At 53.6% G+C, this 57,550-nt stretch carries 52 protein-coding genes, 2 tRNA genes and 1 pseudogene (1 of these 55 cut by a window edge); 18 read left to right on the top strand and 37 right to left on the bottom strand.

Features of this window, described 5'->3' with window-relative positions:
• The 3 genes in view from ACTG3Z_RS13890 to ACTG3Z_RS13880 are tightly spaced (each overlapping or abutting the next) and all read left to right on the top strand, a layout consistent with a single transcriptional unit that may run on beyond the window.
• Positions 1–343, top strand: the 3' end of a protein-coding gene (locus ACTG3Z_RS13890; RefSeq protein WP_439143658.1) for a cyclase family protein. It extends 443 nt beyond the left edge of the window; 343 of the gene's 786 nt are visible here — the last part of the coding sequence; its start codon lies beyond the left edge, outside the window; its stop codon occupies positions 341–343.
• On the top strand, positions 340–915 hold the full coding sequence (locus ACTG3Z_RS13885; RefSeq protein WP_439143657.1) for an OsmC-related (seleno)protein: 576 nt from the start codon (positions 340–342) through the stop codon (positions 913–915). The genes ACTG3Z_RS13890 and ACTG3Z_RS13885 overlap by 4 nt, the downstream gene beginning before the upstream one ends.
• On the top strand, positions 915–1,880 hold the full coding sequence (locus ACTG3Z_RS13880) for a fumarylacetoacetate hydrolase family protein (RefSeq protein ID WP_439143656.1): 966 nt from the start codon (positions 915–917) through the stop codon (positions 1,878–1,880). Before ACTG3Z_RS13885 ends, ACTG3Z_RS13880 begins: the two co-directional genes overlap by 1 nt.
• 48 nt (positions 1,881–1,928) lie before the next feature.
• Here ACTG3Z_RS13880 and ACTG3Z_RS13875 read toward each other — a convergent pair whose 3' ends face one another.
• The 7 genes from ACTG3Z_RS13875 to ACTG3Z_RS13845 all read right to left on the bottom strand — a co-directional run bounded on the left by ACTG3Z_RS13875 (position 1,929) and on the right by ACTG3Z_RS13845 (position 10,388).
• Entirely contained in the window at positions 1,929–3,125 is a 1,197-nt protein-coding gene (locus ACTG3Z_RS13875; RefSeq protein WP_439143655.1) for a phenylacetate--CoA ligase family protein, read from the bottom strand.
• Positions 3,126–3,164: 39 nt separating this feature from the next.
• Positions 3,165–3,989, bottom strand: a complete 825-nt coding sequence (locus ACTG3Z_RS13870; protein ID WP_375266204.1) for an ABC transporter ATP-binding protein — start codon at positions 3,987–3,989, stop codon at positions 3,165–3,167.
• 71 nt (positions 3,990–4,060) lie between these two features.
• Positions 4,061–5,335: an ABC transporter substrate-binding protein gene (locus ACTG3Z_RS13865; RefSeq protein ID WP_439143654.1), complete on the bottom strand. Its 1,275-nt coding sequence runs from the start codon at positions 5,333–5,335 to the stop codon at positions 4,061–4,063.
• 70 nt (positions 5,336–5,405) lie between these two features.
• Positions 5,406–6,482: a branched-chain amino acid ABC transporter permease gene (locus tag ACTG3Z_RS13860; protein WP_439143653.1), complete on the bottom strand. Its 1,077-nt coding sequence runs from the start codon at positions 6,480–6,482 to the stop codon at positions 5,406–5,408.
• Positions 6,483–6,536: 54 nt separating this feature from the next.
• Entirely contained in the window at positions 6,537–7,550 is a 1,014-nt protein-coding gene (locus ACTG3Z_RS13855) for a branched-chain amino acid ABC transporter permease (protein ID WP_439143652.1), read from the bottom strand.
• Between the two features lie 36 nt (positions 7,551–7,586).
• Positions 7,587–8,405 (bottom strand): ABC transporter ATP-binding protein, encoded by an 819-nt coding sequence (locus ACTG3Z_RS13850; RefSeq protein ID WP_439143651.1) that lies wholly within the window; start codon positions 8,403–8,405, stop codon positions 7,587–7,589.
• Positions 8,406–8,414: 9 nt separating this feature from the next.
• On the bottom strand, positions 8,415–10,388 hold the full coding sequence (locus tag ACTG3Z_RS13845) for an AMP-binding protein (protein ID WP_439143650.1): 1,974 nt from the start codon (positions 10,386–10,388) through the stop codon (positions 8,415–8,417).
• 183 nt (positions 10,389–10,571) lie between these two features.
• Here ACTG3Z_RS13845 and ACTG3Z_RS13840 point away from each other — a divergent pair, with 183 nt between their 5' ends.
• Positions 10,572–12,488, top strand: a complete 1,917-nt coding sequence (locus ACTG3Z_RS13840) for a PAS-domain containing protein (RefSeq protein ID WP_439143649.1) — start codon at positions 10,572–10,574, stop codon at positions 12,486–12,488.
• Positions 12,485–13,189: a response regulator transcription factor gene (locus ACTG3Z_RS13835; RefSeq protein ID WP_375266211.1), complete on the top strand. Its 705-nt coding sequence runs from the start codon at positions 12,485–12,487 to the stop codon at positions 13,187–13,189. Before ACTG3Z_RS13840 ends, ACTG3Z_RS13835 begins: the two co-directional genes overlap by 4 nt.
• Before the next feature lie 139 nt (positions 13,190–13,328).
• Here ACTG3Z_RS13835 and phoB read toward each other — a convergent pair whose 3' ends face one another.
• The 8 genes from phoB to ACTG3Z_RS13795 form a co-directional block, all read right to left on the bottom strand.
• Positions 13,329–14,018 (bottom strand): phosphate regulon transcriptional regulator PhoB, encoded by a 690-nt coding sequence (gene phoB / locus ACTG3Z_RS13830; RefSeq protein ID WP_439143648.1) that lies wholly within the window; start codon positions 14,016–14,018, stop codon positions 13,329–13,331.
• A 13-nt stretch (positions 14,019–14,031) separates the two neighbouring features.
• Entirely contained in the window at positions 14,032–14,733 is a 702-nt protein-coding gene (gene phoU / locus ACTG3Z_RS13825; protein WP_439143647.1) for a phosphate signaling complex protein PhoU, read from the bottom strand.
• Positions 14,734–14,743: 10 nt separating this feature from the next.
• The gene (pstB, locus tag ACTG3Z_RS13820; protein WP_439143646.1) at positions 14,744–15,541 is read right to left on the bottom strand and encodes a phosphate ABC transporter ATP-binding protein PstB; all 798 of its coding nucleotides are present in this window, start codon (positions 15,539–15,541) and stop codon (positions 14,744–14,746) included.
• A gap of 11 nt (positions 15,542–15,552) precedes the next feature.
• Entirely contained in the window at positions 15,553–16,887 is a 1,335-nt protein-coding gene (pstA, locus tag ACTG3Z_RS13815; RefSeq protein WP_439143645.1) for a phosphate ABC transporter permease PstA, read from the bottom strand.
• On the bottom strand, positions 16,887–18,359 hold the full coding sequence (gene pstC, locus ACTG3Z_RS13810; RefSeq protein WP_439143644.1) for a phosphate ABC transporter permease subunit PstC: 1,473 nt from the start codon (positions 18,357–18,359) through the stop codon (positions 16,887–16,889). The genes pstA and pstC overlap by 1 nt, the downstream gene beginning before the upstream one ends.
• A 108-nt stretch (positions 18,360–18,467) precedes the next feature.
• Positions 18,468–19,505, bottom strand: a complete 1,038-nt coding sequence (locus ACTG3Z_RS13805) for a substrate-binding domain-containing protein (RefSeq protein WP_439143643.1) — start codon at positions 19,503–19,505, stop codon at positions 18,468–18,470.
• A 133-nt stretch (positions 19,506–19,638) separates the two neighbouring features.
• Positions 19,639–20,697: a sensor histidine kinase gene (locus tag ACTG3Z_RS13800; protein ID WP_439143642.1), complete on the bottom strand. Its 1,059-nt coding sequence runs from the start codon at positions 20,695–20,697 to the stop codon at positions 19,639–19,641.
• A gap of 163 nt (positions 20,698–20,860) precedes the next feature.
• Positions 20,861–20,937 (bottom strand) — tRNA-Arg (locus ACTG3Z_RS13795).
• A 128-nt stretch (positions 20,938–21,065) separates the two neighbouring features.
• On the opposite strand from ACTG3Z_RS13795, the gene ACTG3Z_RS13790 reads away from it, so the two are divergent.
• On the top strand, positions 21,066–22,091 hold the full coding sequence (locus ACTG3Z_RS13790; protein WP_439143641.1) for a LacI family DNA-binding transcriptional regulator: 1,026 nt from the start codon (positions 21,066–21,068) through the stop codon (positions 22,089–22,091).
• 3 nt (positions 22,092–22,094) lie between these two features.
• On the top strand, positions 22,095–23,276 hold the full coding sequence (locus ACTG3Z_RS13785; protein WP_439143640.1) for a winged helix-turn-helix domain-containing protein: 1,182 nt from the start codon (positions 22,095–22,097) through the stop codon (positions 23,274–23,276).
• A 39-nt stretch (positions 23,277–23,315) separates the two neighbouring features.
• Here the strand turns inward: ACTG3Z_RS13785 and ACTG3Z_RS13780 are convergent, their stop codons facing one another.
• From ACTG3Z_RS13780 to ACTG3Z_RS13755, 6 genes are read right to left on the bottom strand one after another with little or no spacing between them, the layout of a single operon-like run.
• On the bottom strand, positions 23,316–24,806 hold the full coding sequence (locus ACTG3Z_RS13780) for a class I adenylate-forming enzyme family protein (protein WP_439143639.1): 1,491 nt from the start codon (positions 24,804–24,806) through the stop codon (positions 23,316–23,318).
• Positions 24,807–24,818: 12 nt separating this feature from the next.
• Positions 24,819–25,586 carry an oxepin-CoA hydrolase, alternative type gene (locus ACTG3Z_RS13775; protein WP_439143638.1) on the bottom strand — a complete coding sequence of 256 codons (768 nt, stop codon included), beginning with the start codon at positions 25,584–25,586 and terminating at the stop codon, positions 24,819–24,821.
• Positions 25,583–25,993, bottom strand: coding sequence for a PaaI family thioesterase (locus tag ACTG3Z_RS13770; RefSeq protein WP_439143637.1), 411 nt, complete (start codon positions 25,991–25,993; stop codon positions 25,583–25,585). The genes ACTG3Z_RS13775 and ACTG3Z_RS13770 overlap by 4 nt, the downstream gene beginning before the upstream one ends.
• Positions 25,994–27,109, bottom strand: coding sequence for an acyl-CoA dehydrogenase family protein (locus ACTG3Z_RS13765; RefSeq protein WP_439143636.1), 1,116 nt, complete (start codon positions 27,107–27,109; stop codon positions 25,994–25,996). It abuts the gene before it with no gap.
• Positions 27,106–28,305, bottom strand: coding sequence for an acyl-CoA dehydrogenase family protein (locus tag ACTG3Z_RS13760; protein ID WP_439143635.1), 1,200 nt, complete (start codon positions 28,303–28,305; stop codon positions 27,106–27,108). Before ACTG3Z_RS13760 ends, ACTG3Z_RS13765 begins: the two co-directional genes overlap by 4 nt.
• 11 nt (positions 28,306–28,316) lie before the next feature.
• Complete coding sequence (locus ACTG3Z_RS13755; RefSeq protein ID WP_439143634.1) at positions 28,317–29,486, bottom strand: acetyl-CoA C-acyltransferase; 1,170 nt, start codon at positions 29,484–29,486, stop codon at positions 28,317–28,319.
• A gap of 198 nt (positions 29,487–29,684) precedes the next feature.
• Here ACTG3Z_RS13755 and ACTG3Z_RS13750 point away from each other — a divergent pair, with 198 nt between their 5' ends.
• A complete protein-coding gene (locus tag ACTG3Z_RS13750; RefSeq protein ID WP_439143633.1) occupies positions 29,685–30,143 on the top strand; it encodes a GNAT family N-acetyltransferase in 459 nt (152 codons plus the stop codon).
• On the opposite strand, the gene ACTG3Z_RS13745 is transcribed toward ACTG3Z_RS13750, so the two are convergent.
• Positions 30,140–31,051, bottom strand: coding sequence for a LysR family transcriptional regulator (locus ACTG3Z_RS13745; protein WP_439143632.1), 912 nt, complete (start codon positions 31,049–31,051; stop codon positions 30,140–30,142). The genes ACTG3Z_RS13750 and ACTG3Z_RS13745 overlap by 4 nt on opposite strands.
• A gap of 130 nt (positions 31,052–31,181) precedes the next feature.
• Between ACTG3Z_RS13745 and ACTG3Z_RS13740 the strand changes: the two genes are divergently transcribed.
• Both ACTG3Z_RS13740 and ACTG3Z_RS13735 read left to right on the top strand, forming a co-directional pair.
• On the top strand, positions 31,182–31,406 hold the full coding sequence (locus tag ACTG3Z_RS13740; RefSeq protein ID WP_439143631.1) for a DUF1127 domain-containing protein: 225 nt from the start codon (positions 31,182–31,184) through the stop codon (positions 31,404–31,406).
• The gene (locus ACTG3Z_RS13735; protein ID WP_375265170.1) at positions 31,396–31,611 is read left to right on the top strand and encodes a DUF1127 domain-containing protein; all 216 of its coding nucleotides are present in this window, start codon (positions 31,396–31,398) and stop codon (positions 31,609–31,611) included. The genes ACTG3Z_RS13740 and ACTG3Z_RS13735 overlap by 11 nt, the downstream gene beginning before the upstream one ends.
• A 144-nt stretch (positions 31,612–31,755) precedes the next feature.
• On the opposite strand, the gene ACTG3Z_RS13730 is transcribed toward ACTG3Z_RS13735, so the two are convergent.
• The gene (locus ACTG3Z_RS13730; protein ID WP_439143630.1) at positions 31,756–33,150 is read right to left on the bottom strand and encodes an aspartate aminotransferase family protein; all 1,395 of its coding nucleotides are present in this window, start codon (positions 33,148–33,150) and stop codon (positions 31,756–31,758) included.
• Positions 33,151–33,321: 171 nt separating this feature from the next.
• On the opposite strand from ACTG3Z_RS13730, the gene ACTG3Z_RS13725 reads away from it, so the two are divergent.
• The 6 genes from ACTG3Z_RS13725 to ACTG3Z_RS13700 all read left to right on the top strand — a co-directional run bounded on the left by ACTG3Z_RS13725 (position 33,322) and on the right by ACTG3Z_RS13700 (position 39,458).
• Positions 33,322–34,404 carry a polyamine ABC transporter substrate-binding protein gene (locus ACTG3Z_RS13725; RefSeq protein ID WP_439143629.1) on the top strand — a complete coding sequence of 361 codons (1,083 nt, stop codon included), beginning with the start codon at positions 33,322–33,324 and terminating at the stop codon, positions 34,402–34,404.
• Positions 34,405–34,456: 52 nt separating this feature from the next.
• Positions 34,457–34,984 (top strand): class I SAM-dependent methyltransferase, encoded by a 528-nt coding sequence (locus ACTG3Z_RS13720; protein ID WP_439143628.1) that lies wholly within the window; start codon positions 34,457–34,459, stop codon positions 34,982–34,984.
• Entirely contained in the window at positions 34,985–36,322 is a 1,338-nt protein-coding gene (locus ACTG3Z_RS13715; protein ID WP_439143627.1) for an ABC transporter ATP-binding protein, read from the top strand.
• Position 36,323: 1 nt separating this feature from the next.
• Complete coding sequence (locus tag ACTG3Z_RS13710) at positions 36,324–37,217, top strand: ABC transporter permease subunit (RefSeq protein WP_439143626.1); 894 nt, start codon at positions 36,324–36,326, stop codon at positions 37,215–37,217.
• A gap of 103 nt (positions 37,218–37,320) precedes the next feature.
• On the top strand, positions 37,321–38,136 hold the full coding sequence (locus tag ACTG3Z_RS13705; protein WP_439143625.1) for an ABC transporter permease: 816 nt from the start codon (positions 37,321–37,323) through the stop codon (positions 38,134–38,136).
• On the top strand, positions 38,133–39,458 hold the full coding sequence (locus tag ACTG3Z_RS13700) for an NAD(P)/FAD-dependent oxidoreductase (RefSeq protein ID WP_439143624.1): 1,326 nt from the start codon (positions 38,133–38,135) through the stop codon (positions 39,456–39,458). The genes ACTG3Z_RS13705 and ACTG3Z_RS13700 overlap by 4 nt, the downstream gene beginning before the upstream one ends.
• Here the strand turns inward: ACTG3Z_RS13700 and ACTG3Z_RS13695 are convergent.
• From ACTG3Z_RS13695 to ACTG3Z_RS13645, 11 genes are all read right to left on the bottom strand, one after another.
• Positions 39,455–40,378: a DMT family transporter gene (locus ACTG3Z_RS13695; RefSeq protein ID WP_439143623.1), complete on the bottom strand. Its 924-nt coding sequence runs from the start codon at positions 40,376–40,378 to the stop codon at positions 39,455–39,457. The genes ACTG3Z_RS13700 and ACTG3Z_RS13695 overlap by 4 nt on opposite strands.
• A gap of 42 nt (positions 40,379–40,420) precedes the next feature.
• The gene (locus ACTG3Z_RS13690; RefSeq protein ID WP_439143622.1) at positions 40,421–41,047 is read right to left on the bottom strand and encodes a LysE family translocator; all 627 of its coding nucleotides are present in this window, start codon (positions 41,045–41,047) and stop codon (positions 40,421–40,423) included.
• 64 nt (positions 41,048–41,111) lie between these two features.
• The gene (gene msrA / locus ACTG3Z_RS13685; RefSeq protein WP_439143621.1) at positions 41,112–41,615 is read right to left on the bottom strand and encodes a peptide-methionine (S)-S-oxide reductase MsrA; all 504 of its coding nucleotides are present in this window, start codon (positions 41,613–41,615) and stop codon (positions 41,112–41,114) included.
• Positions 41,612–42,061, bottom strand: a complete 450-nt coding sequence (gene msrB / locus ACTG3Z_RS13680; RefSeq protein ID WP_439143620.1) for a peptide-methionine (R)-S-oxide reductase MsrB — start codon at positions 42,059–42,061, stop codon at positions 41,612–41,614. Before msrB ends, msrA begins: the two co-directional genes overlap by 4 nt.
• Before the next feature lie 89 nt (positions 42,062–42,150).
• A complete protein-coding gene (locus ACTG3Z_RS13675; protein WP_439143619.1) occupies positions 42,151–44,151 on the bottom strand; it encodes a hydantoinase/oxoprolinase N-terminal domain-containing protein in 2,001 nt (666 codons plus the stop codon).
• Positions 44,152–44,267: 116 nt separating this feature from the next.
• Complete coding sequence (gene queG / locus ACTG3Z_RS13670; protein WP_439143618.1) at positions 44,268–45,299, bottom strand: tRNA epoxyqueuosine(34) reductase QueG; 1,032 nt, start codon at positions 45,297–45,299, stop codon at positions 44,268–44,270.
• On the bottom strand, positions 45,289–45,954 hold the full coding sequence (fzlA, locus tag ACTG3Z_RS13665; RefSeq protein WP_439143617.1) for an FtsZ-binding protein FzlA: 666 nt from the start codon (positions 45,952–45,954) through the stop codon (positions 45,289–45,291). The genes queG and fzlA overlap by 11 nt, the downstream gene beginning before the upstream one ends.
• A gap of 60 nt (positions 45,955–46,014) precedes the next feature.
• On the bottom strand, positions 46,015–46,773 hold the full coding sequence (mtgA, locus tag ACTG3Z_RS13660) for a monofunctional biosynthetic peptidoglycan transglycosylase (RefSeq protein ID WP_439143616.1): 759 nt from the start codon (positions 46,771–46,773) through the stop codon (positions 46,015–46,017).
• Between the two features lie 79 nt (positions 46,774–46,852).
• Positions 46,853–51,385: a glutamate synthase large subunit gene (gene gltB / locus ACTG3Z_RS13655; RefSeq protein WP_439143615.1), complete on the bottom strand. Its 4,533-nt coding sequence runs from the start codon at positions 51,383–51,385 to the stop codon at positions 46,853–46,855.
• Positions 51,382–51,810 (bottom strand): GFA family protein, encoded by a 429-nt coding sequence (locus tag ACTG3Z_RS13650; protein WP_439143614.1) that lies wholly within the window; start codon positions 51,808–51,810, stop codon positions 51,382–51,384. Before ACTG3Z_RS13650 ends, gltB begins: the two co-directional genes overlap by 4 nt.
• Positions 51,807–53,243, bottom strand: coding sequence for an NAD(P)-dependent oxidoreductase (locus ACTG3Z_RS13645; RefSeq protein ID WP_439143613.1), 1,437 nt, complete (start codon positions 53,241–53,243; stop codon positions 51,807–51,809). Before ACTG3Z_RS13645 ends, ACTG3Z_RS13650 begins: the two co-directional genes overlap by 4 nt.
• Positions 53,244–53,471: 228 nt before the next feature.
• On the opposite strand from ACTG3Z_RS13645, the gene ACTG3Z_RS13640 reads away from it, so the two are divergent.
• A complete protein-coding gene (locus ACTG3Z_RS13640) occupies positions 53,472–54,278 on the top strand; it encodes an undecaprenyl-diphosphate phosphatase (protein ID WP_439143612.1) in 807 nt (268 codons plus the stop codon).
• On the opposite strand, the gene ACTG3Z_RS13635 is transcribed toward ACTG3Z_RS13640, so the two are convergent.
• On the bottom strand, positions 54,275–55,255 hold the full coding sequence (locus ACTG3Z_RS13635; protein WP_439143611.1) for a complex I NDUFA9 subunit family protein: 981 nt from the start codon (positions 55,253–55,255) through the stop codon (positions 54,275–54,277). The two genes, ACTG3Z_RS13640 and ACTG3Z_RS13635, sit on opposite strands and share 4 nt — an antisense overlap.
• Positions 55,256–55,456: 201 nt before the next feature.
• Between ACTG3Z_RS13635 and ACTG3Z_RS13630 the strand changes: the two genes are divergently transcribed.
• Positions 55,457–55,543 (top strand) — tRNA-Leu (locus ACTG3Z_RS13630).
• Between the two features lie 239 nt (positions 55,544–55,782).
• On the opposite strand, the gene ACTG3Z_RS13625 is transcribed toward ACTG3Z_RS13630, so the two are convergent.
• Positions 55,783–57,264, bottom strand: a complete 1,482-nt coding sequence (locus ACTG3Z_RS13625) for a tripartite tricarboxylate transporter permease (protein ID WP_439143610.1) — start codon at positions 57,262–57,264, stop codon at positions 55,783–55,785.
• A gap of 1 nt (position 57,265) precedes the next feature.
• A pseudogene (locus ACTG3Z_RS13620) lies at positions 57,266–57,475 on the bottom strand (tripartite tricarboxylate transporter TctB family protein); the annotation flags it as partial.
• Positions 57,476–57,550 lie beyond the last annotated feature (75 nt).

Genomic DNA, 57,550 nt, shown 5'->3' with positions numbered 1-57,550 from the left:
AACACCCGAATATGTCGCTACCGGATGCGGTATCGGGCGCGCAGCCACCAACTATCTGTCAGCAAGGGGTGTGAAAATTACGGGCACCGATGCATGGAGTTGGGATGCACCCTTTGTGCACACCGCCAAACGTGTCGCCGAGACGGGCGACGCCTCTTTGATTTGGGAAGGGCACAGAGCGGGGATGGATCAACTTTACCTACATATGGAAAAACTAGCGAACCTTGAAACGCTTCCTAGCACCGGCTTCGAGATCATTTGTTTCCCTGTCAGCATCAAAGCCGCGAGCGCCGGCTGGTGCCGACCCGTTGCAGTCACCAAGAACCCAGCAGGTGCAGCATGACCGACATCGTCTCTCGCGCGAATGAGACACCGAGCCTAACAACGCTCCCGCCTTTTCCAAAACCTGTTATCAAACCGGGTGAACCGATCCACTTTGCCTATGAGGTGATCGCAGAACCCGGCCCGGGCCAGTCCAAGCGCGGCGTTATCATTAGCCCGCGTGCCGATTATAGTTCATGGGAAATTAGCTGTGATGAAGGGACTGGCATGGGCGGCGATGATGCAGCGCCATCCCCGCTTGGATATCTGATTGTTGGTGTTGCATTTTGCCTGCTGACCCACATCCAAGGGTATTTGCACAAAGTACCGTTGAAGGTCGATAAAATCAAAGTCGAGATGCGCGCCCAGTATGGGACTTTGCCCCCAGAGCCAGATCAGGGCCAACAAGGCCAAGGCATGTGCGACGCCTACACAGCACATGTTCTTGTCGAAAGCCCTGAGCCGCAAGAGAAACTGGAAGAATTGATCAAAGTCTGTCGTGATGCCTGTATGGCAATTGCCACAGTCGCCTCTGCGGTGCCTACAACGACACGGGTTTTCGTGAATGGGACAGAGAATGGAGTAGACGTTTAATGAAACTGGTAACGCTCGCGAATGGCACCCGTGATGGACGTCTGCATGTGGTCAATCAAGCAGGCACAAAGGTGCTCGCTGTGCCAAGTGCAGTTTGTATGCAGCACGCGCTTGAGAATTGGGAAGCTGTGTTGCCTGAACTTACAGAATTGAGCACTAAAGTAGAGAACGAGGGCCAAGCGTTTGAAGGCGCAGACGCTCTTTCTCCGCTCCCGCGCGCTGTTCAATGGCTTGATGGGTCCGCGTTTGAAACCCATTTTTTACTCATTCAACAGGCATGGGGACTTCCGATCACTGGCTTGCCCAAACGCCCGCTTATGTATCAGGGAATGTCAGATCGCTTTCTTGCGCCAACCCAAACCGCTGTCTTTCCGTCTGAAGATGACGGGGTCGATTTTGAGGGAGAGTTTGGTGTTATTCTCGGTGACGTGCCGATGGGCACATCTGCGAAAGACGCACTACAATATGTGCGCCTGATCGTGCTTATCAATGACTGGAGCTTGCGCGCCTTGGGACCAATTGAAATGGCCACGGGATTTGGCTGGTTGCAATGCAAACCGGCGTGCAGTGTTGCGCCTTTTGCTGTCACTCCCGATACATTAGGCGACGCTTGGAAGGACGGCCGCGTCTGTTTACCCCTTACTATCCATCTCGACGACAAGCTATTTGGCAGTGCCAGTGGTGATGAAATGAAGTTTGGTTTTGATGAACTGATTGCCCATGCCGCGTATTCCAGAGACTTGCCCGCTGGCACAATCCTCGGCTCAGGAACAGTGGCAAACAGCAACTATGCCGAAGTCGGTTCCAGTTGTATTGCAGAGCGACGCGCCATTGAACAAATCGACACTGGGCAGGGTATCACGCCTTTTATGGGCAATGGCGATCGCGTGGTCATGGAGGCTCGTCACCCTGAATTTGGCGACATTTTTGGCAAGATCGAGCAGCACATCGCAATACCTGAATAATGACGCCTTACCTGCAAACATGCTTCAGATACGGCGCGCTAGCCGTGATTAATCATAACTGCGGCGATCCTCGATCACCAAGCCATCACGCGGCAAGGCACCAAGCGTCACCAGTTCAATTGCGCCCCTCATTTTGAGTGTTGATTGCACCGCATCCTCAAAATCACTTGCATTCGACCCTGATGTTTCGATCTGCACTGTCAGCATATCTTTCTCATCAGCGCGGGACGCAACGACACGCGCACGTGCGATTCCATCATGGCTCGCAACCAAATCAGCGACCTGTTCGGGCCGCACAAACATGCCTTTGATCTTCGTCGTTTGATCCGCGCGACCCATCCAACCTTTTATGCGTGTGTTGGTGCGCCCGCAGGGAGATGTGCCCGTCATCACGGCGCTAAGGTCGCCCGTGGCAAAACGGATCAAAGGATAGTCAGGGTTCAGCGATGTTACGATAACTTCCCCAACCTCACCCGGTTCAACAGGAATACCAGTGCCCGGAATAACAATTTCAAGGATGATACCTTCATCGATGATCATGCCTTCTTGCGCTTGGGATTCGTAAGCGACGTTACCCAGATCAGCGGTTGCATAATTTTGCAGGCACAAAATACCACGATCCGCGTATTCTTGGCGCAAACTCGGGAAGAGCGCTCCACCACCAACAGCAGCCTTAGTGATGTTAAGCTTCATGCCCATTTCGTCAGCCTTATCGAGGATCACCTTCAGATAATCCGGCGTCCCGGCATAGGCGGTAGAACCGACATCCTTCGCTGCGCGGACTTGCAAGTCAGTTTGACCCGTTCCCGCAGGCAGCACAGTCGCCCCGACAGCCCGTGCGCCATTCTCAAAGATCGAGCCAGCTGGAGTGAGGTGATAGCCAAAGCAATTCTGCACGATGTCACCTTTGCCTATACCGAGTGCATGCAAAAAGCGACCGATACGCCACCAGTCATGAGAGATACCACCGGGTTCATAAATGGGTCCGGGAGACTGGAAGATGTGGGCAACGTTGGACGTATTGATACCACCAAACGGGGGCTTTTCGGCTTGCCACTTAACCAATTCAGATTTGCGCAACACTGGCAGTTTGGCCAGATCTTCAATTCCCGCAACGCCACTAGAATCGAGGCAATTTCCGTCCGCACTTGTCGCGCGTGCAAGTTGTTCCATCAAAGCGGCGCTTTGCTGTGCAGAGCGTTCATCGGCAGAGCGTGTCTCAAGCGTGTCAAAATATTTAGTCATTAGGTCGGCTCGCAAATGAAAGGAAGTATGAGGCAAAGGTTAGCTGAGCCACCGCTTACGGCGGCGGTAGGACCGCACATCGCGGAAGGATTTACGGCCCTCGTCAGACATGCCCAGATAGAATTCTTTCACATCGGGATTCTCACGAAGTTCTGCAGCAGGACCGTCCATCACGACGCGTCCGCTTTCCAAAATGTAGCCATAGTGCGCATAGCGCAGGGCCACATTGGTGTTCTGCTCTGCCAGCAGAATAGTCACGCCTTGCTCTTCGTTGATCTTTTTTACGATCTCAAAAATCTGCTCCACCAGTTGCGGAGCAAGACCCATGGAGGGCTCATCAAGCAAGATGGTTTCAGGGCGCGACATCAATGCGCGACCCATGGCAACCATTTGCTGCTCACCGCCAGAGGTATAGCCAGCTTGCGACTTACGGCGCTCTTTCAAACGCGGAAAGTAATCATAGACCATCTCAAGATCAGCGGCGATTGCGCCTTTGCCATCTTTGCGCGTGTAGGCTCCTGTGAGCAAATTTTCCTCAACGGTGAGGTGTTCAAAACAGTGACGGCCTTCCATCACTTGAATGACCCCTGAGCTCACCAAATCCGCAGGGTCGCGTCCCGCAAGATCGGCACCGCGATAATTGATAGAACCTTTGGTGATATCACCGCGCTCTGATTTCAAAAGGCCAGAAATAGCCTTTAGGGTCGTTGTCTTGCCAGCACCGTTACCGCCGAGCAAAGCAACGATACCGCCTTTGGGCACGTGCAGGCTGACGCCTTTCAACACAAGGATCACGTGGTTGTAGATCACTTCAATGTTGTTCACTTCGAGAAGTTTCTCAGTGCTCGGAGCGGAATCTAGCATGTCAAACGCCTGTCATAAATGAGAGTGGATAGGTCCGGCCAACGCTGTCAGCCGGACCAGAAAGAGGCTAATTAGCAACCTGCTTCAATGTTGTTTTCCGCAGCATAAGCCATGGAATCTTCATCGATGAGCGGTTGAATCACGTCCATGTCGGATGGCGAGAAGTCAGAGATCAATGTCCACTCTTTCGCCGCCGCGTCCCACTGCGTCATACCAACGAGGCCAGGGCCACCGTGGTTTTCGCAAGACACTTTGAACGATGGACCAAAGCCTGGAAGACCGAGGCCAGCCATCTTCTCTTCAGTGATCTCAAGCGCTTCCATACCATCACGCATTTGCGCCGCGTTGATATCTGCAACACCGTGGATTTCCTGCGCCGTTTTCACAGCTTCCGCTGCAAGCATCGCCGCATAAAGACCACGGTTGTAAAGCACCGTACCGATCTGATCGCCAGCACCCGCTGCATTGCCTGTGTCAACAACATGCGTTTTGATGTCGTCGAACACTGGGAAGTCACTGCCAACACCGTGGAACGTCAAAGCTTTGTAGCCATTGGCCTTGTCGCCCGCTGGGAGAACGTCGTTCTCAGAACCGGACCACCAAATACCGATGAAGTTTTCCATGTTGAAACGGATGTTCGCCGCTTCCTGAACCGCAACTTGGTTCATCACGCCCCAACCGTACATGATAACGTAGTCAGGCTTTTCACGACGGATTTGCAGCCACTGTGATTTCTGCTCCTGGCCTGGGTGATCCACTGGGATCAACGTCAGGTCATAGCCGTGCTTTTTGGACAGCTCTTCCAATGTGCGGATAGGCTCTTTGCCGTAAGCGGAGTTGTGATAAACCAACGCCACTTTCTTGCCGGAAATGTCGCCTTGACCCATCAAGTAGTTGATCGCGCCAGAGGCACCATTCCAGTAGTTCGCAGGGTAGTTAAAGACGTTTGAAAAAACCTTGCCGTTCGCAGCAGATGTACGACCGTAGCCCATCGAGTGGATTGCGATGCCGTCGGCCGTTGCTTTCGGGATCAACTGGTATGTGATGCCTGTGGACAGCGGTTGATAGACCAACGCGCCTTCGCCCTTTGTGGATTCATAGCACTCAACGCCTTTTTCGGTGTTGTAGCCTGTTTCGCACTCAAGCACGCGTGCTTCAACGCCGCCGATACCGCCATCACGGGCGTTCAACATTGTGAAGTAATCCGCATAGCCATCCGCGAACGGAATGCCGCCAGCCGCATAAGGGCCAGTGCGATAGGACAAGGACGGGAACACAAGATCCGCCATAACGGGGCTTGCGATCATCAGCGCGCTCAGCGCCATTGCAGGTAGTTTCATCTTCATCGGGGTTTTCCTCCCATGGTTAGTCCGATGTGTGGGGCATTCGCCCCTTATTGTACTTTGGCCACGCGCTTTAATGCGGGAACGGCCAAAGGCGTAGTTTCTCTTTCGCAACGCGCCAAAGCTGGGCGATGCCATGCGGTTCAGCGATGAGAAAGATGATGATCAATGCGCCCACGATCACCAAATTGAAATGCGCGACGATATCAGTGGGCCAGCCCAACATATCGACGCCGATAAGTTTTAGAACGACAGGAAGCAGCACAAGGAAGGCCGCCCCCGCGAAGGACCCAAAGATCGATCCAAGGCCGCCGATGATGATCATAAACAGCACGAGGAATGACTTCTGAATGCCAAAGACTTCACCAACTTCAACCGCGCCCAGATAAACTGCGAAGAAAAGCGCGCCTGAGATACCTATGAAAAAGCCCGACACAGCAAACGCACTAAGTTTTGCACGCAACGGGTTCACACCGATGATTTCAGCAGCAATATCCATATCGCGGATCGCCATCCATTTGCGCCCTTGCATACCACGCGTCAAATTGCGCGCGATGATCGCGCTGATGGTCAGGAAGACGAGACAAAAGAGATAGGTTGCCCATGCATCCGTATTTGCACCTGTAACAGGTACGCCAAAAACGGTGCGCTCTGGTGCGTTGATCTGACCAGAAGCAGAGTAGTTGTAAAACCAGCTGACCTTATTGAAGAGCCAGACCAAAAAGAACTGAGCGGCGAGCGTGGCAACCGCGAGATAGAAACCTTTGATCCTAAGCGAAGGTAAACCGAAAGCTGTGCAAACAATCGCCGTGACACCGCCCGCGGCAATCACATGGAAAAAGATATTCACGTCAGGGAAACTCGTCATCAGCTTGTAGCAGGCATAAGCCCCTACAGCCATGAAACCACCAGTTCCCAGCGACACTTGCCCGCAATATCCTGTAAGGATGTTCAAACCAATCGCGGCAATCGAATAGATGAGGAATGGCAGCAAAAACGCGTTCGCCCAGTAGTCGTTGATCAAGAATGGAATGACGCCAAAGGCGACAGCCAGAACCACGTAGTAGCGATAGCGATCGAACTTGATTGGGAAGGTCTGATTGTCATCCGTATAGGACGTTTTGAAATCACCTGCTTCACGGTAAAACATCTCAGACAGTCCCTTCGAAAAATTCAGTCGCGCGTGTGGAGTGGTTCAACATAGCTACACCCTCTCGATGATCTTCTCGCCAAACAGACCCTGCGGTCTGAAGACAAGGAAAATGAGAGCAAGCACATAAGCGAACCAATTCTCGGTCGCGCTGATCGTAAAGCCAAACAATTCACCCGCGAGTGCAGAGCTGGACATGAAGAATTCAAACAGTTTCTCGCCTACGCCAATGATAAGACCACCGACAATGGCCCCCGGAATGGATGTGAACCCGCCCAGCATCAAAACCGGCAAAGCCTTCAAGGCGATCAGGGAGAGCGAAAACTGCACACCTGATTTCGTGCCCCACATGATGCCCGCCACCAAAGCCACAAAGCCCGCCACCGACCAAACCATGATCCAGATAAAGTTAAGCGATACACCGACGGACAGCGCCGCCTGATGATCATCCGCCACAGCCCGCATTGCGCGGCCCTCTTTGGAGTACTGCGCAAATATAACCAGACCAACCACGAGCAAAACAGCAACGACCGTCGCAACAATATCCAAGTTATCGATGAAGAAGCCGTAGCCAAACATTTCATATGTCACCTGATCAATCGTATCGTTGATCCCTTGCGGCAAACCAACATCAAGCTTCTTGATCTCGGACCCCCACATCAAATCGCCCACGCCCTCCAAGAAATAGGCAAGGCCAATCGTGGCCATGAACAGAATGATTGGTTCTTGCCCAACAAGATGGCGGAAGATGTAGCGTTGCACGATCCACGCGAACAGAACCATGACAACCACAGTTCCAAAGATCGCAAACAGCGCGGGCACGTGCCAGCCAAAGTGGTGGATATCCGTCCCAAATGTTGCATTGATGATATGGCTGAACGGAACTTGTCCATCCATAATCCCCACAAGCGTCAGCGCGGAAAACAGCGCCATGACGCCTTGGGCATAATTGAAAATACCGGAGGCTTTGAAGATCAAAACAAAGCCCAGCGCGACCAGCGCATACAGGACCCCAGCCATCAGACCATTGAGGAACACTTCCATCGCAAATGTGAGTTGTTCAAGCATCACTTGGTCTCCATCTTAAGTAATACGTGGGTAAAATCAGTCATGAGCTACCCCTAGATACGCATCAATCACAGCTTGGTTGTTGCGAATGTCATGCGGGGTGCCGTCACCAATCTTCTTGCCATAGTCCATCACGACCACGCGGTCAGACAGGTCCATGACAACGCCCATGTCATGCTCAATCAGCGCAATCGTGGTGCCAAATTCATCGTTCACATCCAGAATGAAGCGGCTCATGTCCTCTTTCTCTTCGACGTTCATGCCCGCCATCGGCTCGTCCAGCAGGAGGATCGAAGGCTCTGATACAAGCGCACGCGCCAGCTCAACCCGCTTTTTCAAACCATAGGGCAAGCGTGCGACAGGCGTCTTACGGATGTGCTGAATTTCGAGGAAGTCGATAATCTTCTCCGCTTTTTCGCGGTTTTCTATCTCTTCGCGTTCTGCCTTACCGCGCCAAATGGCTTGCGCGAAAAGGCCTGAGTTCATCTTGTTCAAACGCCCGGTCATAACGTTGTCCAGAACGGTCATGCCTTCAAACAAAGCGATGTTTTGAAACGTACGGGCGATGCCCTGCTGCGCCACCTCATAAGGCTTCATCTGCGGGCGCGGCTTGCCGTGAAACATCACCTGCCCCTCTTGCGGAACATAAAAACCGGAGATCACGTTCAGCATCGACGATTTGCCCGCACCATTCGGACCAATAATCGCACGAATTTCGCCCTCGCGGATATCAAAGGAGATATCCTTGATCGCCACAACACCACCAAATCGCAATGTGATATTTTTCATTTCCATCACAACGCCACCAATCGTGCGGCCGTCGTCTGTGACGTAGCTATCTGTAGAATCGAGCATATTACGTCCTTATTCAGCAGCGATTTTCGAAGCAGTGACCGGTACTACAGCAGCATCACGAATTTCTAATGTGGCGCTGATCATCCCCTTGCGACCATCTTCGTAAGTCACTTCGGTTTCGGTGTAGATTTCGGGTGAGCCATCATAAAGCGCGTTCACCAAATCTTCGAATTTTTCACCGATGATCTTGCGACGTACTTTGAGCGTACGCGTCAATTCACCGTCATCCGCATCAAGCTGCTTGTGCAAGACCAAGAAGCGGTGCACCTGACAGCCGGACAACATCGGGTCCTCGGCCACAGATTTGTTCACCGTCTCAACATGCTCTTGAATCGTCTCAAGCACGCGCGGATGACCAGCAAGTTCTTGGTAAGACGCATACGCGATATTGTTGCGCTCTGCCCAGTTACCGACAGCCGTGAGGTCGATATTGATAAACGCCGTGCAGCGATCCCGCTCAGCGCCAAAAACAACGGCCTCAAGAATGTTGGGATAGAACTTCAGCTTGTTTTCAACGTACTTGGGCGCGAACAATGCGCCGTTAGACATGTTCGCCACATCCTTTGCACGGTCGATAATGCGCAGATGTCCTGTGCCTTCTTCGATGAAACCCGCGTCACCCGTGGCGACCCAACCCTCTGGGTCTTTGGTATCCGCCGTGCTTTCAGCGTTTTTATAGTACTCAACGAACGTGCCTTCGGAGCGGTAAAAGACTTCGCCATTTTCAGCGATCTTCAACTCGACACCGGGGCTTGGCACGCCAACAGTATCAGAGCGCACCTGACCATCAGGTTGTTGTGTGATGAAGACCGATGCTTCGGTCTGACCATAAAGCTGCTTCAGATTGATCCCAAGCGAGCGGTAGAAATCGAAAATTTCGGGACCAATCGCTTCACCAGCAGTGTAGCCAATGCGCACACGCGAAAAGCCGAGTGTGTTTTTCAGCGGGCCATAAACCAGTAAATCGCCAAGCTTGTATTTCAGCTTGTCAAAACCGCCGACAGGATTGCCATCAAGGATATCGGGTCCGACTTTTTTGGCATGCGCCATGAAGTAATCAAACATCCGTTTCTTCATCGGGGATGCGTCTTCCATGCGGATCATTACAGTGGTGAGCTGCGTTTCAAACACGCGTGGAGGGGCGAAGTAATACGTCGGTCCAATCTCACGAAGATCGGTCATCATCGTATCAACGCTTTCAGGGCAATTGACGCAAAAACCGGTCCAATACGCCTGACCAAGCGAGAAAATGAAATCGCCAACCCAAGCCATCGGCAAGTAGGCGAGAATGTCTTCGCCCGCGCTCAAGCTATCAAACTCTGACGAATGACGGGACGTTTCGATGATATTGCGATTGCTCAGGACAACGCCCTTGGGCTTGCCGGTGGTGCCAGAGGTGTAGAGCATCACGCAGGTGCTGTCGTAATTTAGCGCTTCGCGGCGGCGGTTCAGCTCTGGCATCAACTCACCAACAGCAGCGCGGCCGGCGTCTTGCACTCTAGAGAACTGATGCAAATTCGCATGATCGTATTTGCGCAGGCCTCGCGGATCGAGATAGATCATTTGCTCAAACTGGCTCAGATCCTCTTGAACGTCAGTGACTTTATCAACCTGTTCTTGATCCGCGGCGATTACGAAACGCGCGCCACAATGCTCAAGCACATAGGCCATCTCATCGGCAGACGCGTCGGAATACAGCGGCACGGGCACGGCGCCGACAGATTGCACAGCGACCATCGCCCAATACAAATAAGGACGATTGCGGCCAATGATGGCGATGAAATCACCCTCAGCAGCGCCAAGTGTTAACAATCCAAGCGCAAGCGCATCGATCTCATCAGCAGCCTCGGACCATGTCCAGTTTTGCCAGATGCCTAGCTCTTTTTCACGGTAAGCCGCTTTGTCACCGAACTCGGCCGCGTTGCGTTGCAATAGCGCTGGAACGGACGTCAATCCGTTCACGCCTTCAGACGTTTGTGTCAACGATGTTTCCTCCCGTTGCCCGCTTGTGCGCGAACATGGCCGCTTGTGCGACTCGCTGCGCTTACCGTGCCAGCTATTTTCTGAAGGTCAACTTTTTCCGTAACTTTTCTGAAACCTAACGAATTGTAACAGCGCTTCGACAGGGCTTTCCGCGGTCGTCCTGTCGATGGTAGCCATATGCCTATGAGCCATGCCACACGCCACAATACCATGATTGCTGCTGGATTGAATTTGATCCAACAGGCCATGTCGATTTTTGACTCAGATCTAAAACTGGTGCTCATCAATCGCCCAATGCAACAGATGTTCAACCTCCCTGACGAGATGATCGAACCGGGTGTGAGCTTTGAAACGGTTATTCGCTTTCTTGCGGAAGCCGGGGAATACGGCGAAGTCGATAATCTGGACGAATTTGTTGCAGTACGTGCACGTCTCGCCCGCGCGTTTGAGCCGCATTACATGGAACGCACCCGCGCCAACGGTCGCGTGATTAGCGTGGAGGGTGCACCTTTGCCGGAGGGCGGTTGGGTCACCGTCTATACCGATATTACCGAAATTAAGCAGCAAGAGGCATTGTTGCGCGCGCGTTCCGAAGTGTTAAGCGAACAGGTTCTTGCCCGCTCGGAAGAACTAGCTTCAACCAACCGGGCTTTGGCCTCAAGCAATGCAATGCTTGAAGAAACCAAACATCAGCTCACCCAGATGGAAGCGCGCACGCGCTTAACTACACAGATGATGCCTGCTCATATTGCGCACTTGGATTTGCGGCAGCGCTACACGTTTTCCAATCGGCGCCTGCAAGTCGTTATGCCAGGGAGCACCGATGATATTGTCGGGCTCAGCGCTGCTGATGCGCTGGGCAGCGCCACTTACGCAGTGATCAAACCACACCTTGAGCGCGCGCTCAAAAATGAACCTTCTGTTTTCGAGTTCACACATCATTCAAGTTCCCGTCGAATCCGCGTCGCATTCACTCCAGATGTTGCAGAAGACCATGTGCAAGGCGTCTATGTCCTGTCGATGGATGTGACCGAGGAAACACAAACCCGCGTCGCGTTGCAGCAAACCCGCCGCCGCGAGATGGCAGCACAGCTCACCAGCGGATTGGCACATGATTTTTCCAATTTGTTAACGATCATTCTAGGGATGCAAGGCAAGCTACAAAAGATGAAAGGCTTGCCCAGCGACGCGGAGCATCTGATCACTGCAACACTCGCTGCAGCGCGACGAGGGGGCGGATTGCTTCATCGCATTGCTGATATGACAGGGCCAAGAACGTTCCGCCCAATACCAGTCACGCTGTCCTCATTCTTGAACGAACTGGAAACGATGGCAACTCCGACACTTGGTGGCGATCATAGCTTAAAGATCGTACAGAATGCGACTGATGGCATCTACAACCTTGACGCTGGCATGCTTCAAGACAGCCTTCTTAACTTGATTCTGAATGCCCGCGACGCAACGCCGCCGGGCGGCCAGATCACGCTCACGGCGCGCGCGGTGCAAGACACTTGGCTCGAACTCGAGGTGGCTGACACAGGGTCTGGTTTTTCCGAGCGCGCACTCGAACAAGCGGTACAGCCATTTTTCACGACAAAAGGTGGTGAGGGGTCTGGCCTTGGTCTTGCGATGGTCTACGACATGACAAAGCTCGCAGGCGGTGACATTCGGCTGTTTAACAATGAAGGCGCACACGTTCTGCTGCGTTTGCCGCTGCGTTTGGCGGATGCCCATATTCCTGCTGGTCTTGTTTTGCTCGTAGAGGATAGCGATGATTTGCGCGCGTCAATTCGTGACATGCTGGTTGCGCAGGGCCATCTTGTTCTTGAAGCAACGTCTGTCCATGAAGCGGAAGCCTTGTTGAACAGTGTTCCTGACATTGCATATGTGCTAGCGGATATTCAACTTAGCGGCGCGCGAACTGGGCTTGATCTTGCAGCGTTCACGGATCGCCCGATCACGCTGATGACATCCTTGCCCGCGTCAGACCCTTTGCACAAAGCTGCGAGCGCGCGTGGCGCGTTTCTGCAAAAGCCCTTCAACGACACTGCGCTACATGCAGCATTGACCACCGCTGTTCAGATCGGAGCACCATCATGACCACTTTGCCACTGGTCACAATCCTTGACGATGAACCGGAAATCCGCGCGATCCTTTCCGAAACACTGGAAGATGCAGGGTTTCGCACCCTCAGTTTCGGGCGCGCCCGCGAATTTGAGGCCGCATTGAAGACCGTAACGCCAGATGTGTGTTTGGTTGACTTGTCCTTACCTGACACAGATGGCCTTGCGCTCGTGCATCGCCTCGCGTTGGAGCAAGGTGCCGTAGTGATCATTATTTCAGGACGTTCACAGGTTCACGACAAGGTTACCGGATTAGAGCTTGGCGCTGATGACTATATCATCAAACCCTTTGACCCATCCGAGGTGGTGGCGCGTATCCGCGTGCGCCTTCGCAAAGCTCTACCGACTGAAACCAGCTCAAACACCGCAGATTTCGCGAATTGGACAGCACATTTTGACCGCTATGTACTGGAAGACATGACAGGTGACGAGACGCCCTTCAGCCATGCTGAGGGTGAAGTGTTACGGCTCTTTCTGCAAAGCCCCAAACGGCTGATATCGCGCAGTCAAATGCAAGATATGCTTGGTGGTGGGGCCGGTGACAGCTTTGATCGCGCCATGGACGTGCGCATCTCTCGGCTGCGCACAAAACTACGCGAAGACCCCAAAAACCCGCAGTTAATTAAAACGATCTATGGGGCCGGATATATCTTCCTTGGTGATGTGGCGTGGCGTTAATCGCGCCGCCGCAAGCCAATTAAGCGATACGCATTTCGACAGGCAAGCACACAGCAACAAAGCACCGCAAAACAAACGCAAGTGGGCATTTACGCAGATTGGCCATGACGCGAAAGGATGGGATAAGGTGGACTGAACGCTACCCTAACGCGTATCCGACACCGCGCACTGTCCGAACCAGATCATCACCGCCATGTTGCGAAAGTGCCTTGCGCAAGCGACCGATGTGGACATCTACCGTGCGTGTATCGACGTATAAATCGCGACCCCAAACGCGGTCTAGCAATTGATCACGGCTCCAGACGCGGCCGGGTTTTTCCATGAACGTCGTGAGCAGCCGGAATTCCGTTGGCCCCAGCTTAAGCTCATCTGTCCCGCGTGTGACTTTGTGCGTCTCACCGTCCAGAATAATATCGTCAAATGTAAGCTGTTGGCCAAGCGAGGAAGGGCGCACGCGGCGCAACTGAGTTCTCACACGCGCGATCAACTCGATCACCGAATAGGGTTTGACGACATAGTCATCTGCACCCGTTTCCAAGCCGCGCACTTTATCCACTTCTTCAGAGCGCGCAGAGAGCATGATCACGGGAGTGGAGCGTGTCTCTGGTTTGCTTTTGACGCGCCGGCAGACTTCGATGCCGGACATGTTGGGCATCATCCAGTCCAGCACGATGATGTCCGGCGCCTCCTCCGCGATAAGCAAAAGCGCTTCTTCCCCGTCTCTCGCACGGCTTACTACAAACCCTTCAGCCTCCAGATTATAGGCCAGAACTTCCAACTGGGCCGGCTCATCCTCTACAACCAAAACACGGGGCTGATCAGTGGACATCTGCGTGGTCTCCTCAGCTTGGCAATGATGTTTTGTCGCCTTTGGCGCGCGCCTCATCCGGGAGCGTGCCAGTGACGAGGTAAACAACCTGTTCGGCGATGGAGGTCACGTGATCACCCATGCGTTCGATGTTTTTGGCGATAAAATGCAGGTGCATGCAGGCCGTAATGTTGCTGGGGTCTTCCATCATGAAGGTCAGGAATTCGCGGAACAGTGCATTATACATTTGATCGACTTGAATATCGCGGTCGATCACATCCTGCGCCAATGCGGCGTCCCGCGCGACATAGGCATCTAGCGCGTCTTTCAGCATCCCCTCGACCTCTTTGGCCATGCGGCGCAAAGCGCCCGCACTGCCATTCACAGGCTCCATTTGAGACAGAACGCCCGTGCGCTTGGCGAGGTTTTTGGAGTAATCCCCGATGCGCTCCAAGTTGGCACTCACTTTGATCACCGAGAGCACGAGGCGCAAATCGCTCGCCGTAGGCGCACGCAAGGCGATCACACGCGCGGCCTCTTCGTTGATGATTTCCTCAAGGGCGTCGATGGCCTTGTCCGCGACGCGCACTGCTTCTGCGCGCTCTTCGTCGCGGGTCTCAAGGCTGATCGCGGCCTCGAGGATGGCATTTTCAACCAGCCCGCCCATTTTCATAATCTGTGCCTGGATCGCTTCAAGATCACGATCAAAAGCTGATGCAATGTGTTGCTCTTTCATGTTCAACTCCTTAGCCGATACGGCCAGTGATATAGCTTTCAGTGCGCGGATCGACGGGGGTGGTAAAGATCGTGGAGGTCTCACCGTACTCAACAAGGTTTCCGAGGTGGAAAAACGCCGTTTTCTGGCTGACCCGCGCGGCCTGCTGCATGGAGTGGGTGACGATCACGACAGAGTAGCTTTGGCGCAGTTCGTCAATCAGCTCTTCGACTTGCGCTGTGGCGATCGGGTCAAGAGCCGAACATGGCTCATCCATCAACAGCACTTCGGGCTCGGTCGCGACAGCGCGCGCAATGCAAAGACGCTGTTGTTGCCCCCCCGACAGGCCCGTGCCAGGGGCGTGCAGGCGGTCCTTGACCTCATCCCAGATGGCGCCACGGCGCAGGGCGTTTTCGACAATGTTATCCAGATCTGCCTTGTTCTTGGCCAACCCATGAATGCGCGGCCCATAGGCCACATTGTCATAGATTGATTTCGGGAACGGATTGGGCTTTTGGAACACCATGCCGACTTTTGCACGCAGCTGAACGGGGTCCACCTTGGGGTCATAGATATCTTCTGAATCGATGCGGATATCGCCTGTGACGCGACACACATCAATGGTGTCGTTCATTCGGTTTATGCAGCGCAAAAACGTGGACTTGCCACAACCCGATGGGCCGATAAAGGCTGTCACTGTCTTGTCTTCGATTTCGACGCTCACGTCCTTGATAGCATGGTTGTCGCCATAATAGACCTGCACATCTTTGGCTGCGATCTTGACCTCGTTGGTGTCCACTTTTCTCTCCACAATTCTCATATCATTCATTGTACTGTTCCCTACCAACGACGTTCAAAACGGCGCCGCAACAAAACGGCAATGGCGTTCATCGTGATCAGGAAGAGCAACAGAATGATAATGCCGCCCCATGCTTTTTCGTAAAACCCAGGGTCCGCACGGCTGGCCCAGGTGTAGATTTGCGCAGGCATGGCGGAGTTGGCGTCGGTAAAGCCGCCCGCGAACGTCTCTGGATATTCTCGCGCGACATAGCCAACCATACCGATCAAGAGCAGCGGCGCTGTTTCACCCAAAGCCTGCGCAAGGCCGATAATCGTGCCCGTCAGGATACCCGGCATCGCGAGGGGCAGCACATGATGAAACACCGATTGCATTTTGGACGCTCCGACACCCAAGGCTGCATCGCGTATCGACGGCGGCACAGCAGCCAAGGAGGCGCGTGTGGAAATGATGATCGTGGGCAATGTCATAAGTGTTAGAACAAGGCCACCAACCAGTGGTGCTGACTGCGGCAAGCCTGCGAACTGAATGAATACAGCCAGACCAAGGATACCGAACACGATGGAGGGCACCGCAGCAAGGTTCGAGATGTTTACTTCAATCAGATCAGTCCAGCGGTTCTTGGGGGCAAATTCCTCAAGGTAGATCGACGCGGCCACCCCGATGGGCAGCGACAAAAACAGAACCACAAGCATCATAAAGAACGAACCGATCACAGACGCGCCCAAACCAGCGCCACCGGGGTTGTCCACGCCGGAATCCGTGCCTGTAATGAAGTTCCAATTAAACGCGCCTTTGACAATGCCCGCGTCTTGAAGCGCGTCTACCAGATCAAGGTCAGTCGCCATCAGGAACCGGCTATCGACCAACGTATCGCGTGTCACACGGCCATTCATATACCCGTCAACGCGGGAAGCCGCGGCAAGCTCGAACGAAACGGGTGTGCCGATGCGGTCGGGGTTCTCAAGAAAAAAGCTGCGGATCGTGCCGCCCAGCTTGCCAACAAGCCGCTGGATTGCCTTGCTGTCAAAATCAACTTCCAAGCCTTTGGCATCAAGCTGCTCGCTCAGCGCGTTTACGAATATTTTCCGATATTCACCGGTCTTGAGCATCTTGGATTCTGCGGTGTCGAATTGTTCCTGCGTCAGCGTAAATTCGATCTCCACCACAGTCTGGGTAAAGGCAGGAAGCCCCGAGCGCAGGATAGAGGCAAACAGGAACACCAAAAACAACAGACCCACACCAATGGCGGCCATGCCGTACATACGGAAACGGGTTTCAGCCGCGTTGCGTTTACGTGTACGCGCGTCCTGCGCCAAGAGGCTGGATTTCTTCTTCGGGGTCGCGGCGGCGGGTGTCATGTTCACGTCAGTCATCAGTCATACTGCTCCCGATATTTGCGCACGATGTAGAGGGCAAAAACGTTCAGCCCCAGCGTTAGAACAAAAAGCGTCATACCAAGAGCAAAGGCTACAAGCGCCTCAGGCGAGGCAAAGTCAGCGTCGCCAGTCAACTGGCTTACAATCTTGGCGGTGATGGTCGTCATTGCCTCGAACGGGTTCAGCGACAGGCGGGCCGCGGCCCCAGCCCCCAGCACCACGATCATCGTCTCACCAATGGCGCGCGACGCGGCCAGCAGAATCGCACCGACGATACCGGGCAACGCGGCAGGCAGGATCACCTGACGGATCGTTTCAGATTTCGTCGCGCCCAGCCCATAAGATCCGTCGCGCATCGACTGTGGCACAGCGTTGATGATGTCGTCAGACAGCGAGGAGACAAACGGGATCAGCATGATGCCCATGACAAGGCCCGCCGTCATCACCGCTGTGCCGCCCTGCATCCATCCAAGCGTATCTTTACCAAACATGCTCACCAGCAGCGGACCAACGGTGAGCAGCGCAAACAGTCCGTAGACAATCGTGGGAATACCCGCGAGGATTTCGATCAGCGGCTTGGCGATGCTGCGCACTTTCGGCCCTGCATATTCCGACAGGTAAATCGCGGAAAACAGACCAATGGGCACAGCGACGAGAAGCGCGATGAACGATATGTAAAAGGTGCCCCAAAGAAGCGGCAACACGCCGAGGTCAGACGCTCCTCCGCGACCGGAAAAGCTGGGTGCCCATTTGGTGCCGAAGAAAAAATCAGCTGCGGGGTAGAGTTTGAAAAACTCGATGGTGTTGAAGAGCAGAGCAAACAAAATGCCGATGGTGGTCAGGATTGCAACGGAGGCAGCGGCGAGTAGCAGGGCCAAGATGCCTCGCTCAACGTTGTTGCGGGCGCGGAAATTTGCCGTTGATTTCGAGTAGGCATAGGCGGCACCACCCAGCGCGATGAGCAAGACAAGCACCGTCATTAGCAACGAGCCGGCTGCATTGAGCGTCCGGTAGCGTTGCGCACCTGACAATACTTCAGGACTAACTGCAGATCCAAGAGCGACGCCAACCTCTCCCAAGCGCTCGCGTACATCAGAGGTGTCCGTGCTGAGCGATGCGGCCTCGTCGTAGCTCATCGCGCCTTGCTGCACAGCAACGTCAAGGCCGTCCGCCACGCGGCGCACATCACTCATCACAAGCCCGATGGAACTTCCTTCCGACACCATCGTATCGGGAAGTGTCGCAAGGACACGCGAGTTGACAAAAAGCGGCTGCGCCAACATCCAGATGATGAGCACTGCCGCAGCGGGGACGATGGCCCACATGGCCACGTTCGCACCGTAGTATACAGGCAAGGAATGGAGATCACGGCGGTCACCACCAGCACTTTTCAATGCGCGACTGCGCCCCATTTGATAACCAATCGCCGCAATCGCAGCGAGGATCGCTATGAGCCAAGTAAACGGCATATGGGTTCCAATCGTCGTGACTGTTTATGTAGTAAATGCCCCATTTAGGGGCATTCGGTCTTTGAGGTGGAGATGGCACAACATGCGCCACCTCCGATATTTCAGGGCTTAGTTGGCGCCCATTGTTGTTTCGTCTGCGATGGTTGTCTGCGTTGCAGCCAGCTCAGGGTCTGCAACAAGACCATACGCGGACAATGGGCCGTCAGATCCTGCAATCTCGTCAGCGACGAAGAAAGATGCGAACTCTTTAAGGCCCGGGATTACACCGATGTGCGCTTTCTTCACGTAGAAGAACAGCGGACGCGATACAGGGTATTCACCAGTCGAGATGCTCTCGGTGGATGGTGCTACACCGCCCATTGTCGCCACTTTCAGCTTGTCTTGGTTGTTCTCAAAGAACGCCAGACCAAAGATGCCGATACCGTTCGGGTTGGCGCCGATGCGGGCGAGTGTTTCTGTATAGTCGCCGTCAATGTCAACGGACGCGCCGTCCTGACGCACGTCGATGCAAGCATCTTCCGCGTCATCCTCGGACATGCCAGAGGCCATCATCGCTTCCATTGCGCCAGTGTCTTCACAGCCCTTCAACAGCACTTTGTCCTCAAAAACTTCGCGTGTGCCGTGCTTGGTTCCAGGGATGAACGCCATAATATCTGCCGCTGGCAGGTCAGCGTTGAAATCAGCCCACTGTGCGTGTGGGTTGTCAACAATCGCGCCGTCTACCAGAACCTTGGAGCCCAGAGCGTTGAAGATGTCAGCAGGCTGGAAGGCAGTGTAGGCAGGACCATCGATCTGGCTGGCGAAAACGATGCCGTCATAACCGATGCGCACTTCGATGATGTCTGTCACACCTGCTTCGGCGCAGGCATTGATCTCTTTTTCGCGAATGGCGCGGGATGCGTTCGCAATGTCGATCGTGTTTTCGCCAACACCTTCACAGAACCGCTTGAGGCCAGAGCTTGAGCCGCCAGATTCAACAACAGGTGTCGGGAAATCAAAGTTTTCACCAAACGCCTCAGCAACGATGGACGCATAAGGCAGAACAGTGGACGATCCGGCGACCTGTACCTGATCCCGCGCAGCAGCAGTTGTTGCGGCCATTGCGGAAAGGGCGAATGCGGATGTTGCGAGTTTCATCAAAGACATGGGTGTCTCCCATTTGTGCATTTAAAAGCGATCCCTCCACGGGAATCTCTCGCTCAGTCTACGTGGGCTTCGTAACAGGTTTGTGACAATCGCATTACATGTTTATGACAACCGCCGAAATACTTTTTTTGGCTCAGAGGCTTTCGTGAATAGGGAGAATAACCGTAAAGGTCGTGCCTTTGCCAAGTTCACTTTCGACGCGAAGGCGCCCGCGGTGACGGTTGACAATATGCTTGACGATCGCAAGTCCAAGACCAGTACCCCCAAGCGCTTTGCTACGGTGGTCATCAGCGCGGTAGAACCGCTCGGTCAGACGGGGCAAGTGGATGGGATCAATGCCAGCACCATAGTCAATGATCTGAACACGTACCCCAGGCGCACGCAGAACCGGTTCGCGCGCAATTTCGCTCATGCGCAGCGTAACCCGCCCCCCTGACCCACCATATTTGATCGCATTCGCAATTATGTTGGTGAAGACCTGTTTAAGTTGATCACCATCCGCAATCATCGATAAAGGATTTTCGGGGAATTCAGTTTCAAACCTCACATCCGCCTCGCGCGCCAAGGGCTGCAAGGTGTGGAGCGTTGAATTCAGAATGTCATTCAACACGACGCTTTGCGTGGGCCGTACCCGCTCGTCTCCCTCAACCCTGTTGAGCGACATCAGATCACCAACAAGACGGTTCATCCGCTCCGCTTCGTTTTGCATTATATCAAGGAAACGTACGCTCGCCTCTGCATCATTGCGCGCGGGACCACGCAGGGTTTCGATAAAACCCATCAACGCCGTCAAAGGTGTGCGCAATTCATGGCTGACATTGGCGACGAAATCGCGGCGCATCTGGCCAGCTTGCTCTTTGTCGGTGATGTCCTCAAAGGATACGAGCACGACGCCTGCCACATCTCGGCCCAAACCTTGCACCGCACGGCAGCTCACCCGAAACGCTGTGTCCTGCGCGCCATCATTGCTCAGGTACTGTGTTGAACGCGCCATGCCGTCTGTCAGTGTCGTCTCGATTGCGTCAAGCAACGCAGGCTGACGCAGCATAGTAACATAGTTCTGCCCCCTAGCCTGTTGGTTGATCAGTGTGAGCGCCTCAGTATTGGCGGCGATGATCCGTTCCGTGCGATCAATCGCAAGGCTGGGTAGAGGAAACCCGGCCAGAAGAGCATCAAGGATCTCATCATCCATCTCGGACCTCATCGATTCGTCAGCTACCTGAATGGCGCTTGCGCATACATCCCTTATGGCATGGCTGCCCTTCAGTCCAATGCGAGAATGTTGAACCGTTGATGAGAAAGCATGAGCAAGCGCGTTGCTTATGTTTCCGATTCAGTAGCCACAAAGAGTGTTTTGGCGACCCCGGCAGGATTCGAACCTGCAACCTGCCCCTTAGGAGGGGGCTGCTCTATCCAGTTGAGCCACGGGGCCACTCGCGCACTGGTTTAGCGTGAGCAAAATAAAATGTCAGGGCGAAAAACACCACGCATTCTTTCCATGGCGCTTCGTTCGTTTCCCAATTAGGATAAAAACAACCCAACTCTTTTGTGGAGCCTAACTTGTCCAGAACTGATGCTCGCCCACTGACCCTTCGCGATGTTTCTGAAGCGTCTGGTGTTTCGGAAATGACCGTCTCGCGGGTGCTTCGCAATCGTGGCGATGTTTCTGCTACGACGCGTGAAAAAGTACTTAAAGCCGCGAAAGAACTTGGCTATGTTCCCAACAAGATCGCAGGGGCTCTTGCCTCTCAGCGCGTAAACCTTGTTGCGGTGATTATTCCGTCATTGTCGAACATGGTGTTTCCCGAAGTTATGACGGGTATCAGCCAGATTCTGGAAGATACCGAACTCCAACCTGTTGTTGGGGTCACAGATTATCAGCCCGAAAAAGAAGAACGCGTGTTGTTTGAGATGCTTTCTTGGCGGCCATCCGGTGTCATTATCGCCGGGCTTGAACACTCTGATGCCTCGCGAGCGATGCTGAAGGCGTCTGGCATTCCTGTTGTAGAAATTATGGATGTGGACGGTACGCCAATTGACACCTGCGTTGGTATTTCACATCGCCGTGCAGGACACGAAATGGCGCAGGCGATTATCAAAGGACGATATGAACGGATCGGGTTTATGGGCACTAAAATGCCCCTTGATCACCGTGCGCGCAAACGCTTTGAGGGGTTCACCGAAGCACTCGGCAAAGCTGGTATAGAAATCTCCGAACGTGAATTTTATTTTGGCGGCTCCGCACTTGCGAAAGGGCGGGAAATGACGGAAGCGATGTTGCAACGTGATCCAGAGCTGGATTTTCTGTACTACTCCAACGACATGATCGGGGCTGGTGGTCTCCTTTACCTGATGGAAAACGGCTTCAATATTCCTGAACAGATTGGTCTTGCAGGCTTTAACGGCGTCGAGTTGCTTCAAGGCTTGCCACGTCAGCTGGCCACGATGGATTCATGTCGCCAAGAAATTGGACGCAAAGCTGCAGAGATCATAGCGCAACGCGTTGAAACGCCGGACATCATGCTCGAAAAACGCGTAGAGCTTATGCCGAAGATCAGCTTTGGTGATACCTTGAAGCGCCGTTGACGCGTGGCGCTTCCAGTCCTCAAAAATAGACATGCGCGGGCGATTTTTCTCGATCGTCATTTGTTAAGCGCCGCACCAAATGGCAAGAGCAAGGGCAAAGATCTGCTCGATCTGATCACCCGGCTTGGTTTTGTACAGGTGGACAGCATCAGCACGGTTGAGCGCGCCCATCACATGATCTTGCGGGCGCGCAAAGCGTCTTACAGACCGAAACATCTCGCCCCTTTGCTCGAAGAAGAGCACTCTTTGTTCGAGCATTGGACGCATGACGCGTCCGTTATTCCAACTGCATTTTTCCCACATTGGAAATTGCGTTTCGCTCGTGATGCAGAGACTTTGCGGCGACAATGGCGCAGTTGGCGGCGCGCAGGATTTGAAGAAAAGGTTGATCAGCTTTTAGAGAAGATCGACCTTGAAGGTGCGAAATCATCCGCCTGTGTGGGTGAGGGTGAAAAACGCGGGTCCGGCGGATGGTGGGACTGGCATCCTTCAAAGACAGCGCTGGAATACTTGTGGCGCACGGGTGAATTAACCGTGTCTCGGCGCGAGTCATTCAAAAAGTTCTACGATGTCACCGAAAAGGTCCTGGATGAGGCTTTGATTGCCCCCGAACCGGATCAGAAAGAGAGCATCGATTGGCTGTGTAACGCGGCAATGGATCGGCTCGGCTTTGCCAGTTCGACTGAAATTGCGGATTTTTGGGATATTGTCACGAAAGCAGAAGCAAAAGAATGGTGCGCACAGGCTGGTTTGATTGAGATTGATGTCGAGGGAGTTGATGGCACTTTTAAACGCGCTTTTGCGCGCGATGGGATCCTGGAGGAAAAAGCGCCGAAACCCACCTCGCGTTTGCGCATTCTTAGCCCGTTTGATCCTGCCTTGCGTGATCGCAAGCGTGCGCAGCGTTTGTTTGGATTTCACTATCGTATCGAAATATTCGTTCCCGAAGCAAAGCGCGAATATGGGTATTACGTGTTCCCAATGCTGGAAGGGAACAAGCTTGTGGGGCGCATAGATATGAAGGCTTTGCGCGCGGATGATATTTTGAATGTGACAGGGCTTTGGTGGGAGCGCGGAATGCGCGCAACACCGGCGCGGCTTGATAAACTGCACGCAGAGCTGGATCGCGTGGCACGGTTTGCGGGTGTTTCAACTGTTGTGATCGACCCAAAGCTTGGTTTGTGAATACGGGTTTTGAGTTTATTTTGAAAAATGAAGCAAAGGTCAGGTTAGCTGATCTGCAAACGTTTCAATAAGTTTATGTTTCAGGAGTTTCCCGGTAGGTGCAGCGGGCAGACTGAGGGTAAGAACAATTTGGCTCGGGCGCTTGTAGGGCGACAGCCGCGGCTCGACAAATCTGCGTAGATCATCAGATGTAAGTGTCCCCAATTTGGCAAGCTGTACGAAAGCGAGCACTTCTTCGTCGCCAGTGTCAGTCGAACGGCCAATAACGGCTGTTTGGATCACGTCTGGATGATCATTAAATGCTGCTTCCACTTCTGGCGGGTAAACGTTGAAGCCACCGCGAATGATAAGCTCTTTTGAGCGCCCCAGAATGTGCAACAGGTTCTTTTCGTCTATGCGCCCCAGATCGCCTGTGTGCATCCAGCCATCCTTGTCGAGCACAGCTTTTGTCGCCTCTTCATTGCGAAAGTAGCCTAGCATAATGTGAGGCCCGCGCGTCAGGACTTCACCAATTCCATCACCGCCCCCGTCTGCGCTTTCATCAATCGCGATCTCGATCCCAGCTAGGGCGGGTCCCACGGAAATGTCGGGGTCACCGAACGCACTTTTGGTTGTTGTGACGCCGGCGCTCGTTTCGGTCATGCCGTAACCATTTTGCAATGCAATGCCGTAAAACGCTTCCGCCTTGCGTTTCCACACAGGATCCAGCGGGGCCGCACCGGAGGACACAAAGCGCAAAGGGCCACCTGCAATACTGTCTATGCCCTGATCTGATGTATATTGCATCAAAAGCGCATGCATCTGGGGAACCGCAGGAAGGATCGTAACCCCCTCGTTCAAAGCGGTATGCAATTTTGCGGCGCTAAAACGTGCTTCGATACGCACAGTTGCCCCGATAAATGTCGCGGCCATGAGCATGGAGGCGAGGCCAAACACATGGCTCATCGGCAGCGCGCCATAGACAATGTCTGTCGACCGCATGCCGCGCGTGTCTGTGGACAGCTTGCCTGCAAACACCAGATTGGAGTGGGTGAGCATCACGCCCTTTGGTGTCCCAGTGGTGCCCGTCGTGTAGAGCATGACGGCGACATCTTTGTCAGCTTCCGGATCACTGACGGTAAGTTCTGCCATCAATAAACTGCCCCAGGTGCCCTGCACTTCATGCGCATCATAAGCAGCACCGTGTGCTTTCGCATCAGGGGATACGCCGGACATAAACAACGCAACGCGCGGGTTGGCATGGGTTACGATGCGCTTTAACTCGGCTTCGGTCTGGCGCGCATTGACGGGAACCGCCCAAGCGCCAATGACAGAGCATGCAAAGATAAATGCACAAAGCGTGGCGCAGTTTTCCGCGACCATCAATACGCGATCACCTTTTTGGACACCCGCAAGCTTGAGTAAGTCAGCGCCCGCCTGCGCCGCCTTCCATTCCTGAGCAAATGTCCAAGGCGTACCATCGCAATCCAACAAAGCGATTGCGTCTGGGCGGGTCTCAGCTTGGTCGCTTAGGAATTGATGAATACGCAAAAATGTCTCCAATCAAGGGTATTGAGGTGTTTTCTTCTCTAAGAAGGCCGCAATGCCGATCTTGGCCTCCGTGTCTGCAACAGCGCGGATCATTGCTTCGCGTTCCGCTTCTAACTGCTCAGTCTCAGTCGTCTCGTAAGCTTGGCCAACCAGCCCTTTGATAATGCCTTGCGCTTTTCGCGGGCCTTTAGCAAATGCGTCAGCAAGCGCACGGGCTTCAGCCATTGGATCATCACTGATCATGTTGATCACGCCTAATTCGGCCAAACGCTCTGACGTGACAGAACGCGCGAGCAAGCACATCTCAGTGGCTAGCTGGCGCGGGATCATTCGTGACAACGCCGACGTAAGACCACCATCTGGCACAACACCCGCTTTGACATAGGAGGCGGTGAATTTCGCACCAGCGCTCGCCACGATCATATCGCACGCCAGCGCCAGCGAAAGACCCGCACCTGCAGCGCCACCTTCTACAGCGGCAATCACAGGAACAGGACATGCGCGGATGCCAGCGGTGATGTCATGCAAGTCTTGAATCTTTTCGCGGCGTTCCTCAAGCGTGGACCCAGCGCGCGTTTGAAGCGCGTTCAGATCGCCGCCAGAGCAAAAGAACCCACCCTCAGAAGCGAAAATCACCGCACGAATGTTGGGATCTTTCGCACGCACTAACGCTTCATTTATCGCAGCATAAAGCTCTAATGACAGTGCCCCGCGCTTATTCGGATTGTTGTTCATGATGATGAGGGTACGTCCCTCTTGTTCGACACGTGCAAGGCTCATGAAAGGCGCTCCTGTGGGACACGCTTGAAGATGCCAGAGCAGGTGGCAATCAGCGTACCGTCTTCGTGATGTAGCTCAGCGCTGATAAACTTAAGCGATCGTCCGCCACCCGTTACCTTACCAACGGCAGTAACGCGACCGGGCTTGCCGGACGCTACGAATTGCACATTCAGCGACACCGACATGAACGGGACAAGCCCTGTGTCGTCCACTGTCAGGCTTCCCGTCGCTCCGCTCGCGCTGTCCATAAGCATCGTCGCGATCCCGCCATGCAGTGCGTTATGACGGTTCAAATGCCGCTCATCCAGATCAAGCCAACAGCGCGCGCAACCGTCGGGGTGGCCGACTTCAACCACATACCCGACAAGGCGCTGCGTGCCTGTTTCGTCTCTGATCTGCGTGATCATCTACGCAGCACTCAATCCAATAAAGCGTTCAAGATGATGATCAACGTCGCCAAAGAAGTGATCCGCCATGATGATGCGCTTGGCGATATGAGCGAGCTCAAACTCTTGCGTCATCGCGATACCACCATGCATCTGGATGCTTTCTTCTGCAATCTGACGACCGATCCGACCCATCAGGTTTTTCGCCATGCTCACATGCCTATCGCGCAATTTAGGGTCTGCTTCGAGGTACCCAGCGACGCCAATCACGGCAGAGCGAGCCTGTTCCAACTCAACCAACATATCTGCAAGTCGATGCGCCAAAGCTTGGAAGGTTCCGATAGGGCGACCAAACTGTTTGCGTGTTTGAAGGTACTCAGTTGTGAGGCGTGTTGCCGTTTCCATAGCACCCAAAGTTTGTGCGCACGTCGCTGTAATTGCAGCGGCATAAGCAGACTCTAAATAAGGCAAAGCAGCCCCTTTAGGACCAAGACGCATGTCGTCAGTGACACTCACATCCTCAAGCCAGATGTCAGCCGCCATGCCACCACCCATCATCGGAGTGCTGCGCAGGTCAAGCGCAGAAGCAGGCACTAAGAAGAGAGAAATACCATCATCGTCGTCCACCGCCCCGCTTTCACGCGCAGAAATAATAATATGCTCCGCATTCGGCGCGCCAAGCGACATAGACTTATGCCCATTCAACTTGCCTGCGTCACAACGTGTTTCGACGCGATTGAGATCATAGCGTGCACGGGGTTCACCGTGCGCCAGTGCGAGACGGGTCTCGCCACCGATTATAGATTCTAACAGTGCTTTTTGTGTCTCGTTTCCAAGCGCTGCGATCAGTCCGCCGCCAAGAATACAAGTCTCCAAAATAGGCTCCACGACACCTGCACGGCCCAATTCTTCAAAGACAACTGCTATGTCAAATCCCTTACCGCCGAAGCCGCCGTCATCCTCGGTAAACAACGCACCAAGAACGCCAAGCTCCGCAATCTGGTTCCAGATCTCGCTGCTCATCCCGCTTTCGCTTTCCAGAATTGCATTGCGTGTTGGCACATCATAGCGGTCTCGCAGGAAACGACGCAGTGTGTCTTGCAGCATTTGCCGCTCTTCTGTCAGCTCGAAGTTCATTGCATTCTCCCCAGCGTTGTTTTGGCGATGATCTCGCGTTGCACCTCGTTAGAGCCACCAAAGATCGAAATTTTGCGATTGTTGAAGTACTGCTCCGCAACAGGTCTGGAATGCTCTGGTCCCAACTCTGGCTGGTTTGACCCTTCCACCGCTTCGGATGCAAACGGTAACGCATACATGCCCGCAGCGCGACGCGCGAGATCGTTGATCTCTTGGCGGATGACCGTGCCTGAAATCTTGAGCATTGAAGCTTCCAAACCCGGTGCACCGCCTTTGGCCGCCTTGCTGATGATTCGTAGGTTGCTGAGTGACATGGCCATCAGATCAATCTCAACCTGAGCGACGCGCGCGGCGAAATGCGGGTTTTCAGCCAGCGGTTTGCCACCTGCCATTTCTGACTTGGCCATGCGTTTAACTGCCTCTAGACCCGCGTTGGAAGACCCTACTCCGGCGATATTTGCGCGCTCATGGGTCAGCAGATATTTCGCGTAAGTCCAGCCCTTGTCTTCTTCACCGACGAGGTTCTCAACAGGGACTTTCACATCAGTAAACCAAACCTCGTTCACCTCATGCGTGCCATCAAGCAAGATGATCGGGCGGACCTCGATGCCGGGGGTATCCATGTCGATCAAAAGGAAGGAAATGCCCTCTTGGTTCTTCACTTCTGTGTTGGTTCGCACGAGGCAGAAAATCATGTTTGCGTGCTGACCAAGAGTCGTCCACGTTTTTTGGCCATTGACGATGTAGTGATCCCCTTCGCGAACAGCGCGGGTTTTGAGCGACGCAAGATCGGAGCCGGCACCGGGTTCAGAATATCCCTGACACCACCAATCTTCGCCACTCAGGATACGCGGCAACCAATAATCGCACTGCTCCTGAGACCCAAACTTTTGCAAGACCGGCGCAAGCATCGCTAATCCGAAGGGCACAATCCGTGGCGCATTGGCAAGGCTAGATTCTTCTTCGAAAATATGGCGCTGCACTGAATCCCATTCAGCACCGCCGAATTCACTGGGCCAGTTCTGCGCCAGCCAACCGCGCTCATTCAAAATGCTATGCCATTCTTCTAGATCTTCTTTTGTAAGACCTTTCCCAAGGCGCACCTTTTCGGACATCGCTGTGGGCAGTTTTTCTGAAAGGAACGTGCGCACCTCATTTTGGAATGCAAGTTCTTCATTGGTGTAGCTCAAATCCATCGTGTCGCTCCTTAGTAAATCTCAAAAAGGCCCGCAGCCCCCATGCCGCCGCCAATACACATCGTGACGACCCCTAACTTAGCGCCGCGTCGCTTGCCCTCAAGCAACAGGTGGCCCGTCATACGTGTGCCGCTCATGCCGAACGGGTGTCCAATCGCGATAGAGCCGCCATTGACGTTGCACTTCTCATCATCGATGCCAAGACGGTCCCGCGAGTAAAGGGCTTGGGATGCGAAGGCTTCGTTCAGCTCCCACAAATCAATATCATCGACCTTTAGACCATGACGCTCCAACAAGCGCGGCACTGCAAATACAGGGCCGATGCCCATTTCATCAGGTGCACAGCCCGCAACGGCAAACCCTTTGAACGCGCCGAGCGGTTCGATGCCTTGCTTTTCAGCCTCCGAAGACTCCATGAGCACAACCGCAGCTGATCCATCTGAAAGCTGAGATGCGTTTCCAGCTGTTACATAACCCCCTTCGCGCACAGGGTTCAGACCATTCAACCCATCAATCGTCGTTGTTGGACGATTGCACTCATCGCGATCAACCGTGACCTCGTGGTGCGAAATCTCGCCCGTCTCTTTGTCCTTCACGCCCATCGTGGCGCTCATCGGAACAATTTCATCCGCGAATTTGCCCGCCTCTTGCGCAGCTGCCATGCGTTGCTGTGAACGCAGGCCATATTCGTCTTGCGCTTCACGGCTCACATCATATCGCTGAGCCACGATATCTGCGGTTTCGATCATCGTCATATAAACGGACGGGATATGCTCCTCCAGCCATGCATCACGGCTTGGCACACTATGATTACCCGTCAAAGAGATGCTTTCAACGCCGCCAGCAACCATCGGCCCAGCGCCGTTCTGAATGCTCTGCGCAGCCATCGCGATTGTTTGCAAACCACTTGAACAAAAACGGTTCACTGTTGCCCCACAAACGCTTTCTGGCATGCCCGCACGCAATGCGATCTGGCGCGCAATATTGCCACCTGTCGCCCCTTCAGGCGTCGCACATCCCATCAAAACATCCTCAACTGTAGAGGGGTCTATGCCCGCGCGCTTTACCGCGTGCTCTACGGAATGTGCACCCAAGGTTGCACCATGCGTCATGTTAAAAGAGCCGCGGAATGACTTTGCCAAACCACTGCGCGCGGTCGATACGATCACTGCTTGTTTCATATCATCTCTCCCATTTTCGTATCCCAGAATGTCTGAAGTGCAGCTTGCCGTATGCGTCGCGCTACGTCACCACGTTCTTGCACAGTGGAACGCAGCGTCACGGATCAGCACAAAATCGGGTGTCTGCGCATTTACACTTCTGCTCACATGGCTCTAAGGTCCGCGCAGCCTGACTCTAATGAATGAAAGTGTGCATCCATGGACATCCGTTACACAGAGCCTGGCGATATCAATGACCTTAAAGATGTGTTGGATCACACCAAGCTTTTTCAGAGCGATCTGCTGGAAGACATGCTCAGTGGTTTTCTCAATGGCGACAATGAAGAACTGTGGTTGACCTGCGAGAACAACGGCCGTGCGATTGGGTTTTGCTATACCGTGCCAGAGCAAATGGCAGAGGGCACATGGAACATGCTTGCCCTAGCGGTGCTGCCAGAGGCGCAGCGCCAGGGCATTGGTCGCGGGTTGGTTGCGCAGATGGAAGCGGAACTGCAAGAGCAAGCCGCGCGGGTGATGATTGTCGATACCTCTGGCACGCACTCGTTTGACGGTGCTCGCGCATTCTATCTGAAAGCAGGCTACTCTGAAGAAGCACGCATTCGCGATTTCTGGGGCGAAGGAGATGACAAGGTCATCTTTTGGAAAGCCCTCGATTAAACCATCATTTGATAGTCTTGCGCCCCGCGAAACTGTTGAACAAGGAAATCCACAAAGGCACGGGTTTTTGGTGGCAAGTTTCGGCGATCTGCAAACATAACCACGATATCAGTGCTTGGTGGCGCGTATTCGGGCATGACATGGATCAACTCACCTGACTCAAACTTTCGTTTCGCCATGTAGTAAGGCAAGCGCGCTATCCCAATCCCCGCCAGCGCCGCACGAAAAACCACGTCAGTACTGTTACCCTCGAAACTGCCGCTGGCCTTAAAGGGCGTCGCATCTTGCGTTGCACTCGTGCTCCATGAATTGCGCCTGCTGTTGCCCGCGATCTGCAAACAGTTGTGATCAGCTAAATTTTCGAAACTACGTGGAACACCAGCCTGTTCAAGATACGCAGGTGCGGCACACAAAACACGTCGGCTTTGCATGATGCGGCGCACGACAATATCAGGGTTTTTATACTGTTCAGCGAAACAGATGGCGACGTCAAAGCCTTCGTTTTGAAGATCAATCTCTCGATCTGTAAGATCAAGCGACACTCGCACCTCTGGATGACTTCTCATGAAAGTTGGCAAAGCTGGAATTAGCTGGGACTTTCCAAAGGCAACAGTCGATGCGATTTTAAGCGTACCCCTTGGAATGCCATCCATATTGCGCACCATTGCTTCGGCTTCGTTATACTTGTCAGCCAGTGCTTTGCACTTTTCGTAGAATTCCTGCCCTTCTTGCGTCGGCATAACGCCTGTTCTGGTCCTATTGAGCAAACGGTGGTGAACATAGTCTTCCAGAAGAGCGACTTGTTTGCTCACCGCTGAAGGCGTTTGACCGATTGATCGCGCCGCCGCAGAAATGCTGCCATGCTCGACAACCTTTGCGAAGATCAGCATTTGAGCTGAATTGTCCATTCAAACTACCTATCTGTTCCAATCTGGCATGGCACCTATGCCGTTTTACCAAATTGTGAACGCTACCAAGAAAAGCTACTTCTGCAGTGCAGCATAAGTTCTGCAACGCAGCAATAGACAAGGTGCTAACATGGCAATCACACGATCAAACAGTGCGCTCGATGTCGTAATTGAGACAGGACGCACGTTCTTTCATCAAAAAATGCAGCAGATGCGCGAAGCTCAAGTGAAACGGCGTGTTTACCGCGCGACGTTTGTTGAACTTTCATCTCTTTCTGAACGCGGCCTAAACGATTTGGGCATTCCACGCAGTTCTATCAAACGACTCGCACTGGAGACAGCATATGGCGTTTAGCAGTGATACTAGCGGTTATGCTCCATTCTCACCCGTAGCGCTTTTCGCAAGCTTTAGAGCAAAAGCAGGTTCGATCCTAAGAACAATTCAAATGGGGCGCATGATCTCAACGCTGTCTAGCATGAGCGACGGTCAACTCAGTCATATCGGTATTTCGCGGTCAGACATCCCGAAGTACGCCGAAAAGCTGATGGAAAAAGATTAACGAAATATGCTGACTCTCGCTCCTCCCAGAGGTGGTCAGCATTGGCGGCGGCGAAAAAACAACAACAGGGAGCGCCAACGCATAGGGCCAGCATCCAACTTCTCCTCCCATGGGTGCTGGCCTAATTATTTCCTTTTGTCAGGCCTAGGCTGAAACCATCATTCCCTCAGCCTTTAGCGTCGCGTAGCATTCATCCAATGACTGCACAGCGCGTTCCATCAAAGTATCAATCTGCGCTTCATTGATCACCAAAGGTGGCGAAATAATCATGCGATCCCCCACATGGCGCATCACCAGATTATTCGCAAAGCACCGCTCACGGCAGATGTAGCCAACAGTGCCAGCGTCCGATTTAAACGCCGCGCGGCTTTCTTTATGCGGTGTCAAAGCGATGGATCCCATCATGCCAACAATCTTCGCTTCACCCACAAGTGGATGATCTACCAGCGCCTCCCATTTGGACTTTAGGTAAGGTGCAGTGGTTTCACGCACCCGGGTCACGATCCCCTCTTCGTCCAAAATACGCAGGTTTTCCAACGCAACGGCAGAGGCCACGGGATGGCTTGAATAAGTATACCCATGGTTAAATTCGCCTGAGTTGATCACGGTCGCGATCTCGTCACTCACAATGGAGCCGCCAATAGGTTGATAGCCAGAGCTAAGCCCCTTCGCGATGGTCATAATGTCGGGACGAATGCCCATCGTCTCAGAGCCAAACCAATTGCCAGTGCGCCCAAATCCGCAAATCACCTCATCCGCGATGAGCAAAATTTCATACTTATCGCAAATCCGCTGGATTTCGGGCCAATAAGTTGATGGTGGCACGATGACGCCGCCAGCCCCCTGCACAGGTTCCGCGATGAACGCTGCAATACGATCCTCGCCCATGTCATTGATCGCCTGCTCCAGCTCTTGCGCGCGCTTCAGGCCGAACTCCTCAGGCGTCATATCACCGCCCTCTGCCCACCAATTCGGTTGACCGATGTGGTGAATGTCTGGAATTGGCATACCGCCCTGCGCATGCATTCCGCTCATGCCACCCAGGGAACCGGAACCTACAGATGATCCATGATACGCGTTATGACGCGAGATAATCACCTTCTTGCTCGGCTTGCCCTTCATGTCCCAATAGGTGCGCACCATGCGGATGTTGGTGTCATTCGCCTCTGATCCAGAACCAGCAAAGAACACATGGTTCATATGCTCAGGCGCAAGCTCGGCCAAGCGCTGGGACAAAGCAATCGCAGGCACATGGGTCGTCATGAAAAACGTGTTGTAATAGGGCAGTTCGCGCATCTGCCGCGCGGCGACGTCTGCCAGCTCTTCACGGCCATAGCCGATGTTGACACACCACAGACCTGCCATCGCATCCAAAATCTGATTGCCATCGGAATCGCGTAGCATCACGCCATTAGCGCCCGTGATCACCCGTGCGCCTTTGGCAGCGATTTCATCTCCGGTGGTAAAAGGATGCATATGGTGCGCGGCATCGAGGGCCTGCAATTCAGCCGTTGGCATGTGGTTGGTGATCGCGTTCATCAAAGCGCTCCTTATTTAGGCATGCGAAGTTTGTTGCACCATATGAGGCGCGCGGTCCAAGTCAATCAACGCAATAAAAACTTGCGACTCTCCAAGGGGCATGAAAACAATATTCTCCAGACTACTGCACTTACAATACGCAGCGAAAAAATGTCTTAGGGAGTTCACCACATGAAAAAACTAATGCTCGCCAGCGCGACACTTGCACTGATTGCAGGGAGCGCCACGGCTGAAGAAGTCCGCGTTTACAACTGGTCCGATTATATCGACGAAGCGTTGCTAGAGAAATTCGAAGCAGAGACAGGCATCAAACTGGTTTACGACGTGTTCGATAGCAACGAACTTTTGGAAACCAAGATGCTCGCTGGTGGTTCCGGCTATGATGTCGTTGTTCCATCAGGCACATTCTTGCAGCGCCAAATCACCGCGGGCGCGTTCCAGAAACTCGACATGTCCAAGCTGCCAAACATCAGCAACATGTGGGATGTCGTGTCCTCGCGCACAGAACAGTACGACCCCGATAACGCGTATTCCATCAACTACATGTGGGGCACGACTGGCATTGGTGTGAATGTTGGTAAGGTTCAGGAAATCCTTGGTGATGACGCACCGATTGATAGCCTTGAATTGGTGTTGAACCCCGACAACATGAGCAAACTTGCGGAATGCGGCGTTCACATGCTCGACGCCCCTGCTGAGATGATCCCTATGGCGCTGAAGTATATCGGTGAAGACCCTGACAGTCAGGATCCCGATGTCATCGCCAAGGTTGAGCCAGTGCTAACCGCAGTGCGTCCCTACATTCAGAAGTTCCACAGCTCTGAATATATCAACGCGCTGGCGAACGGCGATATCTGTGTCGCTATCGGTTGGTCTGGAGACATCTTGCAAGCGCGTGATCGCGCGGCTGAAGCGGACAATGGTGTCGAAATCGCATACAACGCGGCCAAAGAAGGCGCGCAGATGTGGTTTGACCAAATGGCAATCCCAGCGGATGCGCCAAACCCGGATGCCGCGCACACGTTCCTAAACTTCATCATGGACGCGCAGAACATGGCGGATGCCTCGAACTACGTTTACTACGCCAATGGCAACCTCGCGTCCCAACCTCTGCTCGAGGAAGATGTGATCGGCGATCCAGCGATTTATCCAGATGCGGCAACGCTAGAGAACCTGTTCACGACATCGCCCTATGCACCAAAAGTGCAGCGCGTCGTTACGCGCCTATGGACCAAGATCAAGTCCGGCACCTAAAAGAACTTACCTGCGCCATCATCTTGGCGCAGGTCCTTTCAAGGTTAATTTTGTGACAGATTACAACACGCTATACGAGCGAGAACCCGATGCATTGGGTGCACCCTACGCGCCCTTACACGCGAGCATTCATCAGCATGTGCCAGACGAAAGTCGCTTTTTGGACATCGGATGCGGCCAAGGCCGCGATGCACTTACGCTTGCACGGCTTGGTCATCATGTTGTTGGAATGGACTATGCACCTGCAGGTATCAAAGCGATGCAAGACAATGCCACCGCTGAAGGACTTTCAGTAAACGGAGTAGTCGGTGATTTAACTGAGTGGACGACATCCGAGATGTTCGACGTTCTGTTATGTGATCGCACGCTGCACATGCTTCCAAAACAAGCCCATCGTGATGTGTTAGCTCGGTTAATTCCGCAAGTTTCTCCGAAGGGGTTCGTTTTTCTCGTTGATGAACCAAGTAATATGGCAGGCTTGAAAACTGTTCTAACAGCCAGCAATCGTCACCCGGTTGTTCTGCGTGAAACCAAAGGCGACTATTTCGTGCAACTCGATCAAAGTGAAAGCGATAGCTGAATGGCTCAAGAAACGGTCTTTGAACCTTGGAACGATCCTAACGGGTCTCCACTGATCCAATTCAAGAACGTCACCAAAAAGTTTGGTGATTTCGTTGCTATCGACGATCTTACACAAGACATTTACGCCAAAGAATTCTTCGCCCTTCTTGGCCCTTCTGGCTGTGGCAAGACAACGATGATGCGGATGCTTGGCGGGTTCGAAACACCCACGTCAGGCACAATCAAAATCGCAGGTCAGGACATGAATAATGTCCCCCCGAACAAGCGCGCAGTGAACATGATGTTCCAAAGCTACGCGTTGTTTCCGCATCTTTCCATCTATGAAAATATCGCCTTCGGTTTGCGCCGCACAGACATGGCGAAAGGCGCGATTGATGCGCGCGTTTCGGAGATGCTCAAACTTACGCGTTTGGAAAAATTCGCCCAGCGCAAGCCGCATCAGATTTCCGGTGGCCAACGCCAGCGTGTCGCGCTTGCCCGTTCACTGGCGAAAGCGCCCAAACTGCTCTTGCTCGATGAACCCCTCGGTGCGCTCGACAAGAAACTGCGTCAGGACACCCAATTCGAGCTGATGGATATTCAGGAGAAAACCGGCACGACCTTTGTCATTGTTACCCACGATCAGGAAGAAGCGATGACCGTCGCCTCCCGCGTCGCGGTCATGGACGAAGGCCGTATTATTCAGGTCGCCACTCCAGACGCGATCTATGAGGCACCTAATTCCACCTACGTTGCCGATTTCATCGGGGATGTGAACCTGATCAAGGGTCAGGGCGAATTGCGCGCATCAAACGCACCTGTACAAGAAGTTGAACCAGAGCAAACTACCGAGATCATCATCGATGATACCCCGCGACCGCAACCAAACAAATTCGGCGAATGGATTCACGATAAGCTCCTCTCGCCCATTATTGGCGAGCGTATTGAACCCATCAAACAACTCCCCCCGCCCAGCGCGCAAGAACTGAGCTCTGCACCGGCAAGCGCAAATACCCCAGAAGGCGGCATCGCGCTCAACTGGTCCACAGAGCATCCCGCCATTATCGTTAGTAACGGCGATGAGGCGCAGGACGGCAAGACACTCACTTTCGCCATCCGGCCCGAGAAACTCAACATCGCCAAATCCAAACCCGACGCGCCAAATGCACTGCAAGGTAAAGTGATCGACATCGCCTATCTCGGTAACGTTTCCACCTATCACGTCGAACTCACAGGCGGGCAAATGGTCAAAGCCCAGATGGCAAACTCACGTCGTCTCGCGCGCCGTGATATCACATGGGAAGACGACGTGTGGGTTAGCTTCACAGACACCGCTGGTGTCCTGTTGGAGCGTTGATATGCGCCGGTTCTCCCTTATAGCAATCCCATATCTGTGGCTTCTTGCACTATTCCTCATACCATTCCTGATCGTTCTGAAGATCTCGCTCAGCGACGCGGCTTTGGCAATTCCACCCTATGCGCCGCAACTTGATATCGCAGGTGGATGGAACGCGATCACAACCTTCTTCGCAGAGCTCGATTTTGAGAATTTCGAGTTTCTCACAACCGACGACCTCTATTGGAAAGCCTACCTCTCCAGCCTAAAAATCGCGCTGATTTCGACTGGTTTCGCGCTGCTCATCGGCTACCCCATCGCCTATTCCATGGCCCGCGCAGCACCAGAATGGCGGCCAACCCTACTTATGCTCGTGATCCTTCCGTTCTGGACCAGTTTTCTTATCCGCGTCTACGCATGGATGGGCATCCTCTCCAACGAAGGACTGTTGAACCAATTCCTAATATGGAGCGGCCTCATCAGCGAACCGCTCACCATCCTCAACACCAACACCGCTGTCTACATCGGCATCGTCTACACATACCTGCCCTTCATGATCCTCCCGATCTATTCGGCACTGGAAAAGATGGACGATAGCCTACTTGAAGCGGCTGAAGACCTTGGTTGCTCGCGCACGTCTGCCTTCTGGCTGGTCACTGTACCGCTCAGCAAAACAGGCATCATCGCGGGATGCTTCCTAGTGTTCATCCCGACGCTGGGCGAATTCGTCATTCCATCCCTTTTGGGCGGCTCGCAAACCCTAATGATCGGCAAAGTCCTGTGGGAAGAGTTCTTCAACAACCGCGATTGGCCCGTCGCATCGGCCGTCGCAATTATACTGCTGCTGATCCTCATCATCCCGATCATCCTGTTCCAACGCAACGAGCAAAAACAGCGCGAGGCAGAAGGTCAATGAGAACGCCCTCCTTCCTCTTTCCAAAAATATCCCGGGGGTGCGGGGGCACCGCCCCCGCTTGGATCGGATGCTTTAGCATTCGACCAACACAAGGGATAAAAACATGAAGCGCTTCACATGGTTCAACGCCACCGCCCTCACCCTTGGCTTCACGTTCCTCTATCTGCCTATGGTCATCCTCGTCATCTATTCATTCAACGAGAGTAAGCTTGTGACCGTATGGGCGGGCTTTTCCACAAAATGGTACGGCGAACTGCTCCAGAACGAAGCCTTCCTGAACGCGGCTTGGGTCACTATCAAGGTCGCTGTCTTTTCCTCAACGCTGGCGACGGTATTGGGTACAATGGCCGCCTACGTCTTGGTCCGTGCGAACCGTTTCAAAGGGCGCACGCTCTTCTCTGGCATGATCTATGCGCCACTCGTGATGCCCGAAGTTATCACAGGTCTTTCACTGCTCCTTTTGTTCATTGGTATCGGATTAGATCGCGGCGTTCTGACAATCGTACTGGCGCACACAACCTTCGCCATGTGCTACGTATCGGTCGTCGTTTCCTCGCGTCTCGTCTCCTTTGATCGCTCGATTGAAGAGGCAGCGCTAGACCTTGGGTGCTCGCCTTGGCAAGCCTTCAGGCTCGTAACGCTCCCCATTATCGCACCTGCAGTGATCTCCGGCTGGCTGCTGGCGTTCACGCTTTCGCTTGATGACCTCGTGATCGCCAGCTTCACAGCTGGCCCATCTGCAACAACACTCCCAATCAAGATATTCTCAGCCGTGCGCCTTGGCGTGAGTCCCGAGATCAATGCGCTTTCCACAATCATGATCGCCATCGTCACCGTTGGCGTGATCAGCGCATCACTGATCTCGAAACAAGCCAGTTTGAAACAACAACGCGACGAACAAGCCGCTGCGCGCGGATGAAGCGGATTTATGAACCCCTCGCCTATAGCGAAGATGTGCGTCATGATTGCTTTTGGAGCACGACAGTCGCACCATTTGAGGGCGTTCAACTACAGGGCACGCATCAGTCAGACATCGCCATCATCGGTGGTGGATACACAGGCCTGAACGCCGCGCTGCATCTGGCCGAAGACGGCGTTGATGTCGCTTTACTCGATGCACAGACCATTGGTTGGGGTGCCTCTGGTCGCAATGGTGGATTCTGCTGTTTGGGCGGTGGTATTCTTGGCAACGCACAGATCGACAAAGCGTTCGGCACTGACGCGCGCCACGCTTGGCGGACCGCTGAGAAAGACGCGATTTCCCATGTTGCAAAGCTTCTGGAGCGTCACAAGATCAACGCTGACACCCATTCTGATGGCGAAACGCTTCTTGCCCACAAAGCGAAGCGCTGGACGACCTTAAAACACCATGCCGAAGAGGTTTCTGAAAGCTACGGGGTTGAGCCGATTTTGATCCCGAAAGGCGAATTGTCAAAACACGGTCTTGAGGGTCCTTTTCATGGCGCACTTACGACCCCTATTGGGTTTGGCCTGAATCCTTTGAAATACGCCCTCGGCATTGCGGGAGCGGCGCGCGCTGCGGGCGCGCGGTTCTTTGAACACTGCCCAGTCAATCGCATCGAGCAGGGCGCGCAATTCAGCCTTCACACCCCAAAGGGCCGTATCACCGCCAACCGTATCATCATCGCGACGAACGGTTATTCTTCTGAAGATATCCCCGATTGGCTTGCTGCGCGATTTATGCCTGTCCAGTCCAGCGTGCTCGTCACGCGCCCGCTTACTGATAAAGAACTTACAGATGCGGGTTGGACCTCTGATCAAATGGCCTTTGATAGCCGAAATCTACTACATTATTTTCGCCTTATGCCGGATCGCCGTTTCCTTTTCGGCATGCGTGGCGGCATCTTTGCCAATGCGCGCTCTGATGCGAAAATCAAACGTCTTATCCGATCTGATTTTGAACAGATGTTCCCTGCTTGGACACATGTTGACACCCCACATATGTGGTCAGGTTTGGTCTGTATGAACGCCAAAGGGTTGCCTTTTACGGGCCCAGTCCCAGACATGCCTGGCGCATATGCGTCCCTTAGCTACCATGGCAATGGTGTCGCAATGGCAAGCTATTGCGGCACGCTTCTGGCAGATCTTGTGCAAGACAAAGATACACGGTTGCCCTACCCCGAAGTTGTCCAGACTGCACCAACAAAACTCCCGTTTGGAACAAAGCGTCGATGGTTACTTCCGCCGCTTTACGCTGCCATGGGCATCTTTGATCGTTAACCTTGTGGCGTTAAGTTCGGGCGCGCGTTGCCGCGTTTGATGCCGAGTGCACGCTCGCGCCAAATGATCAACAAGCCTGCAAAAATCACGATGCCTGAGCCGATAAGCATCTGTGCAGTCGGCACGTCGCCAAAGAACGCATACCCGATAATCATCGCAAACAAGATTGATGCATAGTCAAATGGCGCGATCACCGCTGCATCGGCAAAGCGGTAAGCTGATGTGATAAGGATCTGTGCAACCCCGCCAATCACGCCCGCAGACACCAGCATCACGATAACGGAGACATCCGGCATGACCCAGCCGAACGGAATGGTGAACAGCGACAGCGTTGTTGTCGTCATGGAAAAGTAAAACACGATAGACGCGGTGCTTTCAGACTGCGCGAGCCGGCGAATGTGGATCTGCGCCAATGCGCGAAAGAAGGCTGACACCAATACCAAAATGACACCTGTTTGCGCCGCTGTGTTCATCGCTTCCCCCGAGAAAATGGACAGGCGTGGCGACAGGATAACCGCAACACCAATCAATCCCAAAATCACCGCAGACATCCGATAGACCCGCAGTCGTTCGCCCAGAAGCAAAGCAGCCAGAATAACCGTCATCAAAGGGGCAGCAAAGCCTATCGCCGTCACATCCGGCAGGGGTAAATACGCCAGGGAGGAAAAACCAAAGCCCATTCCGCAAGCACCAATCAGCCCACGCCAAACATGACCCATTGGGCGTTTAGTCTTGAGGCCCGTCGTAAATTCATGGCGCATCGCCAGACAAAAGAAGATGACCGGAAGCGTGAAGAAAGAGCGAAAGAAAACAGCCTGCCCCGTCGGCACATGATCCGTGCTCGCCTTGATCAATGCGGCCATCGAGACGAACAAAACAACGGAAGCAAGTTTAAGCGCAATGCCAGTAAATGGAGACATATGAACTGGCTATACCTCTGACGCGCACAAGGGAAGAGCAACCTAACGTGTTTGAAAATCCTGACTGCCCAGCAGAGCGGCCGCAACAATCATAAGGGTTCCGCAAATCTTGTTAACCAACCTGAGAGAATGCCGCTTCAAAACAGATGAGGCGCGCGCACCAAGCCAACCCCACAGGGCCAAAATCGCTCCATCCACAACCAGATACGTAACCCCAAGAATCAGAAGCTGGGGCAAAATAGCCGATGCAGGATCAATGAACTGCGGGAAAAGTGCGCCAAAAAAGACGACCGCAAAAGGGTTCGCCATCGACGTCACAAAGCCTTGCCGATAGAGGCGCAGCGCTTGTCCTGACCGGTTGGCACCCACATCGCTCACGTCATCGCTTGAGCGGATAAGCTGAACCCCGATCCATACAAGATACACAACACCGCACCATTTGATCATATTAAACGCAGTCGCAGAAGTCGCGATCACCGCTGCAAGCCCGAAAGCCGCACCCGTCATCTGCATGCAATTCGCACTAAGATCACCGGCAATTGTGTAAACGCTTTTGCGCAGTCCGTATCGAACACTGTTTGAAATGATAAGAAGCTGGCTGGTATCAGGCGGCGTTGCAAAAAACACGGCAACAGCCGCGAGATAAATCAGGTATGTCTCAAAAGCCAAGCTGCGCGCTCCCCATTTCCTGAGCAAAGGCTAGGGGAGCGCGCTTTATTTGTCCAAAGCTGCTTTATTCAGCAGCACGTCTTGGCAGCACCCAATCTGGACGTACGAAGTGGCAAGTGTAGCCGTTTGGAATACGCTCAAGATAGTTCTGATGCTCTGGCTCTGCTTCCCAGAAATCACCGACAGGCTCCAGCTCCGTCACGACAACACCGGGCCAAATCCCTGACGCATTCACATCAGCGATCGTGTCTTCGGCAATCGCTTTCTGCTCCTCATCAACATAATAAATTGCGGATCGATAACTGAGCCCGCGATCATTACCTTGACGGTTCTGCGTGGTCGGGTCGTGGATCTGAAAGAAAAACTCAAGCAACCGACGATAGCTCATGCGCGAAGGATCATAAATCACTTCGATCCCTTCAGCATGGGTGCCGTGATTGCGATAGGTTGCGTTTGGCACGTCACCGCCTGTGTATCCAACTCTGGTTGAAATGACCCCGTCCATCTTACGGATCAGGTCTTCCATGCCCCAGAAACACCCTCCAGCTAAAACTGCGCGCGCTGTCATGCTATGTCCTCCACTTGATCTAAATACTGGCCATACCCTTCGCCTTCCATATCGTCCTTGTGAACGAACCGAAGCGACGCCGAATTGATGCAATAGCGCAAGCCACCACGATCAGGCGGGCCATCGTTAAAGACATGCCCAAGATGGCTGTCCCCATGCGCAGAGCGAACCTCTGTGCGCACCATTCCGTGTGTTGTGTCGCTTAATTCAGCCACAAACTCATGTACCAGCGGTTTGGTGAATGAGGGCCATCCACACCCGCTTTCGTATTTGTCAGATGAGGCAAACAATGGCTCGCCAGAAACGATATCTACATAAATGCCCGGCTCTTTATTCCCAAGATATTTGCCAGTACCGGGGCGCTCTGTCCCGCTTTGTTGCGTTACGCGATACTGCTCCGGGTCGAGCGTTGCGATCACATCCATATCTTTGCGATAGTCAGCCATGGCATCCTCCTGCTTGGTCTATGAAGCATTAAATGGGGTGCTTGCGCAAAAATCAAAGGATGATTTCATTCTGCGCGCAAAGCTGTGAACTATGCTGCAATACGCGGGCGCCCAGATGCCTCTACGGTAATGACCGCTTCAATAAACACTTCGCGTGCTTCCGCTTGTGCCATCTTCACCTCGCGGGTTGCGTGCACATGGATGTCTTGTGCGCCAGAATTCTCCGCATCGCTTTGTGCTTGGGTCCTAAGATGGGTCTCAAGCGCGTTCAGCGCCAAAGCGCTCTCCGCAAAATCTTCAGGCCCTGTTTCAAAATGCACGCGAAAACAACCCTCGCTTGGCGCAGTCACAGTCCCTTGCCGACGCATCGTAACGCGGCCAACAACAGCACCAATCGCATTCGCGACGCCCCCATGTTCGGGCAGGATAGCATCACAGCCAAGTCGCTCGCCCACAGCGGGATAATAGCTGATCGCAGATGCTCCAAGACCGACAACAGGCAAGTTCAACCCAGTATCAATGCGCATCAATCCACGATGCCCTGACAGCCCCCGTTGCGTCAGAACATGCCGCGCCAGTTCTGCCGATGGCACTCCAAAACTCTCAGATTCTTCCGCAAATGCGGTCTCTAACAAGGCTAATGACGTCTGATGCGTGAGCTGATCAATCACGAGCTGTGCCATCACTTCAGGCTCTGGCGCAAGCATATCGCCCGAGCCGGTCCGCCTGCGCCCCATCAAGGCCAGCGCTTTCTTAGCAGCCTCGCCATCCCAAACATCCACGCGCCCCAAAGCATGGCTCGCATCACTTGGCGTCAGCGCTGCTATCTGTACCAAGCCTCGCTCCACCAACCGCTTCAGGGCCTGCGCTTCAATCCGGTTCTTAAGGGCGTGCGCCATCGGCAAAACAGTTTCGCCAATATGCGCAAGCAATGCCATTTCGCGTGCACCTAATCCATCAGTGCGCAGCCCCTTCACCGCGCGTACGAACCGAGCATCATGCTCATTCGGAACCGTGCTGCGCATCTGCGCATCGAGCGCTTCATGAACCACCTCTGGCGCGTCCATCGCGATAAGCGAGACCGGCACAACGCGTCGCGGTCCAAGCGTGACGCCACCTTGCAAACCCTCGCTCTTAAAGTGCACTTCACTGTCGCCGCCAAGCCCATGCGTGCGCATCGCCACCGCCTCAACCATAGTTCGATACGGGCCAACCTGCGCGCCCATCGGATCAATCGCAGGGCGGCCATCACGCAAGACAGCAATGTCAGTTGTCGTTCCCCCAATGTCAGAGACCAGAGCATGATCCACGCCAGTCAGCCAACGCGCCCCCACGATGGACGCTGCGGGCCCGCTTAGGATCGTTTCAATCGGCCTTTCACGTGCCATATCAGACCCTATCAGGGCCCCATCACCACGCACCACCATCAGCGGCGCATCAATGGCGAGCCGCTTCAGTGTGCCCTGTGCAGAACCGATCAAATCATCGATCATGCCAATCAAGCGCGCATTCAAAAGGGCCGTCATCGCGCGTTTAGGTCCATTCAATTTCGCTGACAACTGATGTGACGCACTCACAGGTGCGCGCAGTTTGTCCGAGATATACGCCATAACCGCAAGTTCATGCGTCGGGTTCCGCGTGGCAAATTGTGCAGCAACTGCGAAAGCAGACACATCAGAATGCGTCTCTAGAAAGGCATCTAGTGCCTCAATATCCAGCGGCGCCGCTTCGCCTCCTGCATGATTGTGTCCACCTGCCAGAATTAACGCAGGGTCTCCCTTTAACGCATCACCCAATCCATGCGTTTCCAGATCACGTTCTTTGAAGCCGATATAAATCAAGGCAACGCGACTGCCCTGTCCCTCAACTAAGGCGTTCGTTGCCAAAGTTGTGGACAAAGATGCCATCGCGACCTCACTTGGATCAACGCCGCTGTCATCCAACACCGCCTCAATAGCGCGGCCTATCCCCAGGGATAGATCATGCTTTGTCGTCAGTGATTTTGCAGACGCAACAACGTCACGCTCATCGCGCAAAAGCACAGCGTCAGTATAGGTCCCACCAGTGTCCACACCCAATAAAAGCGCCATTGCCTGCCTCCTGAATTCACATCTGCCATACCAGCAAAACGCGACACGTCCCGCCTATAAGCGGCACCCCCTGCTTCATTTTTCTAGATAAACTCCCCGCGGAGCGTCCCGCAGTCTCAAACCAACCGCGCACTCGCCCAGCGCGCAGCATCCGCAACAGTAGCGTCAGGATCTTCCGTAAGATCCTGAGCCACGACACGCAGCTCCTTCAGTCCAGAGTTGCCGATCGCATAAAGCACATTGCGCACAAATCTGTCCCGCCCAATCCGCTTGATGGGTGACCCTGAAAACATCGCGCGAAACTCTGCATCACCAAGACGCGCCAACTCTGCAAGATCTGGCGCACGCAACTCTTCACGCGCAGCGTATCGCAGCTCTCTGGCTTCAACCGCAAACTTGTTCCACGGACACACTGCCAAGCAATCGTCGCACCCATAAATGCGATTGCCCATCAACGCGCGCAACTCTTCGTCCACAGGTCCTTTATGTTCAATCGTCAAATACGAAACACATCGGCGCGCATCGAGCTGGTAAGGCGCTGGAAACGCCTTGGTTGGACAAATATCCAAACACGACGAACATGACCCGCAATGATCCACTTCCGCTTCATCTGCTGGCAAATCCAAAGTCGTAAAAACAGAGCCTAAAAAGAACCAATTGCCCATCTGTCGGCTGACAAGGTTCGTGTGTTTACCTTGCCATCCAAGTCCCGCGGCGGCACCCAATGGTTTCTCAGGGACAGGCGCGGTATCCACAAAAACCTTTACCTCGCCGCCGCTGTCAGCGATCAGCCAGCGCGCCAGACGTTTGAGCCGTTTTTTCACCAGATCATGGTAGTCTTTGTTTTGTGCATAAACCGATATCGCACCGCGATCAGGGTGCTGCAAAATCTCCAACGGATCATGCTCAGGCGTGTAGCTCTCGCCCAACATGATGACGGACTTCGCTTCTGGCCAAAGCGCGTTTGGATTGCCTCGCCAATGCATGCGCTCGGCCATCCACCCCATTTGGCCATGACGCCCTTCATCAACAAACGTTTGCAAGCGCGCGGGAACCTGCGGCACATCCCAAGGGCGACAAATGCGGCAGGCGTCAAAGCCAATCTCTTGCGCCTCCAAAACGAGGCGAGTTTTGAGATCAGAAATCAAGATCGTTGTAGTGCGCGGAAGGCGGGAAGCCCGGCACTTGATCCGCTAAAATCGTGCGAAACGCTGGGCGTGATTTAATCTTCGCGTACCAGTCTTTCACCGTATCAGAGCGCGTCCAATCCACGTCGGAACTATAATCAAGCGATGACAAGTGCGCAGCAGCTGTGAAATCAGCAATCGACATCGCATCACCTGCGAGCCAACGGCGATGATCCAGGAGCCACGCCATGTAATCAAGGTGATACTTGATCGCGCGCGCGCCCTCTTTCACATTGCGGCTATCAGGGTAGCCCTGCTTCATCAACTTTTTATTCACCCGTTCATAAAGAAGTTTGGATGTGACTTCCTGATGAAACTTATCATCAAACCACGCGACCAAACGGCGTACTTCGTAGCGCCCCTCTGCACTGTTTGGCATCAAGGGCGGCGTCGGGTTCTTTTCTTCAAGGTATTCGCAAATGGCCATGCTATCGGGCATCGTCCGCCCGTTCATCTTGAGAATCGGTACTTTGCCCGCAGGATTGCGGCGCATAAAATCAGGGTCTGCTTCCCAATAGCGCTCTTCAATCAGTTCTACATCAATCTTCTTCTCTGCCAGAACCAAACGGACCTTGCGACAAAAAGGAGAAAGGGGAACATGATACAGACGGGCCATAGAACTTGGGTCTAACTCAAAATTACGTGCATCTCTGAATGCCCCGCATTGCGCTTAAGTTCAATCCTCAAAACAGGCCGCGCGTCCATCACGGCGGATCGTGGCCGCGCCGTCGATGATTTGACGCGTACGTTTGCGCACAGAATTGGACGGACGAGAGGCACTACGTTTCTTGGGTGACGGCAAAATAGCTGCCAAACGCGCCGACTGGGTGGCGCTTAGATTTTCGGGGCCAACACCGAAATAATGCCGTGCTGCGGCTTCGACACCAAATACACCCTCATCAAACTCAGCAATATTGAGATAGACCTCCAAAATGCGTTGTTTGCTCCAAATCAGTTCAACCAATGGCGTCAAACCCGCTTCAAGCGCTTTGCGCACGTAGCTGCGACCATGCCAAAGAAACACATTCTTCACGACTTGTTGGCTCAGCGTCGAAGCCCCGCGTGCACCGCCACTGTCAACGGCGGCACGAATGGCAGTCATATCAAATCCCCAGTGATTACAATAATTGGCGTCCTCTGCCGCCACGACAGAGCGTGCCATGACCGGAGCGATTTCTGAAATGGGGACCCATTCAGAATCTACTTCGCCCCCGATGCGCAACTCTTCAGAGCGCATGTAAGGCGTCTTGGTCGGGTTGATCCAAACATAGATCGACACCCAAAGCAGAACAGCAGCGCATATCAGTATCGTCGCACGCCAGAACCAGCGCCGCACGAACAAGCGCGTCGCGGTAATACGGTCAGCAACCGAACGCTTTTTCTTGACCGTACTCTTCTTTTTTGGAGCCGATTTTTTCTTTGCTACGCGTGCCATGGCTGGACCCTACCGCGCTCTTCACAATAGCAAAACGCCCGAAGTGAGACCTCGGGCGTTTTATCTGTTTCAGTTGCGCTTACTCCGCAGGGACAGCTGTCTCTTCGATGCCCAGCGGATGCGGGATCTTGTTCAACATCTCGATCGGGCAGACCTGAACAAAATTCTGCAACTCCAAGTCCCAGTGTTGCAAAATCTGCTCTGCACGCACCGAACCTGTTTCAGCATGATGACGTTCAACCAACATCTTGAGTTGACGCTCCCAATGCGCAGTTGTGACAGGGCACGTGACAAGCGTTTCATGGTTCATCAAACTTTGTGCATGGCCCTCAGGGTCATAAAGATAGGCCATACCACCCGTCATGCCCGCGCCAAAGTTTGCGCCGATAGAGCCAAGAATGACAGCGACACCACCCGTCATATATTCACAACCGTTCGAGCCACATCCCTCAATCACAACGCTTGCACCGGAGTTACGCACTGCAAAACGCTCTCCCGCACGACCTGCTGCAAACAAGAAACCGTCAGTTGCACCATAAAGTACGGTATTACCAATGATCGTGTTCTTGCATGCACGCAGTGGACTTGCCATCGGTGGACGCACAACAATGGTACCGCCCGATAGCCCTTTACCAACGTAATCGTTGGCGTCGCCACTGACCTCAAGCTTGAGACCGGGTGCCACGAAAGCACCAAGCGATTGACCGGCAGAACCTTTCAGATGCACCGTCAGATGATCTGGCTGTAACGTGTTACGCATGCCGAAGTTCTTCACGATGTGACTAGAGACACGCGTACCGACGGTGCGGTGCGTGTTCTGGATCGCGTAGCTCAGCTGCATCTTTTCGCCGTCTTCCAAGAACCGCGCAGCATCGCGCACGATCTCAGCATCAAGCGTATCAGGCACAGCATTGCGTGGGCGCGAACGGTCATATTGGATGTCAGACGCACCATCGACAGTGATCAACAGCGGGTTAAGATCGAGGTCATCTAAATGCGCGGATCCACGTGATACCTGATGAAGCAAATCAGCGCGGCCGATCACATCATCCAAGGAACGCGCACCGATAGAGGCGAGCACTTCACGAACTTCCTGTGCATAGAAAGTGATCAGATTAACCACTTTGTCTGCGTTGCCAGTGAATTTGTCACGCAGTGCTTCGTCCTGTGTACACACACCAACCGGGCATGTGTTGGACTGGCACTGACGCACCATGATACAGCCCATCGCGATCAGCGCGGCAGTGCCGATACCGTATTCTTCGGCACCGAGCATCGCAGCCATGACGATATCGCGACCTGTGCGCAAACCACCGTCTGTGCGCAGTGTAATCCGCTCACGCAGGTTGTTCATCGCAAGCACTTGGTGCGCTTCGGTCAGACCCATTTCCCACGGCAGACCCGCATACTTGATCGACGTCGCAGGGGAGGCACCTGTGCCGCCGTTGTGACCTGAAATCAAAATAACATCGGCCTTGGCTTTCGCGACACCGGCAGCAATTGTGCCAACGCCAGAAGACGCAACAAGCTTGACCGTCACCTTACAACGCGGGTTGATCTGCTTGAGATCGTAGATCAATTGCGCGAGGTCCTCGATAGAATAGATATCGTGGTGTGGAGGCGGTGAAATTAGCGTTACGCCTTTGGTCGAGTGTCGCAAGCGCGCGATGAGGTCTGTGACCTTCATGCCCGGAAGCTGTCCACCTTCACCGGGCTTGGCACCCTGCGCGACTTTGATTTCCAGCTCTTCACATTGGTTCAGATACTCGGCTGTGACGCCAAAACGACCCGACGCCACCTGCTTGATCTTTGCAGATGGATTGTCGCCATTCGGCTCTGGCACGAAGTGTGCCGGATCTTCGCCGCCCTCACCACTGTCAGAACGTGCGCCAATGCGGTTCATCGCGACGTTCAATGTCTTGTGTGCTTCAGGGCTAAGCGCACCCAAAGACATGCCCGGCGTGACAAAACGCTTGCGGATCGCTGTAACACTTTCCACTTCATCGACGTTGATCGCTTCACCCATAGGCTTGATCGCTAGCAAATCGCGCAAGTTGATCGGCGGGTTGCTTTGCATCTTGGCGCTATATTGCTTCCACATCTGGAAAGAGCCGGTGTTACACGCGGTCTGCATCATGTGCATAGACTGCGCTTCCCAAGCGTGAGTTTCGCCAGATTTGCGCGACTTGTAGAAACCACCAATTGGCAGAACATCGCGGCCACCTTGCCAGCCAAGACAATGAATTTCTTCCGCCTTAAACTGGATACCAGAGACACCGATGCCACTAATGCGTGACGTCATGCCTGGGAAGAATTCCGCACACATCGCGCGCGACAAACCAACCGCTTCAAAGTTTAAACCACCACGATAAGAAGACACTACAGAGATGCCCATCTTCGCCATGATCTTGAGCAAGCCTTGATCAATTGCTTCGCGGTAACGCGCAACAGCTTCGGTCAGCGTGCAATCCAAGAGATCGCGCTCAATTCGATCCGCGAGGGAATCTTCGGCCAAATACGCATTCACAACCGTCGCACCACAGCCGATCAGAACCGCAAAATAGTGCGGGTCGATACACTCGGCTGAGCGCACGTTCAGGGAACAGAATGTCCGCAAACCCTTGCGCGTCAAATGGCTATGCACTGCGGAAGTCGCAAGGATCATCGGCATGCCAACACGGGTTTCATTCTGCGCTTCGTCGGTCAGAACAATGTGACCTGCACCAGAACGCACAGCGTCTTCCACTTCTGCACGAATGCGGGCAAGACCCGCTTGCAGCGCACCCGCACCGCGCTCAAACGTACAATCGATGGTGACCAAATCTGCATTGAAATGCGTGGTCAGCTCTTCCCACTGCGCGTTACCCACAAAAGGGCTATCCAGCACAAGGATTTCAGTCTGAGCAGAGCTTTCATCAAGTACGTTTTTGAGGTTACCAAAACGTGTCTTTAGACTCATCACGCGGAATTCGCGCAAGCTATCGATTGGCGGGTTGGTGACCTGAGAGAAATTCTGACGGAAGAAGTGGCTCAAAGGGCGGTACTTCTTTGACAGGACCGCAGAAGGCGTATCATCACCCATCGACGCAAGTGTCTCTTTGCCATCCTCAGCCATCGGCGCGAGGATTTGCTCCAGCTCTTCAATCGTGTAGCCAGCTGCGATTTGACGCTTGCGCAGCTCTGCACCGGAATAGATCGCCTTTTCCGTCACAGACGCCAACGCAACATCAAGTTCATTGATCTTGCCAACCCATTCGCCAAACGGCAACGCTGCGGCGAGCTTGTCCTTGATCTCACCATCGCGGAACATCTGACCTTTTTTCATGTCCACAGCAAGCATCTGACCTGGGCCAAGCGCGCCTTTTTCGACGACGGTGGTTTCGTCAATCGGCACCATGCCGGCCTCAGAACCAGCGATCAGCAGGCCATCACCTGTCACAACGTACCGCATTGGACGCAGACCATTGCGATCCAAACCCGCGCAGACCCAACGACCATCGGTCATCGCCAATGCCGCAGGACCATCCCAAGGCTCCATCACGGAGTTGCAATAGGAATACATATCACGCCAGCTTTGCGGCAATTCCACCGCTTGCTTGGACCAGCTTTCAGGCACCAACATTGTCTTTGCCATCGGCGCAGAACGACCCGCGCGCACGAGCACTTCGAAGACTGAATCAAGCGCGGCAGAGTCGGACGAGCCTGATGGAACGATCGGCTTGATGTCTTCCGCCAAGTCACCAAACGCACTGGAGGCCATGCGAATTTCATGGCTCTTCATCCAGTTGACGTTGCCCTTGAGCGTGTTGATTTCACCGTTGTGCGCGAGCATGCGGAACGGCTGAGCAAGCCACCACTGCGGGAAGGTGTTGGTCGAATAACGCTGATGATAGATCGCAAATGCGCTCTCGAAACGTTCGTCCATCAGGTCGGGGTAAAAAACCGCAACCTGCTCCGCGAGCATCATACCTTTGTAGATCACCGAACGGCAGGACAGCGATGCAAGGTATAGTTCGTTGATACCAGCAGCGGCCGCAGCTTTTTCGATACGACGACGGATTACATATAGCTCGCGCTCAAACGTCTCTTCGTCCACACCCTTGGAGTTGGAGATCAAGATCTGCTCGATCTCAGGGCGCGTCGCATTTGCTTTGTCACCAAGGCAAGCCACATCCACTGGCACATGCCGCCAGCCATAGATGTAATACCCCATGCGCAGAACTTCACTTTCCACGATCGTACGGCACGTTTCCTGTGCGCCATAATCCGTACGCGGCAAGAAGACTTGGCCAACGGCCATCAATTCATCTTTGCGCGGAGTGTGACCTGTGCGTTCAATCTGATCATAAAAGAAGGACACGGGGATTTGCACATGTATGCCCGCGCCATCGCCAGTCTTTCCATCCGCATCAACAGCGCCGCGGTGCCAGATCGCTTTCAGCGCATCGATGCCAGCTTCAACAACCTTGCGCGACGGTGAACCGTCCATCGATACCACAAGACCAACACCGCAAGAGCTGTGCTCTTCGCTTTCATCATACAGGCCATTCTCGGCCATATACTTGCGCTTGGCTTCTTCGTTCTTCACCCAGTTTGCGTCACATACAGTCATTGATTTTCTCCTGTTTCGGGCGCGAAGAGCGCAATCGTTTCTTTGGTCGTCATCTTGCGATGCGCACCTGCTAATGCGTAGCCTGGGGCTGCATCAGCAAAAAATTCTAGTTTCAATTCGGCATCAGCGGCATTTTCAAACAAGCCTGCAGAAGGGTGGCGATTGCCATCTTCGACCGTTCCGTAAAACAGCGTTGAGCCACATGTGTCGCAAAATCCGCGCTCTGCCCATTCGCTAGAGCGGTAGGTTTTCACAGGCCCTTCAAAGCTCAGGCTGCCCTTATCAATGCCAAGCGACATGAACATGCTGCTCGTGTGGCTCCGGCACATATCGCAATGACACGCGCGCAGCATTGGCTTGGTCATAGTCGCCTTTGCTTTGACCTCACCGCATAGGCATTGGCCTTCTATCTGAGTGCTGCTCATTCGGCAGCGACCGCAGCGCTGGCGTTCATCTTATCAAGGATCGCTTCAGCGCAATCGCGACCATCTTTGATGGCCCAAACAACCAAAGACGCACCACGCACGATGTCACCAACAGCATAGACGTTCTCAAGGTCTGTCTCGCCCGTCGTGAACTGCGCTTTGACAGTGCCCCAACGCGTCACCTCAAGCCCTTCAACACCCCAAAGCTGCGGCAGATCTTCTGGCTCAAACCCTAGCGCTTTGATCACAAGGTCTGCATCTTCAACATAGTCAGCACCTTCGATCACTTCGGGCGCTTGACGACCAGTAGCATCCGGCGCGCCAAGGCGCATTTTCTGAACCATCACACCGGTGACAGACGCATCGCCAACAAACCCTTTGGGCGCTGAAAGCCATTCGAACACGACGCCTTCTTCCTCAGCATTTTGTACTTCGCGTTGCGAGCCAGGCATGTTTGCTTTGTCACGACGATAAAGGCATTTCACAGACGTCGCACCCTGACGGATCGCAGTACGCACACAGTCCATAGCCGTATCACCGCCCCCAATGACAACAACGCGTTTGCCTTTGGCGTCCAACTGACCGTCTTCAAATTCAGGCACATCATCGCCAAAGCTTTTGCGATTGGACGCTGTCAAATAATCAATCGCCCGCTCGATCCCCTTTGCACCTGAACCGGGAGCCGCAAGATCACGTGTTTTGTAAACACCCGTCGCGATGATCACCGCGTCATGGGCCGCTTGAATATCGGCAAAGGAGATGTCCTCACCCACATTGCAATTCAGTTTGAACATCACGCCGCCCTCAGCAAGCTGATCATTGCGGCGCATCACAACGTCTTTCTCAAGCTTAAAGCCCGGAATGCCATATGTGAGCAAACCACCGGCACGGTCGTAACGATCATAGATCGTCACCTGCACGCCTTGACGGCGCAGTACATCAGCCGCAGCCAGGCCACCGGGGCCAGCGCCGATGATACCAACGCTTTCAGTGCGCTCTGCGTGTGGCTTGATCACTTTGACCCAACCATTTTCCCATGCAGTGTCAGTGATGTATTTTTCAACAGAGCCGATGGTGACGGTGCCGTGGCCAGAATTCTCGATAACACAGTTGCCTTCACACAAACGGTCTTGCGGGCAAATGCGACCACAAATCTCTGGGAATGTGTTTGTCGCTTGCGAAACTTCATAGGCTTCTTGCAAACGGCCCTCGGCCGTGAGGCGAAGCCAATCAGGGATGTTGTTGTGTAAAGGGCAATGCGTTTGGCAATAAGGAACGCCGCACTGTGAACAGCGGCTTGATTGCTCTTTCGCTTTTTCGGTCGCGTATTCTGCGTAAATCTCGCCGAAGTCCTTGTTGCGCAAATCAGGGGCACGCTTCGTTGGCATGTCCCGCTCGACGGATACGAATTTAAGCATCGGTTGCTTGGCCATTGTCACATCACTCCTGTTGCCTGAGGAAATCTCCGGTCATGCCTTCATATAAAACACGTGAACAGAATAAAAGTCAGAAAGAGTTACCTATATATTAAAAATTTGTGATGAATTGACGCTTTGCGACAGTTAACTCAACAAATTTAATTCCGATTCGGACCTAAAGTCTTTCTTCCCTCACGAATCGCTCTGCGCTAGGAGAGAGAAAATTAGTTAGAAAGCCCTTTCATGTCGCTCTTTCACCTTTTCCTTGTTGCCGTCATTCAAGGCATCACAGAGTTCTTGCCGATCTCCTCGTCTGGCCATCTGATCCTCCTCCCCAAGCTCACGGGGATGGCGGATCAAGGGCAAGTCATTGACGTCGCTGTGCATGTTGGCACGCTTTTCGCCGTCGTACTCTATTTTTGGAGCGACGTACGTCTCGCGATCACAGGCCTTCCCAGATTGCTACGCGGCAAGATCGACACGCAAGGCGCTTGGCTCGCTTTATGTCTAGTCCTTGCAACAATTCCAGTCATCATTTTCGGACTATTCCTTAAGATCACTGGCCTTGATGACGCGATGCGCTCCGTCACGGTGATCGGCTGGACTATGCTAATTTTCGGCTTAGTGCTTTATTGGGCAGATCAAAAAGGTCCACAGACGAAAGTGGCTTCGCAATGGTCCTTAAAAGACGCAGCAATCATGGGTCTTTGGCAAGCAATTGCGCTGATCCCCGGAACCTCACGATCTGGCATCACAATCACCGCGGGCCGATACCTCGGCTACGCACGTGAAGACGCGGCGAAACTTGCAATGCTTATGTCAATCCCGACGATCCTCGCCTCAGGCGCACTGCTGGGTTTGGAAGTCGCGAAAGACGCCGACGCTGCGCTTGCCCGCGATGGTGCGATTGCAGCGGTGTTCGCGTTCGTGGCGGCCCTTCTCGCGCTAACGCTTATGATGCGCTTGCTGAAATCAGTCAGCTTCACACCCTACGTGATCTATCGCGTGGTGCTAGGGGTAATTCTGATTTGGGTTGGATATAGCGCTTAAGCCCGCAAGTTCTTCGCTGAGTCTTTGATTGCCGCATACTGACCAGACGGACGGAAGCGCCACAAATATTCAGGCAAGACAGTGTCCATCGCGGACGGTGTGATGCCCAAATCACTCAGGCCTTTGGCACCTTCTGACACAACGTTGTCATTCGCAAGGTTCTTCACTTGATCGCGCGTTGCAACAGGGTTGGCGATCAAACCAAACGATACCGCTTGCAGCATATCGAACGCGAACGCCATAATGCGCGCTGCGAAGAAAGGCACGTTCAGGATCAAACGACGACGCTGTACAACGCCCAGCATCTTTTCCATCAATTCACGAAAGCTCGCCACATCAGGCCCGCCAACTTCATAGATGCCATGCGCTTCGCCCAACACGCCTTTGACGGCCGCCGCTGCAACATCATCAACATAAACCGGCTGGAATTTCGTATCTGCCCCGATCACAGGCAGGATCGGACCCACGCGCGACATTGATGCAAAGCGGTTGAAAAACTGGTCCTCAGCGCCGAACACAATAGAGGGGCGCAGGATCATCGCGTTTGGCATATGCTCCAGAACGTTCGCTTCTCCCTGTGCCTTTGTTTGGGAATACTCCGCAGCCGATTCACTATCTGCACCAATCGCAGAAATCTGAACCATCGCTTGAATACCGGCTTGTGCTGCCAGACGTGCAACACGCCCAGCGCCTTCGACTTGCACAGCGTCAAACTTGTTTTTGCCACTTGGCGCAAGGATACCGACGCAATTCACTACGGCATCTGCACCCTGCATAACTGCAGCGACTGATGCGTCGTCACGAATATTGCACAGCACAGGTTCCACCTGACCAACCGTACCATAAGGCTTTACGAACATCGCCTCATTCGGGCGACGCACTGCTACGCGGACACGCCAGCCTTCTTTAGCCATGCGGCGAGCGATGTAGCGTCCAATGAAACCAGAGCCGCCGTAGATCGTGACAAGTTTAGACATGCGCGAAGTCCTTCGTCGTTTGCTTGGTGCAGATGTATCGCTCTGCGCGCCCTCTCGCAAGACGCCTAAAGGGGGCATTTCGCCTCAATTCACTGGGTTTATCGCAAAAATCGAGTGACCTTCGCGATTCGCTTGGGTTTCGCGGCGAAACCCGTTGACAGCAAAGACGCCCAAGTCTAAATCCCCGTTTCTAAGGCACCTGCCCAGGTGGCGGAATTGGTAGACGCGCTAGCTTCAGGTGCTAGTATTGGCAACGATGTGGAGGTTCGAGTCCTCTCCTGGGCACCATTCACCTCTCCCCAACGTATCGCAAGTCATTGCAAATAAGGCTGCAATCTCTATCCAAACATCCCAAATTATCGTGCTGCTTCGTTTCACATCACAGCAAGTGTGGGAAAAATAGATGTGAGGTAGCTGCAAATGTCTAAAGCAGCCGAAGGAATGCACTGGAAGCCCACATCGTTTTACGCGGTCTACGTTGGGTTCCGGTGCGCCTATGACTGTCCTCTAAGCGCGCAGGAACTACCTTACTTCGCTAGCCGCGTTCGCAAAATTGGAACCACAATCAAACCAACTGCAACCACCAAGAGGCCAAGCGTCATGGGCCGTTCAAGAACGAATGATACACCGCCATAGAGCTGCATGGAACGCGAGAAGTTATCCTCCATCATGCCGCCAAGAATGAAGCCGATTAGGAGCGGAGGGAGCGGATAATTCGCGAATTTCAACGCTATACCGCACACCCCAAAGCCAACTAGAAACAACAGTTCAGTCGCATTGTTTTGACCGATGTATGCCCCCATCAAAGTAAAGAACAGGATGAACGGGATAAGGTAGTTGCGCGGGATAGCCAGCAGTTTGGCAATGTATGGGATCAAGGGTAGATTCAGGATCAACAACACCAGATTTCCGATGAACATCGACATGATCACTGCCCAAAAGATTTGGGGGTCATCGACCATCAAACGCGGGCCGGGGGTGACGTTCAGCGCAATCAACGCACCAAGCAAAATGGCCGTCGTGCCAGAGCCTGGAATACCTAGGGTCAACAGTGGCACAAACGAGCCTGTGCACGCCGCATTATTTGCTGTTTCTGGTGCAGCGAGGCCTTTGACAGACCCTTTGCCAAACTCATCCTGCTCATGTTTTGGAGCAATGTTTCGTTCAACCGCGTAGCCCAAGAAGGATGCGATTGTCGCGCCAGCCCCCGGCAAGACACCAATGAAAAAGCCCTGAATAGATTGGCGGCCAATGACGGGGGTAATGGCGCGTGCTTCTGCACGTGTGATGCGTAGGTCTTTGATCTCACCCCCGTTGTCGCCAAGATTCTTGGGCTTCAACACGAGGAACACAGCCTCTGGCAAGGCAAACATCGCCATGGCCAGCGTGATAAACCCAAAGCCAGATTGCAGATCCATAATACCACCCGTGAACCGCGGCAGATTAAACAATGCCCCCTCGCCCACAGTGGCCATGATCAAACCCAGCACAGTCATTAACAGTGCTTTGGTCACTTGGCCCGGTCCGGCGAATGCTGCAATGGCTGAGAGACCTACGACCATCAAAGCAAAGTACTCTGGCGAGTGAAACAACAAGGCGACCGAAGACAGCATCGGCGCGAAAATCATCAATAGAATGGCCCCAATCGTACCCCCCGCAAAGCTTGAAATGGCAGCAATGGTCAGCGCCTTGCCCGCTTTGCCCTGACGCGCCATTGGATAGCCATCAAAGGAAGACGCAACAGTGCCCGCCACGCCCGGCGCATTAAGCAAAATAGATGAGGTTGAGCCCCCAAAGATTGCGCCATAATAAACGCCCGCCAAAAGGATCAGCGCTGCAGACGGGTCGCCCATAGTGATCGCCACGGGGATCATAATCGCAATGATCGACATCGGCCCAAGACCGGGCAACATGCCGATGAATGTGCCAATGAGACAGCCACCAATAACGACCAAGAGGTTTTGCAAGGAAAGGGCCGTTTGCAGACCGATCAGGATACCTTCAAGCATGTCAAACTCCCATAAATGCAGGCAAGGGGCGCAAGAAAATGCCAAGCACTTCCTGAACGAGGTACCAGACAGAGCCAGTCGCAATAACGGCAACGGGTATCATCACGTGCCATTTGCGTTCGCCCAACAAAAACGAACCGATGATCAGAAAGGCTGACGTTGAAATCAGAAAACCGACAGGGCGTAGGCATAGAGCATAGACCACCATCAGCGGCTTTGTTGCACAAATCGGGCACTGTAGGATTCACTGTGTGAATCCAGCGTGATAGCTCGCGGACATGAGCAG

Origin of the sequence: Planktotalea sp., assembly GCF_965659345.1 — a bacterium.
GTDB lineage: Bacteria > Pseudomonadota > Alphaproteobacteria > Rhodobacterales > Rhodobacteraceae > Planktotalea.
The sequence above is the reverse complement of the archived record's forward strand: the minus strand, read 5'-3'. Positions and strand labels throughout refer to the sequence as shown.

What these genes read in the sequence shown, in the direction of transcription:
- ACTG3Z_RS13885 (WP_439143657.1), top strand. Translation starts at nt 340, where the DNA reads ATGACCGACATCGTCTCTCGCGCGAATGAGACACCGAGCCTAACAACG.
- ACTG3Z_RS13880 (WP_439143656.1), top strand. Translation starts at nt 915, where the DNA reads ATGAAACTGGTAACGCTCGCGAATGGCACCCGTGATGGACGTCTGCAT.
- ACTG3Z_RS13875 (WP_439143655.1), bottom strand. Translation starts at nt 3,125, where the DNA reads ATGACTAAATATTTTGACACGCTTGAGACACGCTCTGCCGATGAACGC.
- ACTG3Z_RS13870 (WP_375266204.1), bottom strand. Translation starts at nt 3,989, where the DNA reads ATGCTAGATTCCGCTCCGAGCACTGAGAAACTTCTCGAAGTGAACAAC.
- ACTG3Z_RS13865 (WP_439143654.1), bottom strand. Translation starts at nt 5,335, where the DNA reads ATGAAGATGAAACTACCTGCAATGGCGCTGAGCGCGCTGATGATCGCA.
- ACTG3Z_RS13860 (WP_439143653.1), bottom strand. Translation starts at nt 6,482, where the DNA reads ATGTTTTACCGTGAAGCAGGTGATTTCAAAACGTCCTATACGGATGAC.
- ACTG3Z_RS13855 (WP_439143652.1), bottom strand. Translation starts at nt 7,550, where the DNA reads ATGCTTGAACAACTCACATTTGCGATGGAAGTGTTCCTCAATGGTCTG.
- ACTG3Z_RS13850 (WP_439143651.1), bottom strand. Translation starts at nt 8,405, where the DNA reads ATGCTCGATTCTACAGATAGCTACGTCACAGACGACGGCCGCACGATT.
- ACTG3Z_RS13840 (WP_439143649.1), top strand. Translation starts at nt 10,572, where the DNA reads ATGAGCCATGCCACACGCCACAATACCATGATTGCTGCTGGATTGAAT.
- ACTG3Z_RS13835 (WP_375266211.1), top strand. Translation starts at nt 12,485, where the DNA reads ATGACCACTTTGCCACTGGTCACAATCCTTGACGATGAACCGGAAATC.
- phoB (WP_439143648.1), bottom strand. Translation starts at nt 14,018, where the DNA reads ATGTCCACTGATCAGCCCCGTGTTTTGGTTGTAGAGGATGAGCCGGCC.
- phoU (WP_439143647.1), bottom strand. Translation starts at nt 14,733, where the DNA reads ATGAAAGAGCAACACATTGCATCAGCTTTTGATCGTGATCTTGAAGCG.
- pstB (WP_439143646.1), bottom strand. Translation starts at nt 15,541, where the DNA reads ATGAATGATATGAGAATTGTGGAGAGAAAAGTGGACACCAACGAGGTC.
- pstA (WP_439143645.1), bottom strand. Translation starts at nt 16,887, where the DNA reads ATGACTGACGTGAACATGACACCCGCCGCCGCGACCCCGAAGAAGAAA.
- pstC (WP_439143644.1), bottom strand. Translation starts at nt 18,359, where the DNA reads ATGCCGTTTACTTGGCTCATAGCGATCCTCGCTGCGATTGCGGCGATT.
- ACTG3Z_RS13805 (WP_439143643.1), bottom strand. Translation starts at nt 19,505, where the DNA reads ATGTCTTTGATGAAACTCGCAACATCCGCATTCGCCCTTTCCGCAATG.
- ACTG3Z_RS13800 (WP_439143642.1), bottom strand. Translation starts at nt 20,697, where the DNA reads ATGGATGATGAGATCCTTGATGCTCTTCTGGCCGGGTTTCCTCTACCC.
- ACTG3Z_RS13775 (WP_439143638.1), bottom strand. Translation starts at nt 25,586, where the DNA reads ATGAGCCTTGCACGTGTCGAACAAGAGGGACGTACCCTCATCATCATG.
- ACTG3Z_RS13770 (WP_439143637.1), bottom strand. Translation starts at nt 25,993, where the DNA reads ATGATCACGCAGATCAGAGACGAAACAGGCACGCAGCGCCTTGTCGGG.
- ACTG3Z_RS13765 (WP_439143636.1), bottom strand. Translation starts at nt 27,109, where the DNA reads ATGAACTTCGAGCTGACAGAAGAGCGGCAAATGCTGCAAGACACACTG.
- ACTG3Z_RS13760 (WP_439143635.1), bottom strand. Translation starts at nt 28,305, where the DNA reads ATGGATTTGAGCTACACCAATGAAGAACTTGCATTCCAAAATGAGGTG.
- ACTG3Z_RS13755 (WP_439143634.1), bottom strand. Translation starts at nt 29,486, where the DNA reads ATGAAACAAGCAGTGATCGTATCGACCGCGCGCAGTGGTTTGGCAAAG.
- ACTG3Z_RS13750 (WP_439143633.1), top strand. Translation starts at nt 29,685, where the DNA reads ATGGACATCCGTTACACAGAGCCTGGCGATATCAATGACCTTAAAGAT.
- ACTG3Z_RS13745 (WP_439143632.1), bottom strand. Translation starts at nt 31,051, where the DNA reads ATGGACAATTCAGCTCAAATGCTGATCTTCGCAAAGGTTGTCGAGCAT.
- ACTG3Z_RS13740 (WP_439143631.1), top strand. Translation starts at nt 31,182, where the DNA reads ATGGCAATCACACGATCAAACAGTGCGCTCGATGTCGTAATTGAGACA.
- ACTG3Z_RS13735 (WP_375265170.1), top strand. Translation starts at nt 31,396, where the DNA reads ATGGCGTTTAGCAGTGATACTAGCGGTTATGCTCCATTCTCACCCGTA.
- ACTG3Z_RS13730 (WP_439143630.1), bottom strand. Translation starts at nt 33,150, where the DNA reads ATGAACGCGATCACCAACCACATGCCAACGGCTGAATTGCAGGCCCTC.
- ACTG3Z_RS13725 (WP_439143629.1), top strand. Translation starts at nt 33,322, where the DNA reads ATGAAAAAACTAATGCTCGCCAGCGCGACACTTGCACTGATTGCAGGG.
- ACTG3Z_RS13715 (WP_439143627.1), top strand. Translation starts at nt 34,985, where the DNA reads ATGGCTCAAGAAACGGTCTTTGAACCTTGGAACGATCCTAACGGGTCT.
- ACTG3Z_RS13710 (WP_439143626.1), top strand. Translation starts at nt 36,324, where the DNA reads ATGCGCCGGTTCTCCCTTATAGCAATCCCATATCTGTGGCTTCTTGCA.
- ACTG3Z_RS13705 (WP_439143625.1), top strand. Translation starts at nt 37,321, where the DNA reads ATGAAGCGCTTCACATGGTTCAACGCCACCGCCCTCACCCTTGGCTTC.
- ACTG3Z_RS13700 (WP_439143624.1), top strand. Translation starts at nt 38,133, where the DNA reads ATGAAGCGGATTTATGAACCCCTCGCCTATAGCGAAGATGTGCGTCAT.
- ACTG3Z_RS13695 (WP_439143623.1), bottom strand. Translation starts at nt 40,378, where the DNA reads ATGTCTCCATTTACTGGCATTGCGCTTAAACTTGCTTCCGTTGTTTTG.
- msrA (WP_439143621.1), bottom strand. Translation starts at nt 41,615, where the DNA reads ATGACAGCGCGCGCAGTTTTAGCTGGAGGGTGTTTCTGGGGCATGGAA.
- msrB (WP_439143620.1), bottom strand. Translation starts at nt 42,061, where the DNA reads ATGGCTGACTATCGCAAAGATATGGATGTGATCGCAACGCTCGACCCG.
- ACTG3Z_RS13675 (WP_439143619.1), bottom strand. Translation starts at nt 44,151, where the DNA reads ATGGCGCTTTTATTGGGTGTGGACACTGGTGGGACCTATACTGACGCT.
- fzlA (WP_439143617.1), bottom strand. Translation starts at nt 45,954, where the DNA reads ATGGCCCGTCTGTATCATGTTCCCCTTTCTCCTTTTTGTCGCAAGGTC.
- mtgA (WP_439143616.1), bottom strand. Translation starts at nt 46,773, where the DNA reads ATGGCACGCGTAGCAAAGAAAAAATCGGCTCCAAAAAAGAAGAGTACG.
- gltB (WP_439143615.1), bottom strand. Translation starts at nt 51,385, where the DNA reads ATGACTGTATGTGACGCAAACTGGGTGAAGAACGAAGAAGCCAAGCGC.
- ACTG3Z_RS13650 (WP_439143614.1), bottom strand. Translation starts at nt 51,810, where the DNA reads ATGAGCAGCACTCAGATAGAAGGCCAATGCCTATGCGGTGAGGTCAAA.
- ACTG3Z_RS13645 (WP_439143613.1), bottom strand. Translation starts at nt 53,243, where the DNA reads ATGGCCAAGCAACCGATGCTTAAATTCGTATCCGTCGAGCGGGACATG.
- ACTG3Z_RS13640 (WP_439143612.1), top strand. Translation starts at nt 53,472, where the DNA reads ATGTCGCTCTTTCACCTTTTCCTTGTTGCCGTCATTCAAGGCATCACA.
- ACTG3Z_RS13635 (WP_439143611.1), bottom strand. Translation starts at nt 55,255, where the DNA reads ATGTCTAAACTTGTCACGATCTACGGCGGCTCTGGTTTCATTGGACGC.
- ACTG3Z_RS13625 (WP_439143610.1), bottom strand. Translation starts at nt 57,264, where the DNA reads ATGCTTGAAGGTATCCTGATCGGTCTGCAAACGGCCCTTTCCTTGCAA.